Below are 42,022 nucleotides of genomic sequence, written 5' to 3' on the forward strand. Positions count from 1 at the left end.
CCCATGTCCCGTCCCACCCGCAGCGACCCCCTCCAGGGGCAGGAACAGGAGCACGCGATGACGCGCTCACGCAAGCAGAACGGCAACGGCAGGGGCACGGTGGTCTTCGTCGGCGCCGGTCCCGGCGACCCGGAGCTCCTCACCGTCCGGGCCGGTGCCGCGATCGCCGGCGCCGACACCGTGCTGGCCGACCCGGACGTCTCCGCCGCCGTCCTCGAGGCCCTGCGCACCGCGCACCCCGACCTCGAGCTGACCACGGTCAGCGGTGAGCCGACCGAGGTCGCCAAGGGCGCCGTCGCCGCCGCCAAGACCGGCAGCGTCGTCGTCCGGCTGGTCGCCGGTGACCCCTTCACCAGCGACGCCGTGGTCAAGGAGGCGCTGGCGGTCACCCGCACCAGCGTCGCCTTCGACGTCGTCCCCGGGGTCGCCGTCGGCACCGCCGTGCCCGCGTACGCCGGGGTGCCGCTGGGCGCGAGCTCCGTGCAGGCCGACCTGCGCGCGGTCGACAGCACCGTCGACAGTGCCGGCCAGCTGGCCGCGCTGGCCGCCGCCGCCACCGGCACCGGCAGCCCGCTGGTGCTGCAGGCCACCGCCGAGCAGCTGCCCACGACCGCCGCCGCGCTGGTGGAGGGCGGGCTGTCGGGCAGCACCCCGGTCGTCGTCACCACCGAGGGCACCGGCACCGCGCAGAAGAGCGTGGCCGCCAAGCTCGCCGCGGTCGCCGAGAAGTCCGCGGGGCTGGACAGCCTCACCGGGCCGGTCGTCGTCACCGTCGGCGCGGCCGTCGACAAGCGCGCCAAGCTCTCCTGGTGGGAGAGCCGCCCGCTGTTCGGCTGGCGGGTCCTGGTGCCCCGCACCAAGGAGCAGGCCGGCGACATGAGCGAGCGGCTGCGTGCCTACGGCGCCGTCCCGGTGGAGGTGCCGACCATCGCCGTCGAGCCGCCGCGCAGCCCGGCGCAGATGGACCGCGCGGTCAAGGGCCTGGTCACCGGCCGTTACGGCTGGATCGTGTTCACCTCCACCAACGCGGTGCGGGCGGTCCGGGAGAAGTTCACCGAGCTGGGCCTGGACGCGCGCGCCTTCGCCGGCGTCAAGGTCGCCTGCGTCGGCCAGCAGACCGCCGACGCGGTGCGCGAGTTCGGCATCGTGCCCGAGCTCGTGCCCACCGGTGACCAGTCCAGCGAGGGCCTGCTCGCTGACTTCCCGCCCTACGACGACGTCTTCGACCCGATCGACCGGGTGCTGCTGCCCCGCGCCGACATCGCGACCGAGACCCTCGCCGCCGGCCTCAAGGAGCGCGGCTGGGAGATCGACGACGTGACCGCCTACCGCACCGTGCGCGCTGCGCCGCCGGCCGCCGCGGTCCGCGAGGCGATCAAGGGCGGTGGCTTCGACGCGGTGTGCTTCACCTCGTCGAGCACCGTGCGCAACCTCGTGGGCATCGCCGGCAAGCCGCACGCCCGCACCGTCGTCTCGGTGATCGGGCCGGCCACCGCGGCCAGCGCGACCGAGTTCGGCCTGCGGGTCGACGTCCAGCCCGAGGTCGCCGCCGTCGGTCCGCTGGTCGACGCGCTGGCCGAGTTCGCCCTGGCCCGCCGGGCCGAGGCGGGGGCCGAGAAGTGACCAGCGGCCGGGGTGGTGCGGGCGGGGGAGGACAGGGCGCGACGCCGGGGTTCGCGCGGGGCCGCCGGCTCCGCTCGACCCCGGCGATGCGGCGCTGGACGGCGCAGACCCGGCTCGCCCCGGCCGACCTCGTGCTGCCCGTCTTCGTCAAGGAGGGGCTGACCGACCCGCAGCCGATCAGCTCCATGCCCGGCGTCGTGCAGCACTCGCTGGACTCGCTCCGCAAGGCCGCGCACGAGGCGGCCGAGGCCGGCATCAGCGGGCTCATGCTGTTCGGCGTCCCGAGCGAGAAGGACGCGGTCGGCTCGCAGGCCGACGCCGCCGACGGGATCGTCAACGTCGCCCTGCAGCAGCTGCGGGCCGACCTCGGCGACGAGCTGGTGCTGATGGCCGACCTGTGCCTGTGTGAGTACACCGACCACGGGCACTGCGGGATCGTCACCCCGGCCGGGGTCGTGGACAACGACCCGACGCTGGACCGCTACGCCGCGGTCGCCATCGCGCAGGCCCAGGCCGGCGCCCATGTCATCGCCCCCAGCGGGATGATGGACGGCCAGGTCGCGGCGATCCGGGCCGGGCTGGACTCCAGCGCCCACACCGAGACGCCGATCCTGGCCTACGCCGCCAAGTACGCCTCGGGCTTCTACGGGCCGTTCCGCGAGGCGGCCGAGGGGGCGCCGCAGTTCGGCGACCGCTCGACCTACCAGATGGACCCGCCCAACGCCGACGAGGCGCTGCGCGAGGTGGCGCAGGACCTGGCCGAGGGCGCGGACGCGGTGATGGTCAAGCCGGCGCTGCCCTACCTGGACATCGTCGCGAAGGTCGCCGACGCCGTCGACGTCCCGGTCAGCGCGTACCAGGTCAGCGGCGAGTACGCGATGGTCGAGGCGGCCGCCGCGCACGGCTGGATCGACCGGCGGCGGGCCGTCCTGGAGACCCTGACGGCCATCCGCCGGGCCGGTGCCGGCTCGGTGCTGACCTACTGGGCGGTCGAGGCCGCCCGCTGGCTGCAGTAGATGAAGGACCACCCTTCCCCCCACGCCTCGCACGCTCGGCGCGGGCACCTGAAGGGTGGCCGTTCCATGGCGTCACCAGGGCACACAGACAGGCCTGGGAGAGTGGGACCGTGAGCGAGCCGTACCCGTACGAAGCGCCCGTGTCGGCGCAGCTGTTCGACCGGGCGGGGCAGGTGACGCCAGGTGGGGTCAACTCGCCGGTGCGCGCCTTCCGCGCCGTGGGGGGCACCCCGCGCTTCATGGCGTCGGGATCCGGGGCCTGGCTGACCGACGTCGACGGGCGCCGCTACGTCGACCTCGTCGCCTCCTGGGGCCCGATGATCCTGGGCCACGCGCACCCCGAGGTGGTCGACGCCGTCACCGCCGCCGCCCGCCGCGGCTTCACCTTCGGCACCCCGACGTCCGGGGAGGTCGACCTGGCCGAGGAGATCGCCGGCCGGGTCGCCCCGGTCGAGCGGGTCCGGCTGGTCAACTCCGGCACCGAGGCGGTGCTCTCCGCCGTCCGGCTCGCCCGGGGGTACACCGGCCGGCCGCTGATCGTGAAGTTCGCCGGCTGCTACCACGGGCACGTCGACTCGCTGCTGGCCTCGGCCGGCTCCGGTGTCGCCACCCTCGGCCTGCCCGACACCCCGGGCGTCACCACCGGTGCCGCGGCCGACACGATCGTCGTCCCCTACAACGACGTCGCTGCGGTCGAGCAGGTCTTCGCCGAGCGCGGCGACCAGATCGCCTGCCTGATCACCGAGGCATCGCCGGGCAACATGGGCGTCGTCCCCCCGCTGGACGGCTTCAACGGCCACCTGCGCCGGATCACCGCGGCGCACGGTGCGCTGCTCGTCGTCGACGAGGTGATGACCGGCTTCCGCGTCTCCCGGTCCGGGTGGTACGGGCTCGACCCCGTCGACGCCGACCTGTTCACCTTCGGCAAGGTGATGGGCGGCGGCATGCCCGCGGCGGCGTTCGGCGGCCGGGCCGACGTCATGGACCGGCTGGCGCCCTCCGGCCCGGTCTACCAGGCCGGCACGCTGGCCGGTAACCCGGTCGCGGTGGCCGCCGGGCTCACCACGCTGCGGCTGTGCACCGACGAGGTCTACGCCCGCTGCGACGAGGTCGCGGTCACCCTGCGCGGGGCGGCCAGCGCGGCGCTGTTCGGGGCCGGCGTCCCGCACCGGGTGCAGCAGGCCGGCTCGATGTTCTCCGTCTTCTTCGTGCCCGACGAGCGCCAGGTGCGCGACTACGACGATGCCCGCACCCAGGACGTCGCCGCGCACACCGCCTTCTTCCACGCGATGCTCGCCCGCGGGGTCTACCTGCCGCCGTCGGCGTTCGAGGCGTGGTTCGTCAGCGCCGCGCTGGACGACGACGCCGTCGACCACGTGCTCGCCGCGCTGCCCGCCGCCGCCGAGGCCGCCGCCGCCGCGCTCGGGAGCCGCGCGCCGTCGCCGGAGTCCTACGACGCCCAGGAGCTGCAGCCGTGAGCGCCCCCCAGGGCCATGGTGGCCACCATGGCCCCCGTCGTACCGTCGTCCACCTGATGCGGCACGGCGAGGTGTTCAACCCCGCCGGCGTCCTCTACGGGCGGCTGCCCGGCTACCGGCTGTCCGACGCCGGTGAGGGCATGGCCCGCACCGCCGCGGCCTGGTTCGCCGCGCGCGACGTCACGCACCTGGTGGCCAGCCCGCTGGAGCGGGCCCAGCAGACGGCCCGGCCGATCGCCGACACCCTCGGCCTGGAGATCGCCACCGACGAGCGGCTGATCGAGGCCGGCAACGACTTCGAGGGCAAGACCTTCGGCGTCGGCGACGGGTCGATGAAGCACCCGGAGAACTGGTGGCGGCTGCGGAACCCGTGGAAGCCCTCATGGGGCGAGCCGTACCGCGAGATCGCCGCCCGGATGCTCGGCGCGGTCGCCACCGCCCGGGACGCCGCCCGCGGCCACGAGGCCGTCTGCGTGAGCCACCAGCTGCCGATCTGGACCGTGCGGCTGCACCTGGAGGGCCGCAGCTACCTGCACGACCCGCGCAAACGCGAGTGCGGGCTGGCCAGCGTCACCTCGCTGGTCTACGACGACGACCGGCTGGTGCGGCTGGAGTACGCCGAGCCGGCCGGCGCCACCGACCCGGACGCGGTGCCCGGTGCGTAGGAGCTCGGTCCGGGACTCCGTGGTCCTGCTGGTGGCCGCCGCGGCGCTGGCCGGCTGCACCAGCGGCGAGGGCAGCTCGGTCGACGTCAACAACGGCGGGGAGTTCCGCTTCGTCGCCGGGACGACGGCCGGCGAGGTGATCCCGGTGGCCGAGCGCGCCGGCGCGCCCGAGTTCACCGGCACGCTGCTGGGCGGCGCCGAGTTCTCCTCGACCGACCTGGCAGGGGACGTTGCGGTGCTCAACTTCTGGGGTTCCTGGTGCGCGCCGTGCCGGGTGGAGACCCCGGAGTTCCAGGAGGTCTACACCGAGGTCGCCGACTCCGGCGTGCAGTTCCTCGGGCTCAACGTGAAGGACCAGGAGCAGTTCGCCCAGGCGTTCGTCGACAGCAAGGGCATCACCTTCCCGTCGCTGTTCGACCCCAAGGGCCAGGTCGCCCTGGCCTTCCGGGACTACCCGGCCAGCGCCATCCCGTCCACCATCGTGCTGGACCGGGAGAGCCGGGTGGCCGCGGTGTACACCGGTGAGGTGCGGCAGGACGACCTGCGCACGGTGCTGGCCGAGCTGACCGGGGAGGCGTGAGCATGGCCGAGGGGGTGACCGACCTCGTCACCGACGGGCCGCTGCTGGTCGCCGCCGCCGTCGCTGCGCTGGCCGGCCTGATCAGCTTCGCCTCGCCCTGCGTGCTGCCGCTGGTGCCCGGTTACCTCTCCTACGTGACCGGGCTGGTCGGCACCGGCGCCCGCACGTCGTCCCCCGCGCCGGCCGGCACGGGGCAGGTCGCCACGGCGGTCCGCACCGACGAGCGGCCCAGCCGCGGCCGGATGGTCGCCGGCGCGCTGCTGTTCGTGCTCGGGTTCACGCTGGTCTTCGTCACCATCAGCACCGCCGTGGGCGGGCTGGGCCGGCTGCTGCTGCAGCACAACGACGCCATCACCCGGGTGCTGGGCGTGGTCACCATCGTCGTCGGGCTGGGCTTCCTGGGCTGGCTGCCGCTGCTGCAGCGCACCGCCCGGCTCAGTGCCCGCCCCGCGGTCGGGCTGGCCGGCGCGCCGCTGCTGGGCGTCGTCTTCGGGCTGGGCTGGACCCCGTGCCTGGGCCCGACGCTGTCGGCGGTCAACTCGCTGGCCTTCACCGAGGCCAACCCCGGCCGGGGCGCGTTCCTCGGCGTCGCCTACTGCCTCGGGCTGGGCGTGCCGTTCGTGCTGGTCGCGCTGGGCGCCCGCTGGGCCGTGGGGGCGACGTCGTTCCTGCGCACCCACGCGCGCACCGTGACCCGGGTCGGCGGCGTCGTCCTGATCGGGGTGGGGCTGATGCTGGTGACCGGCGCCTGGACCGAGCTGATGCAGTGGCTGCGGGGCTGGCTGGCCGCGACCGGACTCGGGGAAGGGGCCCCGCTGTGACGGCGACGGCCCCGCCGCGGCCGGCAGCGCCGCAGGTCCCGCCGTCCCGGCCGTCCGCGGGCCGCCGGGTGCTCAACCGGCTGCTGCGCTGGTGGCGGCAGCTCACCGCCATGCGCACCGCGCTGGTGCTGCTGTTCCTGCTGGCGGTGGCCGCGATCCCGGGATCGCTGCTGCCGCAGCGGTCGCTGTCGCAGAACAACGTCAACCAGTACCTCGTCGACCACCCGACGCTCGCGCCGTGGCTGGACCGGCTGTACCTGTTCGACGTCTTCAGCTCGCCGTGGTTCGCCGCGATCTACCTGCTGCTGTTCATCTCGCTGATCGGCTGCGTCGTGCCGCGGGCGATCGAGCACGCGCGGTCGCTGTTCGCGCCGCCGCCGACCGCGCCGCGGCACCTGCTCCGGCTGCCGGAGAACACCGAGCTGCCGGCCCCGCTGGACGGTCCGGCCGCGCTCGACGTGGTCGAGGAGGAGCTGCGGGTCCGCCGCTTCCGGGTGGTCCGCCGCGACGGCCGGTCGGGTCCGGAGCTGTCGGCGGAGAAGGGCTACCTGCGGGAGACCGGCAACGTGCTCTTCCACTTCTCGCTGCTGGCGCTGCTGCTCGGGCTGGCCGCCGGGAAGATGTGGGGCTACGAGGGCAGCATCCTGGTCACCGAGGGTCAGGGCTTCTGCAACTCGTTCCAGCAGTACGACACCTACTCGGCCGGCCCGCTGGTCGACAGCGGCGACCTCGCACCGCTGTGCGTGGACCTCACCGAGTTCCAGGCCCAGTACGAGGACGACCTGACCGCGGCGTCCTACACCGCCGACATCGACTACCAGCTCGACGGCGCCGCCGGGCCGCCGACCACGATCGGGGTCAACGACCCGCTGCGCATCGACGGCGACCGGGTCTACGTCACCGGGCACGGCTACAGCCCCGAGTTCAGCATCACGCTCCCGGACGGGACGGCGTTCACCGACCTGTCCGCGCCGTTCCTCCCGGCCGACCAGGGCACCATGGCCAGCCAGGGCGTGCTCAAGGTCCCCGACCTGGGCGCCGGCGACACCGACCAGCTGGCCATCGAGGGCTTCTTCGCGCCGACCGGCGCGCTGCAGGGCGGGGTGCTGACCTCGGTGGACCCGCGGCCACTGGACCCGCAGGTCGCGGTCGTGGTCTACACCGGCTACCTGGGCCTGGACTCCGGGCTCCCGCAGTCGGTCTACTCCCTGGACCAGACCCAGATCGACCGCGGTCTGCTCACCGAGCAGGGCCGGGCGAACCTGGCGGCCGGGGAGTCGCTGACGCTGGCCGACGGGACCGTGGTGACCTTCAGCGGCGTCAAGGAGTTCGCCGCGCTGCAGGTGTCCCACGACCCCGGCCAGCTGTGGGTGCTCGGGGCGGCGATGGCGGTCCTGGCCGGGCTGCTCGGCATGCTGCTGGTCCGCCGCGAGCGGGTGTTCGCCCGCGCCGCCCCGGCCGCTGACGGCGGGGGTACCGTGCTGTCGATCGGCTCGTTGACCCGCGGCAGCGCCGACACCGGGCCCCGGTTCACGGCGCTGACCGACGCCGTCCAGGCGGCGCTCAGCGCGCGCAGCGCAGCGGCCCCGGCCGCCGCACCGTCACTCTCCGAGGAGGCACCGCCGTCGTGATCGACGAGTCGCTCGCCAGGTTGTCCGACACGTTCTTCACGATCACGGTCGTGGTCTACTCGCTGGCCGTGGTGGCCTTCTGCGCCGAGCTGGCCTTCGGCCGCCCGGCGCGCGCCCAGCAGCTGGTCGCCGCAGGCGGCGACCGACTGCCCGCCGCCCCGTCCACCGAGGAGCCCGCCCGCGCGCGCCGGCTGGGCTCGCTGGCCATGCTGCTGACCGTCCTGGGGCTGCTCACCCACGCCGCCGTCGTGGTGACCCGCGGGATGGCCGCGGACCGGCTGCCCTGGGGCAACATGTACGAGTTCACGACCGTCGTCGTGCTCGTCGCGGTGCTGGCGTACACGCTGCTGGCGGTGCGGGCCCCCGAGCTGCGGCACATCGGGGTCTTCATCATGGGCCCGGTCGTGGTGGCGATGGCGCTCATCCGGCTGGTCCTCTACGTCCAGGCCGGCCCGCTGGTGGCCGCCCTGCGGTCGTGGTGGCTCGCGGTGCACGTGACGACGGCGACGCTCGGGTTCGGCATCTTCTTCGTCAGCGGCATCGTCAGCGTGCTGTACCTGGTGAAGAGCCGCCGCGAGGAGCGGGCCGTCGCCGGTGCGGTGCCCGGCCCCTCGCTGCTGGACCGACTGCCGTCCGCGGCCGCCCTGGACCGCACGGCCCACCGCACGGCGGTCTTCGGCTTCCCGATCTGGACCTTCGCGGTCATCGCCGGGGCCATCTGGGCGGAGAGCGCCTGGGGCCGGTTCTGGGGCTGGGACCCCAAGGAGACCTGGGCGTTCATCGCCTGGGTCGTCTACGCCGCCTACCTGCACGCCCGGACGACGTCCGGCTGGCGTGGCCGCCCGTCCGCGTGGGTCAACGTGGTGGGGCTCGCGGTGATGGTCTTCAACCTGCTGTACGTCAACTTCGTCTCCACCGGGCTGCACAGCTACGCCGGGGTCAGCTGAGGAAGGACCCCGCTGCCCCCCGCCACACGCAAGCTCGCGGCGGGACCCTGCAGCGGGGCCGACATGGGATCCTGGGCGCATGACGAGCGACGCGCGCGACGGTGCCCTCGGCTGGCCCGGTGAGCCCCGGGACGGCGCCGGCCTCGGCTGGCCGGGTGACTGGCCGGCCCGGACCACCCGCACGGCCGCACCGTCCGGAGGACCCCGCTAGGCGGGGGAGCCGTCGTCGCGGCGGGTACGCCGCTCGAGCTCGCGGATGAAGTCGGGGTCGTCGTCGGGTGCGACGAAGCGCGTCTCCCGCTGGGCCCGTGGCTTCGGTGGGCGCGCCGGTCGGGTGGTGCCCCCCTGTCCGCCGGACTGGGCCGACGCCGCACGCATGACCAGCACGACCACGGCCACCGCGATCACCAACATCACCAGGAAGACCATCGGGCCACCCCCCCTTGTCGCCCACCAATGTACGACCGCGGTGATACTCGGACGCGGTGGTGCCACACCACAGACCGAGCAGCCCGCGCCGGACCGGTTCCGGGGCGCGCACGAGGACCGGAGGGGCGTCATCGACGCGGTGGACGAGCAGCTGATCAGCCTGCTGCGGGCCAACGGGCGGGCGAGCTACGCCGAGCTCGCCCGGCAGGTCGGGTTGTCGGCGCCCTCGGTGCACGAGCGGGTCGGCAAGCTGGAGGCCGCCGGGGTCATCACCGGCTACCGGGCCGTCGTCGACCCCGCCGCGGTGGGCCTGGGCGTCACCGCCCTGGTCGGTGTCATCGAGAGCGACCAGGTCGACGACACCGGGCTGGAGGAGGCGCTGGCCGCGCTGCCCTCGGTGGAGGACTGCTGGCGGGTGGCCGGGAGCGAGGGCTACGTGCTCAAGGTCCGGGTCCCGGACATCCGGGCACTCGAGGACACCATCAGCGCGTTGAACAGGGTCCGGGGTGTCGCTCGCACCCGGACGACCGTCGTGTTGTCGACCAAGTGGGAGGGCCGTCGTGGCTGACCAGACCGGAGCTCCCGAGCAGGCTGGGGCGACCGCTGCCGGCGGCCCGGCGCCCGCGCCGCCGCTGGCGACGTGGTTCCTGCTCTACACCCTCGGCCGGCTGGCCATCGCCGCCGCGCTGATCGCGCTGCTGTGGGCGCTCGGCCTGCCGGGCACGCCGGGCTTCCTGTTCGGCGTGCTGCTGGCGATGCCGGTGTCCTTCCTGGTGCTCAGCCCGGTGCGCCAGCGGCTCACCAGCGCGCTGATGGCCCGCAGCGAGCGCAAGGAGGCGCTGCGCACCCAGCTCCGCGGCACCGACGCGGACGAGTGAAGGAACCCGTTCCGGTGTTCTCCCGGCCCCGCTCCAGCGGCCCGCGGCGAGCCGAGGGGGAAGCGGGGTCCTTCAACTCAGGGCGAGGCCGACACCGAGCAGGACGCCGGTGGCCAGGGTGAGCTGACCGGTGCCCTTGAGCGCGCCGATCAGCACCGGCCCGCGGCCGCCGCCGAGCACCGTGCGCACCGGCGGCACGGCCAGCGGTGCGGCCAGCAGCCCGAGCAGCGCCCACGGCCGCGCGACGCCGATCGCGACGACGACCCCGAACGCCACCACCAGCAGGCCGGTGTAGGCGACCCGGGTGCGGCTCTCCCCGAGCAGCACCGCCAGGGTCCGCTTGCCGACCGCCGCGTCGCCGTGCACGTCGCGCAGGTTGTTCACCACCAGCAGCGCCACCGAGCACAGCCCGATCGGGACGGCGGCGGCGAACGCCAGCCCGTCCAGCGACTCGGTCTGGCCGAACGTCGTCCCCACGACGGCGACCAGGCCGAAGAAGACGAACACGAACACCTCGCCGAGCGCCCGGTAGCCGTAGGGGATCGGGCCGCCGGTGTAGGTCCAGGCCGCGACGATGCTCACCGCGCCGACGGCGACCAGCCACCAGCTGGACACCGCCGCCAGCGCGAGCCCCGCGACCGCGGCGACGGCGAAGGCCAGCCCGGCCGCGACCAGCACCTGACGCGGGGTCGCCGCACCGGAGCCGACCAGCCGCATCGGCCCGACCCGGTCGGCGTCGGTGCCGCGCCTGCCGTCGGAGTAGTCGTTGGCGTAGTTCACCGCCACCTGCAGGGCGAGGGCGACCAGCAGCGCGAGCAGCGCGGGGCCCAGCCGGAAGCCGTCGAGCGCGGCGGCGACGCCGGTGCCGACGAACACCGGCGCGAGCGCGGCCGGCAGGGTCCGGGGGCGGGCGCCCTCCAGCCACTGGGCAGGGGTGGCCACTACTGGTCTCCTCCGATGAGTCTCACGACGGCCCGGCGGTCGGGCTTGCCGGTGTGCAGGGTGGGGACGGCGTCGACCAGGTGCAGCTCCCGCGGCGCGGCCGCGGCGCCGAGCCGGGCCGCCACCCAGGGGCGCAGCTCGGCGAGCTCCGGGACCGCCCCGGGGGCGGCGACGACCGCGGCCACGACCCGTTGACCCCACTCCGGGTCGGACCGGCCGGTGACGACGGCGTCGGCCACCGACGGATGCTCGCGCAGCGCGGCCTCCACGGCCTGCGGGGCGACGTTGACCCCGCCGCTGATCACCACGTCGTCGAGCCGGCCGTGCACCGTGAGCGTGCCGTCGGCGGCCAGCGACCCGGCGTCGCGGGTGCGGAACCAGCCGTCCGTGAACGCCTCCCCGGTCGCTGGCGGGTCCAGCCGGTAGCCGTGCGCGAGCACTGGACCGGTCAGCTCGACGCCCTCGCCCACCCGCACGCCGACGCCGTCCAGCGGCACGCCGTCGTAGACGCAGCCCCCGGCGGTCTCGCTCATCCCGTACGAGGTGTGCAGCCGCACGCCCGCGGCGCGGGCGCGGTCGAGCAGGCCGGCGTCCGTGGCCGCCCCGCCCACCACGATGCCGTCGAAGGAGGCGAGCGCACCGGGCTCGTCGGCCAGGTACCGGCGCAGCTGGGTGGGCACCATCGCGGTGTACCGGCGGTCGCCCGCGGGCAGCCGGGCCAGGGCCTGGCCGAGCGGCTCACCGCGGGACAGCACCGCGGGCTCGCGGTCGGCCAGCGCGCTGCGCACCAGCACCTGCAGGCCGCCGATCGCCGACGTCGGGAGGGTGAGGAGCCAGCTGCCCGGGCCACCGAGCCGGGTGAGCGTGGCGGCCGCCGACGCCCGCAGCGCCCCAGCCGAGAGCAGGACCCCCCGCCCACCACCCGTGGAACCGGAGGTGACCACCACCAGGTCGGTCCCCGGCTCGAGCGGTTCGTCGGGGCGCAGCACCGCCCGCGCGGCCTCCGCCGGGCCGGCACCGGTCGGCAGCACGGCGAGCGGGGCGGCGCCGTCCAGGGCGCGGCGCAGCGCGGGCCAGACGGTGTCCAGCACCGCCGCGGCGTCCTCGGGGGGCGGCGCGGGCACGAGGGTCAACGGCCGGGCCACGAGGAGCCAGGCTACGGCGCGGCCCGTGGGGGCATCGCTCACGGGAGCAGGTCGGGCACCAGCGCCAGGACGACGAACCGGATGGTGCGGCCCAGCAGACAGGTGACGACGAAGGCGCGGAGGCTCATCTTCGACGTCCCGGCGTAGAAGGCGATGGCCAGCAGCGGCGGGATCCCCACCGCCCCGCTGAGCAGCACGACACCGGGGCCCCAGCGGCCCGACAGCAGCGCGATGCAGGCGGCGTTGACCCGCTTGAGCCACCGGCCCACCGGCCGCAGCGCGCGCTTGACCGGCCCGCCCGGCGGCTCCTCACCGGCCTCCTCGGCGGCGGTGATCTCGGCGGCCTCCTTCGCGCCCCGCTCCCGGAGCCGCTCCAGCCACCGCGAGCTGGCCGCACCCCGGGCGGTGGTGAACAGCAGCACCTTGCCGACGGTCTGCCCGACCGCCGCGGCGACCGCGCCGGCGACCGCGACGGCGGAGGAGTGCGTGACGGCCAGCCCGATGACGTAGGCCTCGACCGGCAGGAACGGGGTGACCGCCGAGACCGCGCCGACCACCAGGCCCAGGGCGATCAGGCCGATGGTCGCGGCGTCAGGCACGGGGATCAGGCACGGGCGGGCATGCCCTGCGGCACGTGCGGGGTGTCCGTCGGCGTGGTCAGCCGGAGCACCCGCCCCAGCGACCAGATCTTGATCAGCAGCACGACCGACGCGGCGACCAGCGCCACCCGCTGGTCGGGCACGAAGACGAGCAGCGTGATGAGCAGCGTGGTGTTGGTGATCTTGGCGACCACGTGCCAGTTGAGCGTGTAGGCGAGCGGGTCGATCAGGTAGAAGTAGTTGGGCGAGAGCACCGGCCAGCGCATCGGCAGCAGGGTGAGCGGCAGGTCAACGACCACGAACTGGAACAGGAACACCGCGACCGGCCACGGGGCGTCGATGAACAGCAGCAGCACCAGCGCGCAGCTGATGCAGTTGACCCGGTCGCAGACCACGTCGAAGACGGCGCCGAAGCGGGTCTCCTGGTCCCGCCAGCGGGCGATGTTGCCGTCGGCGGAGTCGCCGATCCAGTAGGTGAGGTAGCCGGCCAGCAGCCACGGCCAGGAGTGCTGGACCGCCGCGGTGGTGACCAGCGCCAGCGAGGCCACCGTGCGGACGACCGTCACCACGTTCGCGGCGTTGCGGAGCTGCCGGGGGTCCTCGCAGCCGCAGCCGCGCACGCCGCAGCGCGCCGGCAGCCCGGGTCGGCGGGGGCTCAGGTCGGCGGCGGGATGCGGTGCCGTCGAGTGGGCCACGCTGACCTCCGGGGGTTCGTCGTTCGTCGGGACGGCGCCGCGCTGCACGTCAGGATCGTGCCCCGAGTCCTGCGGAGCGGCGCGCCTAGGCTGTCATCCATGCCCGCTGCCAGCTCCGCCGACGCTCCGGGCGGGGCCCCGGCGTCGCTGGCGGCGCACGTCTGGTCGGTGCCGATGCGCACCCGGTTCCGCGGCATCGACGTCCGCGACGGCGTGCTGGTGCACGGGCCGGCCGGCTGGGGCGAGTTCTCCCCGTTCTGGGACTACGACGTCGCGGAGAGCCGCCGCTGGTGGGCGTCCGCGCACGAGGCCGCCGTGCTGGGCTGGCCGGACCCGGTCCGCAACAGCGTGCCGGTGAACGTCACCGTGCCGGCGGTCGGGCCGGAGCGGGCGCACGAGATCGTCGCCGCCTCCGGCTGCCGCACGGCCAAGGTCAAGGTCGCCGAGCCGGGGCAGTCCCCGGCCGAGGACGTCGCCCGGGTCGAGGCCGTCCGGGACGCGCTCGGCCCCGCCGGCGCCGTCCGGGTCGACGCCAACGCGGCCTGGGACGTCGACACCGCGGTGGCCCGGCTCCGCGAGCTGGACCGGTTCGGGCTGGAGTACGCCGAGCAGCCGTGCCCGACGATCGAGGACCTGGCCGCGCTGCGCCGCCGGGTCGACGTCCGGATCGCCGCCGACGAGGTCGTCCGCCGGGCGGTCGACCCGCGCCGGGTGGCGCTGGCCGAGGCCGCGGACGTCGTCGTCCTCAAGGTGCAGCCGCTCGGCGGCGTCCGGGCGGCGCTGGAGGTGGCCGGGGCGCACGGCCTGCCCTGCGTCGTCTCCTCCGCGCTGGAGAGCTCGGTGGGCATCGCCGCCGGGGTCGCGCTGGCCGCGGCGCTGCCGGAGCTGCCGTTCGCCTGCGGGCTGGGCACGGTCGCGCTGCTCACCGGCGACGTCACCAGCGAGCCGCTGCTCCCGCTCGACGGGGCGCTGCCGGTGGTGCGGCCGGTCCCGGACCGGCTGACCGAGACCGTCGCCGACGCGGACACCGAGCGCCGCTGGCGGGAGCGGCTGACCGCGGTGCTGGGCTCGTGAACCCCTCGACCGCCTTCGCCCGGGTGCTCGTCGACGAACTGCTGCGCGGTGGCGTCAGCGACGCCGTCGTCGCACCCGGCTCCCGGTCGGCTCCGGTCGCGCTGGCGCTGGCCGACGCCGAGGCGGCGGGGCTGCTCCGGCTGCACGTGCGCATCGACGAGCGGACCGCAGCCTTCCTCGCCCTCGGGCTGGCGAAGTCCTCCGGCCGGCCGGTCCCGGTGCTCACCACCTCCGGGACGGCGACCGCGCACCTGCACGCCGCGGTGCTGGAGGCCGACACCAGCGGGGTGCCGCTGCTGGCGCTGACCGCCGACCGGCCGCCGGAGCTCCGCGGCACCGGGGCGAACCAGACCATCGACCAGCCCGGCCTCTACGGCCGCGCGGTCCGCTGGGCCGCCGACGTCGGGGTGCCCGAACCCGGACGCGAGGCGGCGCAGAACCGGTACTGGCGCTCGCTGGTCGCCCGGGCGCTGCTGGTGGCCCGCGGGGAGCTGTCCGGTGACCCGGGGCCGGTGCACCTGAACCTGGCGCTGCGGGAGCCGTTGATGCCCGACGACGCCGCCCCGGGCACCCGGCCGGCCCCGCCGTCCGGTGACCTCGCCGGCCGCCCCGACGGTGCACCGTGGACCGCGGCCGCGGGTGCCGGCGAGCCGCGGCACGCCGCCCCGCTGACCGGCGACGGCGCGGCGCGCACGCTGCTGGTCGCCGGTGACGCACCCTCGGCGGTCGGCCGGGCCGCCGCCGTCGTCGCCGACCAGCGCGGCTGGCCGGTGCTGGCCGAACCGAGCAGCGGCGCGTGGGGCGCGGCCGGTGCGGTGCGCGGGCCGGCGCTGCTGCTGGGCGCGCCGGGGTGGCTGGCCGCGCAGCGGCCCGACCGGGTGGTGGTCGTCGGCCGGCCCACGCTGTCCCGCCCGGTCTCGGCGCTGCTGGCCGACCCGAGCATGCCGGTGGAGACCTACAGCGCGACGCCCCGCTGGGCCGACCCGGGGCGCGGCAGTGCGCTGGTGGGCAGCGCCCACCTGGACCCCGGTCTGGCGGTGCGGGAGGGGACGGCACGCCCGGACCGGTCCTGGGCAGAGACCTGGACGGGCGCGGCGACCCGGGTGGGGCTGGCGGTCGACGCCGCGCTCGACGACGTCCCCAGCCGCGGCCTGACCGCCGCCCGGCTGGCCCGCGACCTGGTGGCCACGCTGCCGGCCGGGGCGCTGCTGGTGCTGGGCTCGTCCACCCCGGTGCGCGACGTCGACCGGTTCGCGGTGCCCCGGCCAGGGCTCACCGTGCTCGCCAACCGCGGCGTCGCCGGGATCGACGGGACGATCTCCACCGCGGTCGGCGCGGCGCTGGCGCACCAGGGCGCCGGTGGGGGGCCGGCGTTCGCGCTGATGGGCGACCTGACGTTCCTGCACGACCTCACCGGCCTGCTGACCGGCGAGGGGGAGACGGTGCCGGACCTGACCGTCGTCGTCCCGGACAACGACGGGGGCGGCATCTTCGCCCAGCTCGAGCCGGGCCAGCCGCAGTACGCCGCGGGGTTCCGGCGGGTGTTCGGCACCCCGCACGGCCGGGACCTGGTGGCGGTGGCCCGGTCGCTGGGCTGGGCGGCCACGGCGGTCGGCGACCCCGGGCAGCTGGTCGACGCGCTGGGCGCCGGCGGGCCGCGGGTGGTCGTCGTCCGCACCGATGCCGCGGCGGAGGCCGCGCTCGGGGTGCGGCTGCGCGAGGCCGCCGCGGCGGCGCTGCGTCAGCTCTGAGCGAGCGTCCGGGTGGCCGCGGGCGGCGCGCACCGGCCGAGCAGCAGCAGCTCGGCCTCGTCGGCCTCCAGCGGCTTGGCGAACAGGTATCCCTGGGCCAGGTCGCAGTGCTCGGCGCGCAGCCGGTCGCGCTGGGCCGGGGTCTCCACGCCCTCGGCGACGACCTCCAGCCGCAGCGTGCGGCCGAGCTGCACCAGCCCGTGGACGATGGCGCCGTCCTCGGGTGAGCCGTCGAGCAGGCTGACGAACGAGCGGTCGATCTTCAGGATGTCGACGTCGAACTGGCGCAGGTAGCTCAGCGACGAGTACCCGGTGCCGAAGTCGTCCAGGGCGAGCCGGACCCCGAGCCCGCGCAGCTCGGCGAGCCGCTCGGCGACCGCGTCCGGGTCGGTGACCAGCGCGGTCTCGGTCACCTCCAGGACCAGCGAGGACGGCGCCAGGCCGCTGACAGACAGCGCCTCGGCGACGTCGCGGAGCAGGCTGACACCGACCAGCTGCCGGGCGGAGACGTTGACCGCCATGGTCAGCGGCGCGCCGGGGTGCGCGCGCTGCCACCGGGCGGCGGTGCGGGTGGCCTCGCCGAGCACCCAGCGACCGATCGGCACGATCTCGCCGGAGTCCTCGGCGATCGGCACGAACCGGTCCGGGCCGACGGCACCGAGGGTGGGGTGCTGCCAGCGGATGAGGGCCTCGAAGCCGGTGACCCCCTCGGTCTGCAGGTCGACCACCGGCTGGTAGACCAGCCGCAGCTGCCCGGCGGGCAGGGCGGCGGCCAGCTCCCGATCCAGCTCGATCCGCTCCAGCGCGGCGGTCCGCATGCCGGCGTCGAAGACCACCCACTGGGCGCGCCCGGACGCCTTTGCGCGGTACATCGCGATGTCGGCGTCCCGGAACATCGACAGCGGGGTGGCGTCGGGCTCGGCCACGACGATGCCGATGCTGGCCGCCACGCTCACCCGGTGCCCGTGCAGGTCGACCGGTTCGGCGATCGCCTCGAGCAGCCGCTGCGCGAGCTCGGCGGCCTCGGGGAGCCCGCCGGCGAGGTCGTCGACCAGGACCACGAACTCGTCGCCACCGAGCCGCGCGACGGTGTCGGTCGCCCGGACCACGCCGCGCAGCCGCCCGGCGACGGTGCACAGCAGCTCGTCCCCGGCCAGGTGGCCGATGCTGTCGTTGACGTCCTTGAACCCGTCGAGGTCCAGGCACAGCACGATCGGCGGGGTGCCGCTGCGGCCGGCGCGGCGCAGCGCCTGCTCGGTGTGGTCGAGGAACAGCGAGCGGTTGGCCAGCCCGGTGAGGCCGTCGTAGAAGGCCTGGTGGGCGAGCTCCCGCTCGGCCAGCTTGCGGGCGGTGACGTCGGTGAGACTGACGACGGTGCCGGCGACGTCGGGGTCGGCGACCAGATGGACCGCGCGGCCACCGAGCCAGAAGACCGACCCGTCGGGGCGGCGGCCCTCCAGCTCCAGCTCCAGCGGGACACCGGGCATCGACGCGCTGCGGGTCAGCAGCAGCCGCGTGGTGTCCGCGTCGCCGCCGGCCCGGGCGATCAGTTCGGCCAGCTCGGCACCGCCCGGCGCGGGGACGCCGAGCGAGCGGGCCAGCGACGCCGAGTCCGCGGTGAGCCGGCCGGCTGCGTCCACGACGGCGACCGCGTCGGAGGAGTTGACCGCGAGCGCCTCCGAGCGGCGTGCCTGGGAGCGGACCAGCGCCCAGGCGCGCTGGCCGTCCGCGGCGACGAGCCGGGTGCGGATGGTGATCAGGACCAGCAGCACGGCCCAGACGACCAGCCCGGGGACCGGGTTCACGTCCACCCCGTCCTGCCAGGCCACGACCTCCAGCAGGGCGGGGGCGGCGAACGGCGCGACGTTCACGGCCATCCGCCACGGGCCGTGGCCGGGGCCGCGGCCTGCGGTGGGGTCCTCGGTGCGGGACTGCGGCAGCCACGGCACCACGGCGAAGCAGACGACGCCGACGAGCCAGCCGGCGTCCAGCCAGCCGGCGACGGTGTCGGGGGAGGCCAGCAGCAGCCAGCCCAGGTCGGCGACCAGCCAGCAGGTCGTGCCGGTCAGCAGCAGGGCGACGGCGGGCCGCACGCGCCCGTGCAGCACCAGGCGCCAGGCCATGAGGCCGATGAGGACGGCGTCCAGCACCGGGTAGCCGATGTAGGCCAGCCGGGTCAGCGCAGGCAGCCCGTGGTCGGTGAGGGTGGCCACGACGGGGGTCTGGAAGACGACCAGCAGGGAGACGGCGAGCGCGGCGATGCCGTCGAGCGCGGCGTAGAGCCGCGAGCCGGGGCGCCGCTGCCCGCCGATGCGGCCGCTCATCGCGGTGCCGATCAGCGCGGCGTAGCTGGCCAGCCAGCCGATGTCGGCGACCGACACCTCAGGCGCCGAGCCGGTCGCCCAGGTGATCGCCTGCCAGGCGACGTCCCCGGCCGCGTTGCCGGTGAGGGCCAGCGGGATCCAGGGCACCTGGCCGCGGCGGTTCTCCGGGCGCCGCCGGTCGGCGAGCCACGCGGTGACGGCGCCGCCGACGCTCACCCCGAGGTAGGCCCAGTCGCCGAGGGTGCTGTCCGGGGCCACCACCACGATGGCGAGGACGAGCGCCAGCACCCCGGCGAGCACGGACAGCCCGGTCGTGGTCCGGGACGTGCGGAGGGCGGAGGTCACAGATACGAGATCGACCGGTTCTGTTGGTCCTTGACCGCCGGCCCTGCTCGTCCGGGTGAGTCAGTCCTCCAAGGCGGTTTGGAACGCGGCCAGCTTGGCCTGGGTCTCGGCGAGCTCGGCGACCGGGTCGGAGCCGGAGACGATCCCGCAGCCGGCGAACAGCCGGGCCTGCCGGCCGCCGTCGGCGCCGGTGAGCTCGGCGCAGCGCAGGGCCAGCCCGAACTCGCCGTCCCCGCGGGCGTCCAGCCAGCCCACCGGGCCGGCGTACCGGCCGCGGTCCATGCCCTCCAGCTCGGTGATCACCCGGGCCGCCGTGGCGGTCGGGCTGCCGCAGACGGCGGCGGTGGGGTGCACCGCGCCCACCAGCTCCAGCAGGCCGGTGCCGTCGTCGTCGCGCTGCCGGCCGTGCACGTCGCTGGCCAGGTGCCGGACGTTGGGCAGGGTGAGGACGGCGGGGCGCTGCGGCACGTGCAGCTCGTCGACGAAGGGCCGCAGCGCGTCGGCGAGGCTGGTGACGGCGTAGGCGTGCTCGGCGTGGTCCTTCACCGACTCCGCCAGGCCGGCAGCGAGCCGGTCGTCGTCGGCACCCGCGCCGCGGGGCGCGGTGCCGGCCAGCACCCGGGCGTCGAGGTGCCGGCCGGTGCGGCGGAGCAGCAGCTCCGGGGTGGCGCCCAGCAGCCCCTCCACGGCGAAGGTCCAGGTGTCGGGGAAGCGCTGCGCGAGCCGCAGCAGCAGGCGACGGGGGTCCAGCGGGCGGTCGGCGGTGACCAGCAGGTCCCGGGCCAGCACGACCTTGTCCAGCTCACCGGCGTCGATCCGCTGCACGGCCGCGGCGACGGCCCCGCACCAGGTCACCGGGTCCAGCGCGCCGTCGGCGTAGGCGAGCCGGCCGATGGAGGTCGCGGCCTCCGTGGAGGAGGTCTCGACGACGGCGCGGTCGTCGTCGGCCTCGCCGGTCACGGTCACCCAGGTCTGCCCGGCGCGCCGGCCGACCACCACCTCGGGGACGACGAACACCGAGGTCCCCGCCGTCGGGTCGAAGGCGATGGAGGCGAAGACGACGGGCCCCGAGCCCGGGACGCCGAGCGGGTCGTGCGCGTCGGTGCGCGCGCACCGGTCGGCCCACCAGGCGGCGGCCTCGGCCAGGGCGTGCGGGCCGGTGACCTCCAGCCGGTCCGCCTCGCCCCACCCGACGAGTCCTTCGCCGCGGCGGACCCAGGCCAGCGCTCCCTCGGCGGGCAGCAGGGTGAGCAGCGGGGTGCGGCGCGGACCGAGCGCGGTGGTGGTGACGCTCGTCGCGTCGGTCGCCTCGGCAGCCATGGTCACCGCTCCAGGGTAGGAGGCGCGCAGGTAGCGTCGCCGACGTGGCGACCGGCGGGCGGGCAGGGGCAGCGGGGACGCGGGCGGGGCTGGACAAACGACCGGACGAGGTCGCGGCGATGTTCGACCGGGTGGCCGGGCGCTACGACCTGACGAACACGGTGCTCTCCGGTGGCCTGGACGCCGGCTGGCGACGGGCCACCCGCGAGGCGCTCGGCGCGCGCCCGGGGTCGACCGTGCTGGACGTCGCAGCCGGGACGGCGGTGTCCACGGTGGAACTCGCCGCCGGCGGTGTCCACGCGATCGCCTGTGACTTCTCCCAGGGGATGCTGGCGGCCGGTGCCGCGCGGCCGGTGCCGAAGGTCGCCGGTGACGCGATGGCGCTGCCGCTGGCCGACGAGAGCGTCGACGGCGTCGTCATCTCCTTCGGGCTGCGGAACGTCGCCGACCCTGCCGCTGCCCTGCGGGAGTTCGCCCGGGTGACCCGGCCCGGGGGCACGCTGGTCGTCTGCGAGTTCTCCAGCCCGGTGTGGGCGCCGTTCCGCACCGTCTACACGGAGTACCTGATGCGGGCACTGCCGGTGATCGCCCGGCTGGTGAGCAGCAACCCGGAGGCCTACGTCTACCTGGCCGAGTCGATCCGGGCCTGGCCGGCACAGCCCGAGCTGGCGCGGTGGCTGCAGGGCGCCGGCTGGCAGGACGTCGCCTGGCGCAACCTGACCGGCGGCGCCGTCGCGCTGCACCGCGGCACGAAGCCCCGGCAGTCCCGGTGACCGACCTCCCCGACTGGTCCGCCTCCGGCGGCCCCGACGTGTTCACCCTCCGCGCCTGGCTGGCGGTGGAACGGGCCGCCGAGACCCTCGACGGGCTGGACGACTCGGTCAACTTCCTGCAGGACCGGGCGAGCGCCATCTTCGGCCCCGGCGTCTTCTCGCGCTTCCCGCAGTTCATCGCCGAGCACGAGCTCGGCGAGGACCCCCTCGGCGCACTGCTCGCCGACGAGGCGCTGCTGGCCGAGCTGCTGGCGTTCCTCCTCGCCGACGACGAGGCGCCCGACGTCGACGACGGCTTCGTCTGGCTCGCCGACCCGCCCGGCTCCCGCGCCGAGCGGTTCCGGCGGGCCGTCCGCGGCCGGCGCCGAGCTGCCGCGCTGGCGTTCCTGACGCCGCCGCGCCGGCGGGTGGCCGGCAGCCGCGCGCGGGACCACCGGGACCTGCTCGACGCCGAGTGAGCAGTCGTGGTCGTCGACACGCGACGACCCGCCGACCAGGACGACCCCGACCGCCCACTCGACACGGGACGGCGTCCGCCGAGAGGCCATGTTGGCCGACATGGTCCTCCGCCGTGGGTGAACGCGGTCGCCGGACCGTTCCGCGGGCGGCCTCCGAGGAGCAGGGTCGGCACATGACGACACCTCCCGCACCGCAGCCCGATCCGCCCTCGCCCTCTCCGTCACCGATCGACCCGCTGCCGCCGCCGGCACCGGCGCCGTTCCCGCAGCCCACCCCGACCGACCCGACGGCGCCGCCGCCCGCGCCGTCCCCAGGTCCGCTCACCTGACCTGCGCGAACAGACCAGCCAGGACCCCCGAGTGAACTCGGTCACCGGGGGTCCTGGCTTTCTGACGCCCCGCAGGCATAGGCTTCCACCGCTGGACTTTGTGAAGTAGTTCACAAGCGACACGCCGGGGCTTCCCGGGTGAGGTGGAGGTCGTCTCCGTGGTCTGCACGAGCAGGTGCACACCTGTCAGGGGCGGGTGGCCGGCTGCTCCGGTCCCCGGCCCCGGTCCGGTGGGCTGCCGCTGATGCTGTCGAACTACGTGCCCCTCGTCGGGCTCTTCGCGCTCGCCGCCGCCTTCGCGCTGTTCTCGGTGACCGCCGCTCCGTTCATCGGCCCCCGGCGGTACAACCGGGCGAAGCTCGAGGCCTACGAGTGCGGCATCGAACCGGTCGACCAGCCGCTCACCGGCGGACGGTTCCCGGTCAAGTACTACCTGACCGCGATGTTGTTCGTCGTCTTCGACATCGAGATCGTCTTCCTCTACCCGTGGGCGGTCGCCAACGACTCCCTCGGCGTCTTCGGCCTGGTCGAGATGGCCGTCTTCATCATCACCGTCTTCATCGCCTACGCCTACGTGTGGCGACGTGGCGGACTCGAGTGGGAGTGAGGGCCTGACATGGGTCTCGAGGAGAAGCTGCCGAGCGGCGTCCTGCTGACCAGTGTGGAGAAGCTGGTCAACTGGACCCGCAAGTCCTCGCTGTGGCCGGCCACCTTCGGCCTGGCCTGCTGCGCGATCGAGATGATGGCGTCCGGTGCCGGCCGCTACGACCTGGCCCGCTTCGGCATGGAGGTCTTCCGCGCCTCGCCGCGCCAGGCGGACCTGATGATCGTGGCCGGCCGGGTCAGCCAGAAGATGGCCCCGGTCCTGCGCCAGATCTACGACCAGATGCCCGAGCCGCGCTGGGTGCTCGCGATGGGCGTCTGCGCGAGCTCCGGCGGGATGTTCAACAACTACGCGATCGTCCAGGGCGTCGACCACATCGTCCCGGTGGACATGTACCTCCCCGGCTGCCCGCCGCGGCCGGAGATGCTCACCGACGCCATCCTGAAGCTGCACCACAAGATCCAGCACGAGCCCCTCGGGGCCAGGCGCGCCGCCCAGCAGGCGGCCGCCCGCGCCGACGGCACGGCTCCCGACCTGCACATCGAGATGCCCTCCAGCGTCCGCGCGGACAAGGACGCCCGCCGGGCCTACGAGCAGGCCGCGGCTGCCGGGCGCACCGGCCAGTTCGGCATCGAGCAGCGCGGGGGCAACGCCGTCGTCCTGTCCAAGCCCGGGGCGCCCCGATGACGCAGGTGCCTGAGACCGGCGGGTTCCGGCGGGGCGCGTTCGGGGTCACCGGCAGCGGGGACACCTCGGGCTTCGGCGGCCTGGTCCGGGTCGAGCCGGGCGGTGCTGTCGCGCTGCACTCCACCGAGCGGCCCTACGGCGGCTGGTTCGACGAGGTCACCGACGCGCTCATCGACGCCGTCGGCCGGGCCACCTACGACGCCGCCGTGCTGCGGGTGCTGGTCGACCGCGGCGAGATCACCTGGTTCGTCGTCCGCGAGCACCTGCTCACCCTGGTCCAGGCGCTCCGCGACGACGACGCCCTGCGCTTCGAGCTGTGCAGCAGCGTCTCCGGCGTGGACTACGAGGACAGCGGCGGACCGGTCGCGACGCCGGGCCGCCCGCGGCTGCACGTGGTCTACCACCTGACCTCGATGACCTACCGCCGCAGGATCCGGCTCGAGGTCGCGGTCACCGCGGAGGACCCGCACGTCCCCTCGGTCACCCGGGTCTACCCGACCGCGGACTGGCACGAGCGCGAGACCTGGGACATGTTCGGCGTCGTCTTCGACGGCCACCCGGCGCTGACCCGGATCCTCATGCCCGACGACTGGGAGGGCCACCCCCAGCGCAAGGACTACCCGCTGGGCGGGGTGCCCGTGGAGTACCACGGCGCGCAGATCCCGCCCCCCGACGAGCGGCGGAGCTACCGATGACCGGGAGCACCTCATGACCACGACGCAGGACCCGTACGCCGGCTCCCGGGAGACCACGGAGGGGCGGGTCTACACCGTCACCGGTGGCGACTGGGACCAGACGTTCGGCGCCGACCCGCACGAGGAGGAGCGGCTCGTCGTCAACATGGGCCCCCAGCACCCCTCCACCCACGGGGTGCTCCGGCTGGTCCTCGACCTCGAGGGCGAGACGGTCACCAAGGCCCGCGTCGTCATCGGCTACCTGCACACCGGGATCGAGAAGACGACCGAGTACCGCACCTGGACCCAGGGCACGACGCTGGTCACGCGGATGGACTACCTCGCGCCGCTGTTCAACGAGACCGCCTACTGCCTGGCGGTGGAGAAGTTGCTGGGCGTCGAGGCGCCGCCGCGCGCGCAGACCATCCGGGTGCTGGTCATGGAGCTCAACCGGATCGCCTCGCACCTGGTCGGGCTGGCCACCTTCGGCATGGAGATGGGCGCCCTCACCGGGATGACCAACGGCTTCCGGGAGCGTGAGCTCGTCCTGGACCTGCTCGAGGAGATCACCGGGCTGCGGATGAACCACGCCTACGTCCGCCCCGGCGGCCTCGCCCAGGACCTGCCCGAGGGCAGCGTCGAGCACGTCCGCGAGTTCCTGGCGGTCATGCCCGAGCGGATCACCGCGATGCACCGGCTGCTCACCGGCCAGCCGATCTGGCAGCGGCGGCTCAAGGACGTCGGGTTCCTCGACGTCACCGGCTGCCTGGCCCTCGGCGTCACGGGACCGATCCTGCGCTCGGCCGGCCTGCCGTGGGACCTGCGCAAGGTCGAGCCGTACTGCGGCTACGAGACCTACGACTTCGAGGTCCCGACCGCGGACACCGCGGACGCCTGGGGCCGCTACCTGGTGCGGGTCGCCGAGATCGGCGAGTCGCTGAAGATCGTCGAGCAGGCGCTGGACCGGCTGGAGCCCGGCCCGGTGATGGTGGAGGACAAGAAGATCGCCTGGCCGGCGCAGCTGTCCCTCGGTGCCGACGGCATGGGCAACTCCCTCGACCACGTCCGGCACATCATGGGCCAGTCGATGGAGGCCCTGATCCACCACTTCAAGCTGGTCACCGAAGGCTTCCGGGTGCCGGCGGGCCAGGTCTACACCGCCATCGAGTCGCCCCGCGGCGAGCTCGGCTACCACGTGGTCAGCGATGGCGGCACCCGCCCGTTCCGGGTCCACGTGCGCGACCCCAGCTTCACCAACCTGCAGGCGACCGCCGCGATGAGCGAGGGCGGCATGATCGCCGACGTCATCGCCGCGATCGCCTCCATCGACCCGGTGATGGGAGGAGTCGACAGGTGAGCGCGCTGCCTGGTTCGTTCGAGGGGACGGCGGTGACCGGGCTGGACTCCAGCCCGGTCGAGTCGAGCCCCGAGACGCTGGCCCAGCTGCCGCCGCTGACCGCGCAGCACGAGGCCGAGGCGGCGCAGATCATGGCCCGCTACCCGCAGGCCCGGTCGGCGCTGCTGCCGATGCTGCACCTGGTCCAGTCGGTGCAGGGCTACGTCTCGCCCGAGGGCGTCGGCTTCTGCGCGCGGCTGCTCGGCCTGACCAAGGCCGAGGTCGGCGCGGTGGCGACCTTCTACACGATGTACAAGCGCCACCCGACCGGCCGGCACCTGGTCAGCGTCTGCACCAACACGCTGTGCGCCGTCCTCGGTGGACAACGCATCTACGACGCCGTCTCCGCCGACCTCGGCGTCGGCCACGACCAGACCGCGCCCGACGGCTCGGTCACCCTCGAGCACGCCGAGTGCCTGGCCGCCTGCGACTACGCGCCGGTCGTCACCGTCGACTACGAGTTCTACGACCAGCAGGACGTCCAGAGCGCCCGGGAGCTGGTCGCCGCGCTGCGCCGCGGCGAGAAGCCGGCGCCCACCCGTGGTGCGCCGCTCACCGACTTCCGTGGCATCTCCCGCCAGCTCGCCGGCCTGTCCCAGCACGCCGACCCCGCCGCCGTTCGCGCCGCGGTCGACGGGCCGTCGGCCGGCGAGCCCACGCTGCGCGGCGTGCGGCTGGCCGCCGAGCGCGGGGAGACGGCGCCACCGATGACCGGCCCCGCCCCCGAGGCGGCACCCGACCCCGACGTCACCCCGGCCGCCGGGGCGGGGCAGTCGGCGGAGGAACGGGCCGCGGACACCGCCGTGGCCTCCGCCGACACCCCCGCCGAGCGGGCCGGCGCCGCCCAGCACCACCCCGATGTCCCCGAGCCCGCCGGCCGGCAGCCCGCCGAGCGCGGTGCCGAGGGCACCGACACCCCGCCCACCGGCCCCGGGGCCGGGACGAACAACTCCGTCGAGCGAGAGGTCTGACCGCGTGCCGCTCACCCCCGTGCTCACCGCCCGGTTCGCCGAGCCCCGCTCCTGGACGCTGGAGACCTACGAACGACTGGACGGCTACCGCGCACTGCGCCAGGCCCTCGCGATGGCGCCGGACGAGGTGGTCGCCCTGGTCAAGGACTCCGGTCTGCGCGGCCGTGGCGGCGCCGGCTTCCCGACCGGCATGAAGTGGAGCTTCATCCCGCAGCCCAAGCCGGGGGAGACCCCGACCGGACCGGCGGCGATGCCCAAGTACCTGGTGGTCAACGCCGACGAGGGCGAGCCGGGCACCTGCAAGGACGTGCCGCTGATGATGGCCGACCCGCACTCCCTGGTGGAGGGCGTGATCATCTCGGCCTACGCGGTCCGCTGCTCCTTCGCCGTCGTCTACGTCCGGGGCGAGGCGGTGCACGCCCACCGCCGGGTGATGGCCGCCGTCGGTGAGGCCTACGACGCCGGCTACCTCGGCACGGACGTCCTGGGCTCGGGCTACGACCTCGAGCTGGTCGTGCACGCCGGGGCCGGCGCCTACATCTGCGGGGAGGAGACGGCGCTGCTGGACTCCCTCGAGGGCTACCGCGGCCAGCCCCGGCTCAAGCCGCCGTTCCCCGCCGTCGCCGGTCTCTACGGCGGCCCGACGGTGATCAACAACGTGGAGACGCTGGCCACCGTGCCCTACGTCGTCCGCGGCGGCGCGGAGTGGTTCAAGACGATGGGCCCGGAGAAGTCGCCCGGCCCGAAGATCTACTCGCTGTCGGGCCGGGTCGTCTCACCCGGCCAGTACGAGGCACCGATGGGGACGACGATGCGCGAGCTGCTGGCGATGGCCGGTGGCGTCCGGCCGGGCCACGAGCTCAAGTTCTGGACGCCGGGCGGCTCCTCGACGCCGTACTTCACCGCGGAGCACCTCGACGTCCCGCTGGACTTCGACTCCGTCGCCGCGGCCGGCTCGATGCTGGGCACCACCGCGCTGATGGTCTTCGACGAGACCGACTCGATCGTCGAGGCGACGCTGCGGTTCACCGAGTTCTACGCGCACGAGAGCTGCGGCAAGTGCACCCCGTGCCGGGAGGGCACGTACTGGCTGGTCCAGATCCTGGAGCGGCTGGTGCACGGGCAGGGCCGGGCCGCGGACCTGGACCTGCTGACCGACACCTGCGACAACATCCTCGGCCGCTCGTTCTGCGCGCTCGGCGACGGCGCCACCAGCTGCATCGCCAGCTCGCTGAAGTACTTCAAGGACGACTACGTCGCCCTGCTGCCGCCCGAGGAGCAGGCCCGGCTCGGCCGGTCGCTCCGCCTCGAGCCCGTGGGAGCTGCCGCCTCATGACCATCACCCCCGCCGCCCCGCAGCCGGCGCCGGCCACCCCGCCGGCGGTCCCCGGGCCGCACACCCCGCCCGACGCCGTGCACTGCACCATCGACGGCTTCCCGGTCGCGGTGCCCAAGGGCACGCTGATCATCCGGGCCGCCGAGCAGATCGGCGTGCAGGTGCCGCGGTTCTGCGACCACCCGCTGCTCGACCCGATCGGCGCCTGCCGGCAGTGCCTGGTGGAGGTGGAGGGCCAGCGCAAGCCGGTGGCCTCCTGCACCACCCCGGTGACCCCGGACATGGTCGTGCACACCCAGCTGACCAGCGCGGTCGCCGACAAGGCGCAGCAGGGCACCATGGAGCTGCTGCTGGTCAACCACCCGCTGGACTGCCCGGTCTGCGACAAGGGCGGCGAGTGCCCGCTGCAGAACCAGGCGATGAGCAACGGGCGCACCGAGACCCGGTTCGTCGACGTCAAGCGCACCTACCCCAAGCCGCTGCCGATCAGCTCGCAGGTGCTGCTGGACCGGGAGCGCTGCGTGCTCTGCGCCCGGTGCACCCGGTTCAGCCAGCAGGTGGCCGGCGACCCGTTCATCGAGCTGTTCGAGCGCGGCGCGCTGGAGCAGGTCGCGATCTACGAGGACGAGCCGTTCGAGTCCTACTTCTCCGGCAACACCACCCAGATCTGCCCGGTCGGGGCGCTCACCAGCGCCACCTACCGGTTCCGCTCCCGCCCGTTCGACCTGCGCAGCGAGCCCAGCGTCTGCGAGCACTGCGCCAGCGGCTGCGCCCAGCGCACCGACTACCGGCGCGGCACGGTGATGCGCCGGCTGGCCGGGGAGGACCCCGCGGTCAACGAGGAGTGGAACTGCGACAAGGGCCGCTACGGCTTTCGCTACGCCACCAGCAACGAGCGGCTGACCACCCCGCTGGTGCGGGGGGCGGACGGCGAGCTGCACGAGGCCTCCTGGCCCGAGGCGTGGGCCGCGGCGGCTGCGGGCCTCGCGGCGGCCCGGTCGGCCGGCGGCGTCGGGGTCCTGCCCGGCGGCCGGGTCACCGTCGAGGACGGCTACGCCTACGCCAAGTTCGCCCGCGTCGCGCTGGGCACCAACGACGTCGACGCCCGGGCCCGGGCGCACTCCGCCGAGGAGCTCGCGTTCCTCGCCGCGCACGTCGCCGGCACCGCCCCGGGCGCCGGCGCGGTCACCTACGACGAGCTGACCGCGGCGCCCACCGTCCTGCTGGTCGGCCTCGAGCCCGAGGAGGAGTCGCCGATCGTCTTCCTGCGGCTGCGCCGGGCGGTCCGGACGGCGGGGATGCAGGTCCTCGACCTGGCCCCGTTCGCCACCCGCGCCGCGGAGAAGCTGCGCGCCACGGTCGTGCCCACGGCGCCGGGCGAGGAGGCCCGGGTGCTCCGCGCGCTGGCCGCCAACCCGGTCGAGGGGCTGCTCGCCGAGGCCGCGGTGGCGCTGTTCCGGCCCGGGGCGGTCGTCCTCGTCGGCGAGCGGCTCGCCGGGGTGCCCGGCGGCTTCTCCGCCGTGGCCGCGCTGGCGGCCGAGACCGGCGCCCGGGTGGCCTGGGTGCCGCGCCGGGCGGGGGAGCGCGGCGCGGTCGAGGTCGGTGCGCTGCCGGGTCTGCTACCCGGCGGTCGGCTGGTCGACAGCGCCGCCGACCGCGCGGCGGTCACCCAGCGGTGGGGCGTGGACCTCCCTGCCACCCCTGGTCGGGACACCACCGGCATCCTCGCCGCTGCCCGCGACGGCGCCCTGGGCGGCCTGCTCGTCGGCGGCGTCGACCCCGCCGACCTGCCCGACCCGGTGCTCGCCGAGCAGGCGCTGGCCGCGGCCGGGTTCGTGGTCAGCCTCGAGCTCTTCCCGAGCGCGGTCACCGCGCACGCCGACGTCGTCCTCCCGGTCGCCGCGGCACCGGAGAAGGCGGGCAGCTACCTGGACTGGGAGGGGCGGGTGCGGCCCTTCGACGCCACCCTGCACGGCACCGGCCAGCTGACCGACGGCCGGGTGCTGGAGGGGATCGCCGAGCACCTCGGCGTGCCGCTCGGGCTGGCCACCGTGACCGACGCCCGCGCCGAGCTGATCGCCCTGGGCGCGGCCCCGCAGGCGCCCACCCCCACCGGCCTCGACGTGGTGCCGGTGCCGGCCCCCGTGACCACCGCCGACGAGGCGGTGCTGGCCTCCTGGCGGCAGCTCCTCGACGTCGGCACCCTGCAGCGCGAGGAGCCGGCGATGGCCGGCACCGCCCGCCCGCCGGTGGCGCGGCTGGGCCGGGACGCCGCCGGCCGGCTGGGTCTGGCCGACGGTGACCTGCTCACCGTCACCGGTCTCGCCGGTGCGGTCACCCTGCCGGTCGCCGTGGTGGACATGCCGGACGGGGTCGTCTGGCTGCCCATGCGGTCACCCGGCTGCGCCGTCCGGACCGACCTGCGCAGCGGCCCGGGCGACGTCGTCCGGCTGTCCGCCGGGTCGCCGCGGGACGGTGCCACCGCCGTGTCGAGCCTGCGCGCGGGAGGTGCGGCGTGATCGACGTGGTCGCCGCCCGCGACCAGCCGACGCTGTCCGACTTCGGGCACGACGTCTGGTGGATCGTGCTCATCAAGATCGTCGGCATCTTCGGGGTGCTGGTCGTGATGACGCTGTTCGCGATCGTCTTCGAGCGCAAGGTCGTCGCCCGGATGCAGCAGCGGATCGGCCCGAACCGGGTCGGCCCGCGCGGCTACCTGCAGAGCCTCGCCGACGGGCTGAAGCTGGCGTTCAAGGAGGACATCATGCCGGCGCTGGCCGACCGGCCGGTGTACTTCCTGGCCCCGGTCATCGCCACGATCCCGGCGTTCCTGGCCTTCTCGGTCATCCCGCTGGGCCCGACGGTCAGCATCTTCGGTGAGCGCACGCCCCTGCAGCTCACCGATGCCCCGATCGGCGTCCTGGTGGTGCTGGCCTGCTCGGCGATGGGCGTCTACGGCATCGTGCTGGCCGGCTGGGCGTCCGGTTCGACGTACCCGCTGCTCGGCGGGTTGCGCAGCGCCGCGCAGATGGTCAGCTACGAGATCGCGATGGGCCTGTCGATCGTCGCGGTGTTCCTCTACGCCGGGTCGATGTCCACCTCGGAGATCGTCGCGGCCCAGGCGGACGGGACGTCGCTGAGCGTCTTCGGGCTCGGCTTCACCGGCCCGAGCTGGTTCGCCGTCCTGCTGCCGGTCTCCTTCGTCATCTACGTCATCGCCGTCGTCGGGGAGACCAACCGGGCGCCCTTCGACCTGCCCGAGGCCGAGAGCGAGCTGGTCGGCGGCTTCCACACCGAGTACTCGTCGCTGAAGTTCGCGCTCTTCTTCCTGGCCGAGTACGTCAACATGGTCACCGTCTCCGCGCTGGCCGCGACGTTGTTCCTGGGCGGCTGGCGGGCGCCCTGGCCGATCTCGATCTGGGACGGCGCCAACACCGGCTGGTGGCCGCTGCTGTGGTTCTTCGCCAAGGTCGTCGTCGCGCTGTTCGTCTTCATCTGGCTGCGCGGCACGCTGCCCCGGCTGCGCTACGACCAGTTCATGCGGTTCGGGTGGAAGGTGCTCGTCCCGACCGCGCTGGTCTGGATCCTCGTGGTCGCCACCATGCGCACGGTCAGCCGGGAGGCCGACCTCGACGGTGGGGAGGTCGCCGTCTTCGTCGGGGTGCCGATCGCGCTCATCGTGCTGGCCGGGCTGCTCATCGCCTCCCGGGTGAGCAACCGGGACACCCGGGTCGCGGCCCGGGCCGCTGCCGCCGGGTCGGTCAACCCGACCGAACCCGAGGTCCTCGCCCCCAGCCGGAGCCGGGACCGCACCGCCGGCGGGTTCCCGGTGCCCCCGATGGACCTGCGGGTCCCCCCGTCGCCGCGGCTGCGCAGCCGCGAGGTGGTCGGCGCCGGCACGGTCGTCGGCACCGGACGGCGCAGCAACCCCTCCACCGACCCCGCACCCACCGAGGAGGACGGCGATGTCTGAGAACACCCCCGCCCGGCGCGAGGGCGGTGCGAGCGCCTCCCAGGCCGTGGCCCGGCAGACCGGCGCACCGCCGACCCCGGCGGGCAAGCGCAGCAGCCGGCTGCCCGGGCCGGCGCAGGGCTTCGGCGTCACCTTCGCGACGATGTTCAAGAAGGTGACGACCGAGGAGTACCCCGACGTCCCGAAGCAGACCAAGCCCCGCTACCACGGCCGGCACGTGCTGAACCGGCACCCCGACGGCCTGGAGAAGTGCGTCGGCTGCGAGCTGTGCGCCTGGGCCTGCCCCGCCGACGCGATCTACGTGGAGGGCGGCGACAACACCGAGGAGGCCCGGTTCTCCCCGGGCGAGCGGTACGGCCGCGTCTACCAGATCAACTACCTGCGCTGCATCTTCTGCGGGCTGTGCATCGAGGCCTGCCCGACCCGGTCGCTGACGATGAGCAACGACTTCGAGCTCGCCGACGACGACCGGCAGGCGCTGATCTACACCAAGGAGCAGCTGATGGCCCCGCTGCTGCCCGGGATGGAGCAGCCCCCGCACCCGATGCGGCTCGGGGACGACGAGAAGGACTACTACGTGCGGGACCCGAGGGCAGCGGCCCCGACGGCGCAGCCCGCCGAGCCGGTGCTGGAGGAGCGGGCGTGAGCGTGCTGGCCGCCGCGGCCGACACCGGCGTGCAGATCGGCACCGGGGAGGCGATCGTCTTCTGGGTCCTCGGGCCGGTCGCGCTGGCCGGGGCGCTGGGCATGGTGCTGTCCAGGAACGCCGTCCACTCGGCGTTGTGGCTGGTCAACACGATGCTCGCGCTGGGCGTGCTCTACGTCGTCCAGGAGGCGCCGTTCCTGGGCGCGGTGCAGATCATCGTCTACACCGGCGCGATCATGATCCTGTTCCTCTTCGTGCTGATGCTGGTGGGCCGGGACACCTCCGACTCGGTGGTCGAGACGCTGCGCGGGCAGCGGATCGCCGCGATCGTGCTGGGGATCGGGTTCGCCGGGCTGGTCGGCGCCGGCATCGCCGAGGCCACCCGGGACACCCCGGTCACCGGCCTCGAGGCGGTGCAGGGCGGCGCCGGGGGAGCGGCCGACGGCAACGTGCAGGCGATCGCCGAGCTGCTCTTCACCCGCTACCTGCTGGCCTTCGAGATCACCAGCGCGCTGCTGATCACCGCCGCGGTGGGCGCGATGGTGCTGGCGCACACCGAGCGCGAGCCCGGCACCCGGCAGTCGCAGAAGGAGCTCTCCCGGGCCCGGTTCCTCACCGGGGACCACCCGCAGACCCTGCCCGGCCCCGGCGTGTACGCCCGCGCCAACTCGATCGCCGCCCCCGGCCGGCTGCCCGACGGCAGCCCGTCGCAGGCCAGCTTCAGCACCGGCGTCGAGCCGCAGGTGGTCGACGAGCTGCCGTCGACCGGCTCCACCGGTGCCGAGCGGTCGGGGCTGTCCCACGCCGGCGGCACCGACGCGGCCCTGGGCACGCTGGAGGGGACGGGTCAGCCCGCCCGGGGAGGAGAGCCCTCGTGACCATCGCGAACTACCTGGTGCTGGCTGCGGTCCTGTTCACCATCGGCGCCGTCGGGGTGCTGGTGCGGCGGAACGCGATCGTCGTCTTCATGTGCGTCGAGCTGATGCTCAACTCGGTGAACCTGACGCTGGTCACCTTCGCGCGGTCCACCGGCACCGTGGACGGCCAGCTGATCGCCTTCTTCGTGATGGTGGTGGCGGCAGCCGAGGTGGTGGTCGGTCTCGCGATCATCATGAGCGTCTACCGGACCCGCCGTTCGGCGTCGGTCGACGACGTCAACCTGCTGAAGTACTGAGCGGAGCCGGCTGATGGAGACCATCCCCGCGACCGGGCTGCTCGGTGCCTCCTGGTTGCTCATCGCGCTGCCCCTGGCGGGTGCAGCGGTGCTGCTGCTCGGCGGCCGGCGCACCGACCGCTGGGGCCACCTGCTGGCCACCGGCACCGTCGCCGCCGCCTTCGTCCTCGGGCTGCTCTGCACCGTGCAGCTGGCCGGGCTGGACGAGCGGTCGGCGAGCGTCGACCTGTTCACCTTCATCCGCACCGGCAACCTCGACGTCGAGGCCGGGCTGCTGTTCGACCCGCTGTCGGCGGTCTTCGTCCTGCTGATCACCGGCGTGGGTGCGCTGATCCACGTCTACTCGATCGGCTACATGGCGCACGACCCCGCGCGGCGGCGGTTCTTCGCCTACCTGAACCTCTTCGTCGCGGCGATGCTGCTGCTGGTCCTCGGCAACAGCTACGTGGCCCTCTACGTGGGCTGGGAGGGCGTCGGTCTGGCGTCCTACCTGCTCATCGCCTTCTGGTACACCCGCCCGGCGGCGGCCACGGCGGCGAAGAAGGCCTTCATCATGAACCGGGTCGGGGACGTCGGCCTGGCGCTGGCCATCTTCATCATGTTCGCCCAGCTCGGGACGACGTCCTACGCCGGTGTGTTCGGCGAGGTCGGCCTGCTCGCCGGGGGGACCGTCACCGCGATGGGGCTGCTGCTCCTGCTCGGGGCCTGCGGCAAGTCCGGCCAGTTCCCGCTGCAGGCCTGGCTGCCCGACGCGATGGAGGGCCCGACCCCGGTCTCCGCGCTCATCCACGCAGCGACCATGGTCACCGCCGGGGTCTACCTGATCGCCCGCAGCGCCCCGGTGTTCGACGAGACGCCGACGGCCCGGACCGTCGTCCTGGTCGTCGGGGCGATCACGCTGATGATCGGCGCGATCGTCGGCTGCGCGTACGACGACATCAAGAAGGTGCTGGCCTACTCCACGGTCAGCCAGATCGGCTACATGTTCCTGGCCGTCGGTCTGGGCCCGGTCGGCTACGCCGCCGGGATCGCGCACCTGCTGGCGCACGGCTTCTTCAAGGCCGGGCTGTTCCTCGGCGCCGGGTCGGTCATGCACGCGATGAACGACTCCGTCGACATGCGCCGCTACGGCGGGCTGGCCAAGAAGCTGCCGGTCACCTTCGTGACCTTCGGTCTGGGCTACCTGGCACTGATCGGCTTCCCGTTCCTGTCCGGGTACTGGACCAAGGACGCGATCATCGAGGCCGCGTTCGACCGCGGCGGGACGTCGGGCTGGCTGCTGGGCGGCGTCGCCGTCCTCGGCGCGGGGCTCACCGCGTTCTACATGACCCGGCTCATGCTGATGACGTTCTTCGGCCGGGCCCGCTGGGACGAGGGGGTGCACCCGCACGAGTCGCCGTCGGTGATGACGGCGCCGATGGTCGTGCTGGCGATCGGGTCGGTCGCCGCCGGGTTCCTGATCGTCGAGGCGTTCCCGCTCACCGACTGGCTCGAGCCGGTCTTCGGCGAGCCCGAGGAGGCCGCGCACGTGGTCGCCCCCCTCACCGTCAGCATCGTGCTGACGCTGGTCATGCTGTTCGGCGCGGCCGTTGCCTGGCTGTTCGTCGGCCGCCGGGAGGTGCCGACGACGGCGCCGGCGCGGGTGTCGCCGGTGGTCGTCGCCGCCCGGCGCGGGCTCTACGCCGACGCGGTCAACGAGTCGCTGTTCATGCGCCCCGGCATGTGGCTGACCCGCGCACTCGTCTGGCTGGACAACCGAGGCGTCGACGGCGTCGTCAACGGGACGGCGGCGGCCCTCGGTGGCTCGTCGTCCCGGCTGGGGCGCGCGCAGACCGGCTTCGTCCGCAGCTACGCCCTCGGCATGCTCGGCGGCGCGGTGCTCGTCGCCGGCGCACTGGTCGCAGTGACGACGGCATGACCGTCGCCGGCTCTGGAGGGGTGACCTGGTGAGCGACTTCCCGTTCCTGCTGGCGATGATCGCCGTGCCCGCGGTGGGTGCGGCCGTGCTGGCTGCCCTGCCGCCGTCCCGGCAGGCGCTGGCCCGGCAGCTGGCCATGGCGGTGAGCCTGCTCGTGCTGCTGCTCGCAGTGCTGGCCACGGTCGCCTTCAACACCGGTGGGGACCGGTTCCAGCTGACCACCTCGGTCACCTGGATCGCGGACTTCGGGGTCAGCTTCGCCCTCGGCGTCGACGGCATCGCCCTGGTGATGCTGCTGCTGATCGGGGTGCTGGTGCCCGTGGTCATCGGCGCGTCCTGGGACGAGCGCGCCGCCGGCAACCGGTCCATGCGTACCTACTGGGCCTGGCTGCTGCTGCTCGAGTCGATGATGGTCGGGGTCTTCGCCGCCACCGACGTCTTCCTGTTCTACGTCTTCTTCGAGGCGATGCTCATCCCGATGTACTTCCTGATCGGCAGCTTCGGCGGTCCGAACCGGCAGTACGCCGCGGTCAAGTTCTTCCTCTACAGCCTGCTCGGTGGGCTGGTCATGCTCGCCTCGGTCATCGGGCTCTACGTGGTCAGCAACTCCCAGCTCGGTGAGGGCACCTTCGCCTTCGACGCGCTGCGCCAGCTGGACATCGACCCCGGCGTGCAGAAGCTGCTGTTCCTGGGCTTCTTCGTCGCCTTCGCCATCAAGGCACCGCTGGTGCCCTTCCACACCTGGCTGCCCGACGCCGGTGCCGAGGCCCCCGTCGGCAGCGCCGTCCTGCTGGTGGGGGTGCTGGACAAGGTGGGCACCTTCGGCTTCCTGCGCTACTGCCTGCCGCTGTTCCCCGACGCCTCCCGCGACCTGGCCCCGTGGGTCCTGGTGCTGGCGGTGGTCGGGATCCTGTACGCCGCGCTGGTGGCGATGGGGCAGTCGGACATGAAGCGGCTGGTGTCCTACACCTCGATCGCGCACTTCGGCTTCATCGCGCTGGGGATCTTCGCCTTCAGCACCGAGGCGGCCACCGGCGCGGTGCTCTACATGGTCAACCACGGCATCGCGACCGGCCTGCTGTTCCTGGTCGTCGGCATGGTGATCACCCGCAGCGGGTCCCGGCAGATCCGTGACCACGGCGGCCTGGCCGCCAAGGCACCGCTGCTGGCCGGGGTGTTCCTGCTCGCCGGCCTGGCGTCGCTGGCGCTGCCCGGGACCAACAGCTTCGTCAGCGAGTTCCTCGTGCTGATCGGCTCGTTCCCGCGGGAGCCGGTGTTCACCGTCCTCGCCACCGCCGGCATCGTGCTGGCCGCGCTGTACGTCCTGCTCATGTACCAGCGGGTCTTCCACGGGCCGCCCCGCGGGGTGCTCGTGGACGCCGAGCCCCGGCCCGAGGCGACGGGCGGTGGCTCGACGGCCGTGCTCACCGCACCGGCCCCGGCCCGGACGTCGCGGGTGCTGGACCTGTCGCGGCGTGAGCTCGCGGTCGTGGCACCGCTGGTCGCGCTGGTCATCGGGCTCGGGGTGTACCCCCAGCCGCTGATCGACCTGATCGACCCGGCGGTGCAGGCGACGATGAGCGACGTCGGCGTCGACCCCGGGGGCAGCGCTCCCGAAGCTCCCGGAGGGACCGACTGATGGGTCCGATCACCGCCCCCTCGCTGTCCTACACCGCGCTCGCGCCGCTGCTGTTCGTCTTCGGCGCCGCCGCGGTCGGGGTGCTGGTCGAGGCCTTCGCGCCCCGCGCCGTCCGGCACCCCGTGCAGGTGGTCCTCGCCCTGGTCGGCACCGTCGGGGCGTTCGTCGCCACGCTGCTGCTGGCCGGCACGGAGGAGGTCACCGCCGGCGGGGCGCTCGCCGTCGACGGCGCCGCGCTGTTCCTGCAGGGCACCATCGCGGTCCTCGGGGCGCTGTCGGTGCTGCTGTTCAGCGAGCGCGCGGTCGACCCGGCGCGCTCGGCGTTCGTCGCCGTCGCCGCGGTGCCCGCCGGCAGCGTGCGCGACCGCGAGCTGGCGACCTCGACCCGCGTGCAGACCGAGGTCTACCCGCTGGCGAGCTTCGCCATCGGCGGGATGATGCTGTTCACCGCGTCGAACGACCTGCTGATCATGTTCGTCGCGCTCGAGGTGCTCAGCCTGCCGCTGTACCTGCTCTCCGGGCTGGCCCGGCGGCGCCGGCTGCTCTCGCAGGAGGCCGCGGTCAAGTACTTCCTGCTCGGCGCCTTCGCCTCCGCCTTCTTCCTGTACGGGCTGGCGCTGGTCTACGGCGCCACCGGCAGCGTGCGGCTGAGCGCCATCCGTGACGCCGCGGTCACCGAGGGCGGGGACACCCTCATGGTGCTGGGCCTGGCCCTGCTGGTGGTCGGCTTGATGTTCAAGGCCAGCGTCGCTCCGTTCCACACCTGGACGCCGGACGTCTACCAGGGCGCCCCGACGGCGGTCACCGCGTTCATGGCCGCAGCCACCAAGGTCGCCGCGTTCGGTGCGGTGCTGCGCCTGCTCTACGTCGCCTTCGGCACCGCCGACTGGACCTGGCGGCCGCTGGTCTACGGCCTGGCGATCGTGTCGATGCTGGTCGGGGCGGTCCTCGGGCTGACCCAGACCGACCTCAAGCGGATGCTCGCCTACTCCTCGATCGCGCACGCCGGCTTCCTGCTCACCGGCGTGATCGGGCTCGGCCCCGGCGACAGCGGCTACGGCCTGGCCGCCACGATGTTCTACCTGCTCACCTACGGGTTGACCACGCTGGGCGCCTTCGGGTTGCTCACCCTCGTCCGGGACGGCGACGGGGAGGCCACGCACCTGTCCCAGTGGGCCGGGCTCGCGCAGCGCTCCCCGATCGTCGCCGCGCTGATGGCCTTCTTCCTGCTGGCCCTCGCCGGGATCCCGCTCACCAGCGGCTTCACCGGGAAGTTCGCCGTCTTCCGGGCGGCGATCGAGGACGGGGCCTGGCCGCTGGCGGTCGTCGCACTGGTGGCCAGCGCGATCGCGGCCTTCTTCTACCTGCGGGTCGTCGTCCTCATGTACTTCTCACCGGCGGCGCCGGACGGGCCCACCGTCGGCGTGCCCGGTCTGCCGACCACGATCGTGCTGGCGATCACCGCAGCCGCCACGCTGGTGCTCGGCATCCTGCCGGGGGCGGTGCTGGACCTGGCCGAGTCGGCCGCGGTCCTGGTCGGCTGAGCCGCCCGCTCGGAGGTCGTCGATGAGGACCCGGGACGACGGGCTGTATCTTCAGCGGTTGATGACCGGAGCCGGCACCACCAGCCCCCGGGCCCGCGGACGGACCGACCACCAGGAGACCCCGTTGCGCCGGCCTTCCACGCCCGCCTCGACCATCGGGCCCTGGCTGCCCGACGGTGAGCTGGGGGACGCGCTGGCCGAGGGGATGGCCCGGGTCGAGGCGTCGCTGGGCACCGCGGTCACCAGCGACCACTCCTTCGTGAGCGAGGCGGCCGGTCACCTGATGGCCGCCGGTGGCAAGCGGCTGCGCCCGATGCTCGCCCTGCTCGCCGCCCAGCTCGGGGACGCCGAGGCCCCCGAGGTCGTCCAGGCGGCCGTGGTCTGCGAGCTCACCCACCTGGCCACGCTGTACCACGACGACGTGATGGACGAGGCGTCCGTGCGCCGCGGCGCTCCCAGCGCCAACAGCCGTTGGAGCAACAGCGTCGCCATCCTCACCGGCGACTTCCTCTTCGCCCGAGCCTCGGACCTGCTCGCCGACCTCGGTCCCGAGGCCGTGCGGGTGCAGGCGCAGACCTTCGAGCGGCTGGTGATCGGCCAGCTCCGGGAGACCGTCGGCGCGCGGCCGGGTGAGGACCCGGTCGACCACTACCTCGGCGTGCTGGCCGACAAGACCGGCTCGCTGGTGGCCACCTCGGCCCGCTTCGGCGCCTCCTTCGCCGGCGTCGCGCCGCAGATGGTCACCGCCCTGACCTCCTTCGGCGAGGAGTTCGGCGTCGCCTTCCAGCTCTCCGACGACCTGATCGACATCGTGAGCGAGGCCGGGACGTCGGGGAAGTCGCCCGGCACCGACCTGCGTGAGGGGATCGCCACCCTGCCGGTGCTGTTCGCCCTCGCCGGGGACGACCCGGCCGAGGCCCGGCTGCGCGAGCTCGTCGCCGGACCGGTCGTCGACGAGGCCGAGCACGCCGAGGCGCTCGAGCTGCTGCGCCGGTCGCCGTCGCTGGCCCGGGCCACCGCCGTGCTGGGCGACTACGCCGACCGGGCGCAGGCCCGGCTGGACGCCGTCCCGGACGGCCCGGTGCGCGACGCGCTGGCCGCGCTGTGCACCTACGTGGTCACCCGCACCAGCTGAGGAAGGACCCCCGTGCCCCCCGCCCTTCGCAGGCTCAGGGCGGGACCCTGCACGGGGGCCGTGCTGCTCTCCGCCGTCCTGTTGGCCGGGTGCAGCGGTGCTCCCGGCGCGGAGGGTGACGAGGCGGCCGTCGACGTCCCGGACCGCGCGCAGCCCTCGTCGACGGCCGGCGTCCCGGCGCTCGACGTCCAGGTGCTCGCCGACGGCCTGGACCACCCCTGGGACGTGGCGCTGGCGCCGGACGGGACGCTGCTGGTCGACGAGCGCGGCGGCGGGTTCACCGCCGTCCGCCCCGACGGGGCGGTCCGGTCGCTCGACGCCGACCTCGACGACCTCTTCGCCACCGGCGAGACGGGCCTCATGGGCCTGGTGCTCGACGCGGCCTTCGCCGACAACCGGCGCTTCTACAGCTGCCAGGGCGTCGAGGAGGACGGCGATGCGGAGATCCAGGTCATCGCCTGGACCGTCGACGAGGGCTGGACGTCGGCCACCCGGGTCGCCGACCCGTTGCTCGGCGGCATCCCGGTCAACGAGGGCAGCGGCCGGCACGGCGGCTGCCGGCCGCGGTTCGACCCCACCGGGCAGCTGCTCGTCGGCACCGGCGACAACGCGGTGGGCAGCAACCCGCAGGACCTCGGCACGCTCGCCGGGAAGGTGCTGCGGATCGACCCGCAGACCGGGCAGCCGTCGGCCGGCAACCCGTTCCTGGACGCCGACGACCCGACCACCCGGCTGATCTGGAGCTACGGGCACCGCAACGTCCAGGGCATCGCCACCCGACCGGGGACGCAGCAGGTCTACACCGTCGAGCAGGGCACCGACCGCGACGACGAGGTCAACCGGTCGGTGGCCGGTGGCAACTACGGCTACGACCCGGACGGCGCACCCCCGGGCCCCGACGGCGGCTACGACGAGAGCGTGCCGATGACCGACCTTGACATCCCGGGTGCCATCGCCGCCGTCTGGTCCTCCGGGGACCCGACCATCGCCACCAGCGGCGCGACCTTCCTCGACGGGGCCTCGTGGGGCGGCTACGCGGGGGTGCTGCTGGTGGGCGTGCAGAAGGACACCGGGGTGCTCGGGCTGCGCATCGACGACGCCGGGCAGCTGGTCGAGCAGTTCCGGGTCCCCGAGCTGGAGGACTCCTACGGCCGCGTCCGCTCCCCGGTGCAGGGCTCGGACGGCGCGCTGTACCTCACCACCGACAACGGCGACGGCGAGGACCAGCTGCTGAGGGTGACGCCGCAGGTCTGATGTCCCGGCCCCTCCAGGGCACCGCCCCGAGCCCGCAAAGGGGCTTCATGCCGTCACCGGCAGGCTGAGCGGCCCGCGGAGGACCGTCGCGACGCGGGGCACCGCCCGGCCGGCCAGGCGCAGCCGCGGCGCCCGCTCGGCCAGCACGCGCAGCGCCACCTCGCCCTCCAGCCGGGCCAGCGGGGCGCCGAGGCAGTAGTGCACCCCGCCGGAGAACGCGAGGTGCGGCGCCTGCTCGCGGTGCAGGTCGAACCGGTCCGGGTCCGGGTGCACCGCCGGGTCCCGGTTCGCGGCGGCCAGCAGCACCAGCACGCCGCTGTCACGACGCAGCCGGATGCCACCGACCTCCAGGTCCTCGTGTGCGAAGCGGGCGGTGAGCTGGACGGGCGGGTCGTAGCGGAGCGTCTCCTCGACTGCCGCCGCCGCCAGCGAGGGGTCCTCGACCAGCGCCGCCCACTGGCCGGGCGTGCGCAGCAGGGCCTGCACCGCGTTGCCGATCAGGTTGGTGGTCGTCTCGAAGCCGGCGACGAGCAGCAGCTGGGCCAGCGCCAGCACCTCGTCGGGCGTGGCGGTGCCGCCGTCGACGGCGCCGGCGAGGGTGGAGACGACGTCCTCGCCCGGGTGCGCGCGGCGCTGCTCGAGCAGGTCCGCGAACAACCGGCGCAGCGAGCCGGTGGCCTCGGCGAGCTCGCGGGCGTGGCCGGGGGACCGGACCCCGTCCAGCGCCGAGCCGACGGCGCGCCCCCAGCGGGCGAACCGCTCGCTGTCCACGTCCGGCACGTCGAGCAGGGCGGCGATCACGGTGATCGGCAGCGGTGAGGCAAGGTCGCGGACCAGGTCGAAGCGGCCCTCACGGCGACCCCGGGCCAGGGCGTCGTCCAGGAGGTCGGCGGTGACCCGCTCGGCCACCGCCCGGTAGTGCGCGAGCCGGCGGGGTGCGAACGCCGGCTGGGCGAGCCGGCGCAACCGGGTGTGGTCGGGCGGGTCCAGGGTCAGCAGCGAGAGGTCGACCGGCTCCAGCAGCGAGCCGCCCTCGGTCTCGTCGGCCCTCCCGCCCAGCCGGCTCGCACCCGCGGAGGGCTGGACGCCGAACCGCCGGTCCCGCAGCACCGCCTCGCACGAGGCGTGCGTGGCGACCGAGGTCAGCCCGGTGCGGCTGCGCACCGGGCCGCTGCGGACCTCGGCCTCCCGCAGCGACGTGAGGACCGGGTACGGGTCCAGCCGCCACGGCCGGTGCAGCAGCCGCAC

Annotated in this window: 39 protein-coding genes; 31 read left to right on the forward strand and 8 right to left on the reverse strand. The window is 74.5% G+C overall.

Annotated elements, in window-relative coordinates; translation table 11 throughout:
- Window positions 1-57 precede the first annotated feature (57 nt).
- From FHL79_RS15745 to FHL79_RS26180, 9 genes are all read left to right on the forward strand, one after another.
- On the forward strand, window positions 58-1,623 hold the full coding sequence (locus FHL79_RS15745) for a bifunctional uroporphyrinogen-III C-methyltransferase/uroporphyrinogen-III synthase (RefSeq protein ID WP_138759535.1): 1,566 nt from the start codon (window positions 58-60) through the stop codon (window positions 1,621-1,623).
- Window positions 1,620-2,639, forward strand: coding sequence for a porphobilinogen synthase (gene hemB / locus FHL79_RS15750; RefSeq protein ID WP_138759536.1), 1,020 nt, complete (start codon window positions 1,620-1,622; stop codon window positions 2,637-2,639). Before FHL79_RS15745 ends, hemB begins: the two co-directional genes overlap by 4 nt.
- A 110-nt stretch (window positions 2,640-2,749) precedes the next feature.
- Entirely contained in the window at window positions 2,750-4,117 is a 1,368-nt protein-coding gene (gene hemL / locus FHL79_RS15755; protein WP_138759537.1) for a glutamate-1-semialdehyde 2,1-aminomutase, read from the forward strand.
- Window positions 4,114-4,782, forward strand: coding sequence for a histidine phosphatase family protein (locus tag FHL79_RS15760; protein ID WP_246080851.1), 669 nt, complete (start codon window positions 4,114-4,116; stop codon window positions 4,780-4,782). Before hemL ends, FHL79_RS15760 begins: the two co-directional genes overlap by 4 nt.
- Window positions 4,775-5,362: a TlpA family protein disulfide reductase gene (locus tag FHL79_RS15765; protein WP_138759538.1), complete on the forward strand. Its 588-nt coding sequence runs from the start codon at window positions 4,775-4,777 to the stop codon at window positions 5,360-5,362. The genes FHL79_RS15760 and FHL79_RS15765 overlap by 8 nt, the downstream gene beginning before the upstream one ends.
- 2 nt (window positions 5,363-5,364) lie before the next feature.
- Window positions 5,365-6,183 carry a cytochrome c biogenesis CcdA family protein gene (locus FHL79_RS15770; protein WP_138759539.1) on the forward strand — a complete coding sequence of 273 codons (819 nt, stop codon included), beginning with the start codon at window positions 5,365-5,367 and terminating at the stop codon, window positions 6,181-6,183.
- Entirely contained in the window at window positions 6,180-7,814 is a 1,635-nt protein-coding gene (resB, locus tag FHL79_RS15775; RefSeq protein WP_138759540.1) for a cytochrome c biogenesis protein ResB, read from the forward strand. The genes FHL79_RS15770 and resB overlap by 4 nt, the downstream gene beginning before the upstream one ends.
- Window positions 7,811-8,761: a c-type cytochrome biogenesis protein CcsB gene (ccsB, locus tag FHL79_RS15780; RefSeq protein ID WP_138759541.1), complete on the forward strand. Its 951-nt coding sequence runs from the start codon at window positions 7,811-7,813 to the stop codon at window positions 8,759-8,761. The genes resB and ccsB overlap by 4 nt, the downstream gene beginning before the upstream one ends.
- Before the next feature lie 79 nt (window positions 8,762-8,840).
- A complete protein-coding gene (locus FHL79_RS26180; RefSeq protein WP_281283876.1) occupies window positions 8,841-8,972 on the forward strand; it encodes a hypothetical protein in 132 nt (43 codons plus the stop codon).
- Here FHL79_RS26180 and FHL79_RS15785 read toward each other — a convergent pair.
- Window positions 8,969-9,190 (reverse strand): hypothetical protein, encoded by a 222-nt coding sequence (locus tag FHL79_RS15785; protein ID WP_138759542.1) that lies wholly within the window; start codon window positions 9,188-9,190, stop codon window positions 8,969-8,971. The two genes, FHL79_RS26180 and FHL79_RS15785, sit on opposite strands and share 4 nt — an antisense overlap.
- A 139-nt stretch (window positions 9,191-9,329) precedes the next feature.
- Here FHL79_RS15785 and FHL79_RS15790 point away from each other — a divergent pair, with 139 nt between their 5' ends.
- Both FHL79_RS15790 and FHL79_RS15795 read left to right on the forward strand, forming a co-directional pair.
- Window positions 9,330-9,758, forward strand: a complete 429-nt coding sequence (locus FHL79_RS15790; RefSeq protein ID WP_218938485.1) for an Lrp/AsnC family transcriptional regulator — start codon at window positions 9,330-9,332, stop codon at window positions 9,756-9,758.
- A complete protein-coding gene (locus FHL79_RS15795; RefSeq protein WP_138759543.1) occupies window positions 9,751-10,068 on the forward strand; it encodes a DUF4229 domain-containing protein in 318 nt (105 codons plus the stop codon). The genes FHL79_RS15790 and FHL79_RS15795 overlap by 8 nt, the downstream gene beginning before the upstream one ends.
- Window positions 10,069-10,140: 72 nt before the next feature.
- On the opposite strand, the gene FHL79_RS15800 is transcribed toward FHL79_RS15795, so the two are convergent.
- Genes FHL79_RS15800 through FHL79_RS15815 form a run of 4 tightly spaced genes read right to left on the reverse strand, consistent with a single transcriptional unit; the run spans window position 10,141 to window position 13,497 of the window.
- Complete coding sequence (locus tag FHL79_RS15800; protein ID WP_138759544.1) at window positions 10,141-11,010, reverse strand: 1,4-dihydroxy-2-naphthoate polyprenyltransferase; 870 nt, start codon at window positions 11,008-11,010, stop codon at window positions 10,141-10,143.
- Window positions 11,010-12,155 carry an o-succinylbenzoate--CoA ligase gene (menE, locus tag FHL79_RS15805; protein ID WP_171058183.1) on the reverse strand — a complete coding sequence of 382 codons (1,146 nt, stop codon included), beginning with the start codon at window positions 12,153-12,155 and terminating at the stop codon, window positions 11,010-11,012. The genes FHL79_RS15800 and menE overlap by 1 nt, the downstream gene beginning before the upstream one ends.
- Before the next feature lie 38 nt (window positions 12,156-12,193).
- Window positions 12,194-12,754 carry a YqaA family protein gene (locus FHL79_RS15810; protein WP_138759545.1) on the reverse strand — a complete coding sequence of 187 codons (561 nt, stop codon included), beginning with the start codon at window positions 12,752-12,754 and terminating at the stop codon, window positions 12,194-12,196.
- 5 nt (window positions 12,755-12,759) lie between these two features.
- A complete protein-coding gene (locus FHL79_RS15815; RefSeq protein ID WP_138759546.1) occupies window positions 12,760-13,497 on the reverse strand; it encodes a CDP-alcohol phosphatidyltransferase family protein in 738 nt (245 codons plus the stop codon).
- 51 nt (window positions 13,498-13,548) lie between these two features.
- Between FHL79_RS15815 and FHL79_RS15820 the strand changes: the two genes are divergently transcribed.
- Entirely contained in the window at window positions 13,549-14,523 is a 975-nt protein-coding gene (locus tag FHL79_RS15820) for an o-succinylbenzoate synthase (RefSeq protein WP_138759547.1), read from the forward strand.
- The gene (gene menD, locus FHL79_RS15825; protein WP_138759548.1) at window positions 14,520-16,274 is read left to right on the forward strand and encodes a 2-succinyl-5-enolpyruvyl-6-hydroxy-3-cyclohexene-1-carboxylic-acid synthase; all 1,755 of its coding nucleotides are present in this window, start codon (window positions 14,520-14,522) and stop codon (window positions 16,272-16,274) included. The genes FHL79_RS15820 and menD overlap by 4 nt, the downstream gene beginning before the upstream one ends.
- Here menD and FHL79_RS15830 read toward each other — a convergent pair.
- Together FHL79_RS15830 and FHL79_RS15835 are read right to left on the reverse strand one after the other, a co-directional pair.
- Entirely contained in the window at window positions 16,265-18,943 is a 2,679-nt protein-coding gene (locus FHL79_RS15830) for a putative bifunctional diguanylate cyclase/phosphodiesterase (RefSeq protein ID WP_138759549.1), read from the reverse strand. The genes menD and FHL79_RS15830 overlap by 10 nt on opposite strands.
- Window positions 18,944-19,003: 60 nt before the next feature.
- Window positions 19,004-20,263: an isochorismate synthase gene (locus FHL79_RS15835; protein ID WP_246080857.1), complete on the reverse strand. Its 1,260-nt coding sequence runs from the start codon at window positions 20,261-20,263 to the stop codon at window positions 19,004-19,006.
- Window positions 20,264-20,307: 44 nt separating this feature from the next.
- Between FHL79_RS15835 and FHL79_RS15840 the strand changes: the two genes are divergently transcribed.
- The 18 genes from FHL79_RS15840 (at window position 20,308) to FHL79_RS15925 (ending at window position 40,774) form a co-directional block, all read left to right on the forward strand.
- The gene (locus tag FHL79_RS15840) at window positions 20,308-21,036 is read left to right on the forward strand and encodes a demethylmenaquinone methyltransferase (protein ID WP_138759551.1); all 729 of its coding nucleotides are present in this window, start codon (window positions 20,308-20,310) and stop codon (window positions 21,034-21,036) included.
- Complete coding sequence (locus FHL79_RS15845; protein WP_138759552.1) at window positions 21,033-21,494, forward strand: hypothetical protein; 462 nt, start codon at window positions 21,033-21,035, stop codon at window positions 21,492-21,494. Before FHL79_RS15840 ends, FHL79_RS15845 begins: the two co-directional genes overlap by 4 nt.
- Window positions 21,495-22,067: 573 nt before the next feature.
- Window positions 22,068-22,430: an NADH-quinone oxidoreductase subunit A gene (locus FHL79_RS15850; protein ID WP_138759553.1), complete on the forward strand. Its 363-nt coding sequence runs from the start codon at window positions 22,068-22,070 to the stop codon at window positions 22,428-22,430.
- A 9-nt stretch (window positions 22,431-22,439) separates the two neighbouring features.
- On the forward strand, window positions 22,440-23,114 hold the full coding sequence (locus FHL79_RS15855) for a NuoB/complex I 20 kDa subunit family protein (RefSeq protein ID WP_138759554.1): 675 nt from the start codon (window positions 22,440-22,442) through the stop codon (window positions 23,112-23,114).
- Entirely contained in the window at window positions 23,111-23,809 is a 699-nt protein-coding gene (locus tag FHL79_RS15860; RefSeq protein ID WP_138759555.1) for an NADH-quinone oxidoreductase subunit C, read from the forward strand. Before FHL79_RS15855 ends, FHL79_RS15860 begins: the two co-directional genes overlap by 4 nt.
- A 13-nt stretch (window positions 23,810-23,822) precedes the next feature.
- Window positions 23,823-25,145 carry an NADH-quinone oxidoreductase subunit D gene (locus FHL79_RS15865; RefSeq protein WP_138759556.1) on the forward strand — a complete coding sequence of 441 codons (1,323 nt, stop codon included), beginning with the start codon at window positions 23,823-23,825 and terminating at the stop codon, window positions 25,143-25,145.
- Window positions 25,142-26,155 (forward strand): NADH-quinone oxidoreductase subunit NuoE, encoded by a 1,014-nt coding sequence (nuoE, locus tag FHL79_RS15870; RefSeq protein ID WP_138759557.1) that lies wholly within the window; start codon window positions 25,142-25,144, stop codon window positions 26,153-26,155. The genes FHL79_RS15865 and nuoE overlap by 4 nt, the downstream gene beginning before the upstream one ends.
- A gap of 4 nt (window positions 26,156-26,159) precedes the next feature.
- Window positions 26,160-27,491: an NADH-quinone oxidoreductase subunit NuoF gene (gene nuoF, locus FHL79_RS15875; protein ID WP_138759558.1), complete on the forward strand. Its 1,332-nt coding sequence runs from the start codon at window positions 26,160-26,162 to the stop codon at window positions 27,489-27,491.
- Entirely contained in the window at window positions 27,488-30,010 is a 2,523-nt protein-coding gene (locus FHL79_RS15880; protein WP_138759559.1) for an NADH-quinone oxidoreductase subunit G, read from the forward strand. Before nuoF ends, FHL79_RS15880 begins: the two co-directional genes overlap by 4 nt.
- Complete coding sequence (nuoH, locus tag FHL79_RS15885) at window positions 30,007-31,464, forward strand: NADH-quinone oxidoreductase subunit NuoH (RefSeq protein WP_171058184.1); 1,458 nt, start codon at window positions 30,007-30,009, stop codon at window positions 31,462-31,464. The genes FHL79_RS15880 and nuoH overlap by 4 nt, the downstream gene beginning before the upstream one ends.
- Entirely contained in the window at window positions 31,457-32,110 is a 654-nt protein-coding gene (gene nuoI / locus FHL79_RS15890) for an NADH-quinone oxidoreductase subunit NuoI (RefSeq protein WP_218938487.1), read from the forward strand. The genes nuoH and nuoI overlap by 8 nt, the downstream gene beginning before the upstream one ends.
- Window positions 32,107-32,988 carry an NADH-quinone oxidoreductase subunit J gene (locus FHL79_RS15895; RefSeq protein WP_138759560.1) on the forward strand — a complete coding sequence of 294 codons (882 nt, stop codon included), beginning with the start codon at window positions 32,107-32,109 and terminating at the stop codon, window positions 32,986-32,988. Before nuoI ends, FHL79_RS15895 begins: the two co-directional genes overlap by 4 nt.
- Window positions 32,985-33,284, forward strand: a complete 300-nt coding sequence (gene nuoK / locus FHL79_RS15900; protein WP_138759561.1) for an NADH-quinone oxidoreductase subunit NuoK — start codon at window positions 32,985-32,987, stop codon at window positions 33,282-33,284. Before FHL79_RS15895 ends, nuoK begins: the two co-directional genes overlap by 4 nt.
- 13 nt (window positions 33,285-33,297) lie before the next feature.
- Window positions 33,298-35,202, forward strand: a complete 1,905-nt coding sequence (gene nuoL / locus FHL79_RS15905; protein ID WP_138759562.1) for an NADH-quinone oxidoreductase subunit L — start codon at window positions 33,298-33,300, stop codon at window positions 35,200-35,202.
- A 28-nt stretch (window positions 35,203-35,230) separates the two neighbouring features.
- Window positions 35,231-36,841, forward strand: a complete 1,611-nt coding sequence (locus FHL79_RS15910) for an NADH-quinone oxidoreductase subunit M (protein WP_138759563.1) — start codon at window positions 35,231-35,233, stop codon at window positions 36,839-36,841.
- A complete protein-coding gene (gene nuoN / locus FHL79_RS15915) occupies window positions 36,841-38,385 on the forward strand; it encodes an NADH-quinone oxidoreductase subunit NuoN (protein ID WP_138759564.1) in 1,545 nt (514 codons plus the stop codon). The genes FHL79_RS15910 and nuoN overlap by 1 nt, the downstream gene beginning before the upstream one ends.
- A 22-nt stretch (window positions 38,386-38,407) precedes the next feature.
- On the forward strand, window positions 38,408-39,520 hold the full coding sequence (locus FHL79_RS15920; RefSeq protein WP_246080854.1) for a polyprenyl synthetase family protein: 1,113 nt from the start codon (window positions 38,408-38,410) through the stop codon (window positions 39,518-39,520).
- Window positions 39,521-39,580: 60 nt separating this feature from the next.
- Entirely contained in the window at window positions 39,581-40,774 is a 1,194-nt protein-coding gene (locus FHL79_RS15925; RefSeq protein ID WP_138759565.1) for a PQQ-dependent sugar dehydrogenase, read from the forward strand.
- A gap of 45 nt (window positions 40,775-40,819) precedes the next feature.
- Here the strand turns inward: FHL79_RS15925 and FHL79_RS15930 are convergent.
- Window positions 40,820-42,022, reverse strand: a 1,203-nt coding sequence (locus FHL79_RS15930; RefSeq protein ID WP_138759566.1) for a cytochrome P450, incomplete at its 5' end; no start/stop codon positions are given.

Source organism: Modestobacter altitudinis (genome assembly GCF_005930475.1).
Classification (GTDB): Bacteria; Actinomycetota; Actinomycetes; order Mycobacteriales; family Geodermatophilaceae; genus Modestobacter; species Modestobacter altitudinis.

Excerpts from the sequence above, each read along its gene's own strand:
- FHL79_RS15855 (WP_138759554.1), top strand. The coding sequence starts at position 22,440 with ATGGGTCTCGAGGAGAAGCTGCCGAGCGGCGTCCTGCTGACCAGTGTG.
- FHL79_RS15835 (WP_246080857.1), bottom strand. The coding sequence starts at position 20,263 with ATGGCTGCCGAGGCGACCGACGCGACGAGCGTCACCACCACCGCGCTC.
- FHL79_RS15880 (WP_138759559.1), top strand. The coding sequence starts at position 27,488 with ATGACCATCACCCCCGCCGCCCCGCAGCCGGCGCCGGCCACCCCGCCG.
- FHL79_RS15860 (WP_138759555.1), top strand. The coding sequence starts at position 23,111 with ATGACGCAGGTGCCTGAGACCGGCGGGTTCCGGCGGGGCGCGTTCGGG.
- nuoL (WP_138759562.1), top strand. The coding sequence starts at position 33,298 with ATGGAGACCATCCCCGCGACCGGGCTGCTCGGTGCCTCCTGGTTGCTC.
- FHL79_RS15770 (WP_138759539.1), top strand. The coding sequence starts at position 5,365 with ATGGCCGAGGGGGTGACCGACCTCGTCACCGACGGGCCGCTGCTGGTC.
- FHL79_RS15785 (WP_138759542.1), bottom strand. The coding sequence starts at position 9,190 with ATGGTCTTCCTGGTGATGTTGGTGATCGCGGTGGCCGTGGTCGTGCTG.
- FHL79_RS15745 (WP_138759535.1), top strand. The coding sequence starts at position 58 with ATGACGCGCTCACGCAAGCAGAACGGCAACGGCAGGGGCACGGTGGTC.
- FHL79_RS15850 (WP_138759553.1), top strand. The coding sequence starts at position 22,068 with ATGCTGTCGAACTACGTGCCCCTCGTCGGGCTCTTCGCGCTCGCCGCC.
- FHL79_RS15920 (WP_246080854.1), top strand. The coding sequence starts at position 38,408 with ATGAGGACCCGGGACGACGGGCTGTATCTTCAGCGGTTGATGACCGGA.
- nuoI (WP_218938487.1), top strand. The coding sequence starts at position 31,457 with ATGTCTGAGAACACCCCCGCCCGGCGCGAGGGCGGTGCGAGCGCCTCC.
- FHL79_RS15865 (WP_138759556.1), top strand. The coding sequence starts at position 23,823 with ATGACCACGACGCAGGACCCGTACGCCGGCTCCCGGGAGACCACGGAG.
- FHL79_RS26180 (WP_281283876.1), top strand. The coding sequence starts at position 8,841 with ATGACGAGCGACGCGCGCGACGGTGCCCTCGGCTGGCCCGGTGAGCCC.
- nuoN (WP_138759564.1), top strand. The coding sequence starts at position 36,841 with ATGGGTCCGATCACCGCCCCCTCGCTGTCCTACACCGCGCTCGCGCCG.
- FHL79_RS15820 (WP_138759547.1), top strand. The coding sequence starts at position 13,549 with ATGCCCGCTGCCAGCTCCGCCGACGCTCCGGGCGGGGCCCCGGCGTCG.